Origin of the sequence: Colwellia sp. BRX8-4 (assembly GCF_014077345.1) — a bacterium.
Taxonomy (GTDB): domain Bacteria; phylum Pseudomonadota; class Gammaproteobacteria; order Enterobacterales; family Alteromonadaceae; genus Colwellia_A.
In genome coordinates this window covers 57,672-115,342 of the sequence record NZ_JACGVS010000016.1, presented here as the reverse complement: position 1 = coordinate 115,342, position 57,671 = coordinate 57,672, and the positions used below count along the sequence as shown (strand labels likewise).

The following is a 57,671-nucleotide window of genomic DNA, read 5'->3' as shown; positions in this document are numbered from 1 at the left end:
TGGAGGAGTACCAAAGGTTTTTTGCTGGTTTATTTTTACGTTTCGCAACCCAGCGAGTTAATGCCATATCGGTCAAGTGCATTAATAATCCGTCTACACCTGTGTACCAATGCCCAGAAACATTAGCAATGGCAATTTTACAACCAGTTTTTTTTCTCAATACATGAGCTGCTCCAGCATGATCTGGATGCATATGTGTGACGACTATGAGTTTAAGGTCCGAAAATGGACGTTGTAATTCTTCTGTTATAAAAGTCTGAATGGTTTCGACATCTGCACGGCAGCAACCATCGAGTAACAATAATTTTTCAGAATATTCTACTAGGTAAATAGATTGAATATAGCCTTCAATTTGGTGCAATTTCATTTTATAAAGATCATTAGTTTTTTGTTGTTTACTTATAACAAGCTTGATCCATAAATTCAAACGCTCGTTTTAATCTTTATTTAATGCCACGGCACAAATACAGTCATCCCAGAGCAACATAGTGACGCCGGCAATGGTGGCATTTTGCCAGTCAGGTTATTCGATTAATTGGTAATATTTATAGTCAAACAATGCGTCTTTTTATCTGTGGGGAAAGTCCGCTGTCGTATCAGATAAGACAGTTTTGGTACTGATTGAGGGTGTTAGGAAAGCTCTTTTTTGGCAACTACTGCCCTTAGAGTTATATTTTAGAAGTTAGCTATTTCAGCGTTTGATTAAATTTTTTGAAAGGTATATTCGGTGCTTAAACGTAATAATTTCAGTTTCCAACGTTATTCAACTTCTACAATTAGTTAAGGAAAACGGTGATTGCTATCGTTAATGGTGTCAGTAATGCACAACTAACATTGTAAGCAAGGTATATAGGGTGTTGACCAATGTTTTCTTTAAATTTTATTGCACCATATAAAGCGACAAAGGCCAATGCCAGTGGAATAAACGCCATTGCACTCATTGTGGGTAATAGCTTTTGGCTAATAAAAAAGCCAAGTAATAACGTTGAGCACACCGAAAAGATGAAAAAAATGCTATTGCTTGCTTTTATGCCAAAGGCAATAGGAAAATGATTTCGACCGATACTTTTATCAGCATCAATATCAGGATATTGGTTTAAAAGTAATAAGTTGTTAATAAGAAAAAAAGGGATCAAACCTATTAGCCAAGGTGTTGTTGAAAAATGGCCAGATAAAATAACTTGGCTGCCTGCCACCATCAGTAAACCAAAACAAAGTCCGGGGGCAACTAAACAGGTAATGGGCCATTTATTAATCCACTTTGTGTAACTAATAATAATGGCTAATCCAAGTAATCCCATCGGCACTAAGGCAATTACTGCTACGCCATAAAGGGTGACGAAATAAACACCAATCAGAAAGGTTAAAAGGGTTGTGACAATCGCGGCTCTTTTTACCCCGGGAAGTAACTCTGGATGCTGAGATAATAAACCGCTACCACCGCTAAAGGGGGTTCTAATTGTTTTCAGATCTAATCCGCTGACGTAGTCTTGATATTCATTAATGGTATTAACCGCAATGTGCGCAGAGATCGCCCCTAAAAAGGCAATGGCTAATACGGCATAATCAACCGCACTTTGTTCCATATAACTAATACTAGCACCCAGAAAAACACAAATAGGGGCTAATATTAAGAAAGGTAGGCGAAATGAAGGAATAATAGCGGTTAGTGTCATGTTCATTTATTATCCTTTATCTAGATAGTAAAATATTCGCGAAAAGTCTTTTATGTTCAAAGTTATTGGCGTTGAAGGCGTTATCAAGCCTTCAACGTGTTACTAAACCAAATTAACGTAACTAATAAGACTTAATAACGACAGGCATTAATTTTTAGATGGTTGGTAATAAGCACTCTTCGTAGTCATCGTTTATCCGTTAGGTATAACAAGTGAGTCATCTTGCGAATACAAATGTAAATAACAGCCTTTGCCTGCTAGAGTTAACCGGTAGGTAATTTCAGCTCTTTCTAAAAATCCTTGTTCAACAAGCCCGTTATCAATTAAAAAATCGAACATTGTATTCGACAGTTCACCCATTTTTGCTTTTGCACTTATTTCCATTTTAGTCGCAACACCTTTAATAGAGTTAATGGCGTAAAGTGCACGAATAATTGCCGCTTCTTTATCACCTATGCTTGGCATGGGTCCTTGGTAAGGGGGAAATTGTTTGGTGGGATATTTTCCATAAACACTTTTATAAGAGGCTTGCATCGCTTGAATATCATCGTCTTTATTATTGGTCAGTTTAAAGATGTGAAAAACACCTGTTTCTTTACTGAGGTAATCGACTTTGGCTAAAAAAATAGGTAATCCACATCCTTGAGCAACATGGTAAAAGCCTGTTTTCCATTTTGCTACTCCACCTCTTGTACCTTCTGGAGTAAATAAGAAAAATACTCGTTTACCTTTTTGTGTTTCAATAAATTGCTTGATTTGTTCAACTTGTCCTAAGCCTGTAGATGAACGATCAATAGGCATAGCGCCAAGGTACATCAACCAACGACCTAAAAGAGGTATGCGGCACATACTGTCTTTAATAGAAAAATATATTTTCACATCTTGCAATATCGCAGCGCCAAGCGCATAAACAAAATCCCAATTCGATGTGTGCGGTGCTGCAATAGTAATACCTGCACCTTCGGGAGTGGCTGTGCATAATTTCCAGCCCGAAATTTTAAACCAAAAACTAAAAACGAATTTTAAAATGTATTTACTAAAAATACCGTCAAAGATTGTTTTTTCACGGATACGAAGATTTTTTCTGGCCATAGTTATATAGTATTTAATGAGTAGTTAATATTTAATAGTAGCATATTATACAGTTTATTTGACGCGATAGATCAATATATGAGGCGGTAGTTTTATTCATCAAAATACCGCTAAAATACTGTTTTAGGTTACAGTAAAAGATAGTATTTCCTTGTGTTCACCATCTGTTCAAAAGAAAACTTATCGTAAATTAATATCGTAAATAAATTGTTATTAAGTCGACGTGTTGTTTACGATGAGTATAACGAGCAGATAGTGCGACAAGTTATAAGGGCTAAACCGCACAAAAAATAAAATAGATAAACCGATAAACATCCAAGCTGATAATTTCAACTTTTACTTCTTCTAAAGTCATCTGATCGCGTTCATTGGCTAAGATTGGAGTAGCCAGACTTGCCACAACATTAGCCACATTTATTAGGCCATATTTAAATTTTGACTCAAGGCTCACTACATTTAAAGTTTATTGTTGATATACATTGAGAGGGTTGATCTAGGCGGGACTTCTGTTTATGGCGAGAAGTAGGGCTAGCAAGACTTTACTTTACGATTAAGTAAATAAAATCATTACTAGCCGCTAACGATAGCGCACTATTACTCTTTGATAAAAACACTGGTGGTTAGTGCTGGAACAAAAAAGCTGTTTTCATTGCTGGTACTCTCTTTAACAACACTATCAACGCCCTGTTGTTGAATAGGGTGCAATTGATATTGTGCTGCCTCTTTAAAATTGATTGTTTTAGCGGTGGTACTGGTATTAAAAATAACAACGAGCGCTGATATGTCAGCATCTACTTGCTGATATTTTTCGGTATCATCGATGCTCATCACAATTAAGCCAATTTGTTGTTCTTTACCGGTATTGTGAAATTTCACACGCTTTATTATTTGCTCACTGTTGGTAAGACGAAAAAGGGAGGTACTCATGCGTAGACTAATGAACTCTTTAAACACTTCTGCACTAAACTCTATGTCAGTTGGGCTAACAATATCTCGCCCTTCATTTTTTGCCAGTACTTTTTTAATCAGTGGCCAGTTTGCTTGGTCTTTATCTGCTGGCGGTAAACCGACATTATAATTATTGCTTTGCTTGGTAAAATCGACTTTATTAAACCAATCACCATAGTCGTAACTGTCGCGTAAGAATGACTTTGAACGTAAAAACTCTGATCCCATATGTAAGAATGGAATGCCCTGTGCGAAAATAGCAAAGGACAGTGATTGTAAGTGAATACGTACGCGATCTTTTGTTGAGGTATTAAAAGGTAAGCGGTATTGATTATTGTCCCATAATGTTTGGTTATCGTGCTTAGATACATAGTTAATGGTATCGGCAGGATCTAATGCATAACCGGTTGGTTGGTCACCATAAGGAATTTCTTTACCGGTAACGTGTTTATCTTGAGCATTTTTAAGAGGGAAGTTAGCTAAATTAGCGGCTAAACCAATACGTAATTGATCTGCGGCGAGTAGATAAGCTTTTCTTGATTCGACTCGATCCACTAATTCATTAGGCATAGTGCTTAAACCACTGCCGATACCTTGGCTTTTACGAATATCATCGCCACTGGCGCTAAAGGCTCCACCGCGAACTGCATCGCGTAAACGGTCGGTAAAGGTACCGATTTCTGTGCCAGCCAATGCTAATTGGCTAGCTTGCGTAAAACGCTGATTATTCGCTACCTCACCAAAATTCCAACCTTCGCCATAAAAGTAGGTGTCTTTATCAACCGCTTGTACTGCTTTTTTGGCTTTAAGCATCGCTGATTTGGGTTGGTGTGCCATAAGGTCGAAGCGAAAGCCGTCAATTTTGTAGTCTCTTGCCCAAACAACTAATGAGTCTGTCATTAACTTTTCCATCATGACATTTTCTGTGGCAGTGTTATCACAACAGGTTGATTGTGCGATTTTTCCGCTGATAGGGTCAAGACGATGATAATAATTAGGGACAATTTTATCAAGCACAGCAGTTGGCGCTAGCCCTGCTTGATGAGTATGGTTATAAACGACATCCATGATGACGCGAAAGCCTAGATTATGAATACTTTGTACCATTTGACGAAATTCAATAATACGTGCTGAGCCTTCAGGGTTTTGAGCGTAACTGCCCTCTGGAACAGTATAATGGAAAGGATCGTAGCCCCAATTGTAATTATCAATTTCTCTAATAGAACTGACTATCGCTTGGCGCTCCTGTGTTGCAGAGGGCAGTGTTTCTAAATATTCTTGTATCGTCATTTCTTGGTCTTCGAGCCGACAAAGCTTATGTTCGGGCACGAGTTGGCAAAGTTTGCTAATAGGATTATTTAGATCAATAACTTGTGTGTCATTTTCGTTAGCGGTACCAATATCAAAGGTGGGCAGTAGATGAATATTGTTAATACCTGCTTTTTGTAGATCCTTAAAGTGTTTAATGCCAGCGCTATTTTTTTCGCTGAAAGCGGCGTACTTTCCACGAACAGCAGGTGATGAAAGTTGCGGATCGTGGGCACTAAAATCACGAATGTGGGTTTCATAAAAAATATTATCTTCAGGGTTCTTAATTAAAACATCTTGCTGTAATTCCCAGCCATTAGGTTTGTTTTTTGAGTCGTCTAAATTGATAACATGTGAATATTCACTGTTTGTTGAAAGGCTTAAGGAATAGGGATCTGTGGTGGTTAATGTTTCAATTTTATCGCTAGCCGGGTGATATATTGTCAGCTGATACTGGTAGTAGACTTCTTGTTGAGTATTAATAACTGCACCAGACCAAATACCGGTATTGCTATCTTCTTTAAGTGGCACAACATGCGTCGCTTGCTTGTCTTTATTAAACGCTAATAAGGTTACCTGTTTTGCGGTCGGTGCCCACAGTGCAAACTCAATAGAATCTTTACTGAGAGTGGCCCCTAAATTATTTAGCTCATTAGCGTCGTTACTTTGTGAGGTAAATAAAAAATCCAATAATTGAGCTGTTTGTACCTGTGCTGTGTGTTTTGAATTTGTGCCCTTGCTTGCAGAACTGACATATATTTTATTTTTCAGTGCTTTTTTAATCTTATTAGTAGCCAGCTTTACCTCAAATACATTAAATGAACGTAAATGTTTGGGGATAAGCAGACGATTTATTTCTCCTGTGAAGGGCGTAAGTGTGGCTTTTTCAATATGTCCGCCATCATCAAAAGTTAACGTATGTTGTTGATGTAAATTATCTTCAGGTAATAAAAGCAGTTCTGGGGTCAGCCAATGTGCAGAAAAGTCTTGGCTTACTAAAGGGGAAACTGCTGCTGACTTTACGCTCGTTTCTGTAAGCTGGGTTCTTGTTGGTATACTTTGATCATGCTGACATGAGCTTAGACATGTCGTGGTGATAATGATTAGGCTTAATTGTCGAAAACGAGCTAAAGAAATACGCATAAGGATAAATAACAAAGTAAATTAATGATGTTAATAAGTTACGCATTTATCAGCAATATAAACAGTTTATTCTAATTTTTACATACGTATTCAGCCAATCTGCTGACAAGTTATTTTACCCATAAAAAAGCGCCAAGAATATTCATCCTCAGCGCTTTCTATAGTGTTAGCCCAGCTTAAGTACTTAAGCTGTTCGATTAACTTACCTGATGACTATGGCTGACATTCTTGTATCGCTAAACGGCCAACATTATAGCCTTTACTTGGGTTTGCGCTGTCGAGTGTTAGTAAAAAGCTGTATGAGCCTGCCGCCAGTGTCGTATTGTTATTGGCGTCGCCAGCGTTATTATAAGCAACAGGGTAATTGATACCTAAGGCTAAATTCTCCCCTTCAATATCGTTACTATCGTTTTCTTGTACCCACAATTGTGTGGTCCAACTACCGTCATCTGAAGCCAGTTTAAATTGCATTGCCCCGTCAAATTCAGCTACGGCTTGATACCGGTTATTGCCTTTGTAATGTAATCGAAACTCTTCAGTGGCATTCCACGCTGAATGATCGCCACGAACAAAGAGTTGGCCACTACCATTAATATCAAAAGGAATGTCGTCGCTTGAATCAACTAAAGCAGCACAATCTACTGTGGTGTTTTTGGTCACAATCGTTAAGCTTGGCGTCGATGTGCTGGCATTTAAGCTAAAGTTATAATTACCAGCAGTCGTGGTGGTTATTTCTATATTACCACTGTTATCGGCCGATGCTGTTATTGAGTTATCAGTGAAGGTGACATCACTAAAGGCGAGGTCTACCGCCGCCCAATCATCAGAACCCACTTTAAAAATATGCGTGCCAACCGCTAAGGTGAAATCAATCACATAGTCGCCGTTCCCTTGATAAGTAAACATATCGATTGCTGTTAAACCGTCGTCACCCCAATTATTCATTGACCCACGTAGGTAAATACTTGTCTCGCCATAAGGGGCGGGGTCAGGCGCATTTAAGGTCGCATCTGCTGCTAAACCAACGCCTTGTGCCATTGCTTGTGGTTTTACAAAGACTGCAGTAGTTAACGCAGGTACAGTGAAGGTGCCTTTTCCTGAAGCCTCAACAAATGATGCTGTTTGAACATTAGTATCGGCAGAGCTTTGTTGTACGCTGTGCAACTCAAAGCCGGTCGCAGTTAAAATACTTTGTGATTGCGCGGATGCAGTGCCGTTTATCACCACAACAAGTGCATCAATATTCTCATCAAGGTCAGTTAGACCGTTACCATCATCAATACTCATCACAATTAAGCCCTGAGTCTGTTCGCTACCGGTATTATGAAAACCTAAACGTGCACTAATATCAGCTTGCGTGGTTAACCTAAACAAAGGGCTTGAGGCGCGAATACTCAAAAACTCTTTAAATATATTTGATGAGAATTCAATATCACTGGCTTGTGGCGCTGTTTCGCTATTATTGATCAGTGCTGTCATCAACGACCACTTACTTTCATTGTCTTGCGCAAGTGGCAAGCCGACATTCCAGTTATTGGTACTCATAGTGAAATCAACTCTATTGAACCAGTCACCGGCATCATAAGTGTTTCGGTCCATTGATTTTGAGCGCAGTAAATCACCACCCAGTTGGAAAAACGGAATACCTTGACTGATTAACGGCAAAGTCCCGGCAATATTTTGTATGCGCACGCGATCATTAAGACTAACTTCGGTTTCAATGCCATATTGCAGTTGATCCCATAAGGTTTCATTATCATGTTTTGAGACATAGTTAATGATGTCGGCAGGGTCTTTTCCGTAAGAAGGCTTACTAAAGGTACTACCCGCTTTGATGTTGTCATTCTTATCTTGTAGTTGATAATCTTTTTGGGTACCAGCAAGTCCTAAGCGAATAATGTCTTGGTCATTTAAACTACCAGCACTTTTAAATAAAGAGGCACTGCGAATAATGTCGCGAGGTCGATCGTTAAACGTACCGATTTGCGAACCCGTCATATTATTTTGATCCGCTTGTTGATAGCCTTTATCATCACGCGTCCAACCTTCACCGTAGAAATAGTTGTCGGTGTCTATTGCTTGTACAGCGGTGCGAGCACTTAAAATCGATGCTTTTGAATTATTACTCATAATGTCAAAACGAAAGCCATCAAACTTATAGGCTTGTGACCAAGTAAGTAATGAGTCTTGCATGAGTTTATGCATCATTTCATGTTCAGGCGCTGTATCTTGGCAACAAGTTGCTGTTTCAACATTACCTGAGGTTAAATCACGGCGGTGATAGTAACCGGGTACTACTTTATCAAGCACTGAGTTTTCCCATAAACCCGAAGAGTTAGTGTGGTTGTAAACAACATCTAAAACAACACGTAAGCCCATTTCGTGCAAAGCTTGGTTCATCGCACGCATTTCAGTTATGCGAGCGACACCATCAGGATTTGATGAATAACTACCATCGGGCGTTGTGAAGTGTTCAGGATCATAACCCCAATTAAAGCTGTCTAAGCCTCGCAATGATTCGGCAAGCGCTTGTGCAGCTGTGCTGGTCGGGTCGTAACTGGCGAATACCTCGGCTAATGTATCACTAGCATTTTCAACACCACAAACAGGCGCGTCACTTTTCTTAGCACATAATTCGCTGACGGTATTATCAAGGTTAATACGATTAACGGCATCTTCATTTATGCTGGCAATATCGTTGGCGGGTAATAGTTGAAAGTGTGTTAAGCCTGCGTCAGCAAGAGATTTTAAATGTGTTACGGGTACAGAGGTTTCTTCGGTAAAGGCAAGGTAGTTACCTCGGTTTTCTACACGGGTGCTGGCGTCTAAAATACTAAAGTCACGTATGTGGCCTTCATATATAACACTGTCTTCAGGGTTAACAACTTTAGGAACGGTGTGACTGTCCCATCCGATGGGTTTTAAATCACTATCAGCTAAATTAACAAACTGAGAAAAATCGCCATTGGTTGATAAAGAAACCGAGTAAGGGTCTGTGGCTTCAATTGTTTCAATACGCTGATTTTGTTGATGATAAACAGTTAACTCATAGCGATAAAATAAGCGGTCTACTGTGTTTGGCGCGGTAAATGACCAAATACCTGTTGCTGCGTCAAGGGACATCGTATGGCTTGACTGTAAAGCTTTACTTGCGTTGTACACCTTAAGGGTAACTTGCTGTGCTGTCGGTGCCCAAAGTTTAGCGCTTATCTCGCTAGCACTGTAAAGAATACCTAAATCTGCTTCGTTAGCATCGTTATTTGCTGAGGTATATAAAGCGTCTAAGATACGGGGTGTTTGTAGGTAAGTTGCGGCGATAAGTGAATCGTCACTCGCATATGAAATTGCCAATAATTTACCGCTAAGCATTGATTTGGCTTTACTTACCGATGCTGATGTTGCGGTAAATGCCGCTAAATTTTTATAGCGAGGCATATTAAGTGAAATCGCAGGGTGTTCGCCACCAGCTGCGGGGAGGTACTCAAGGTAGTTATCTCCAGAAATACCGTTTTCACCATCAAAAGCTAAGTCGTCAGTGGTTGAACTATAAATGCGTACTTTAGCTACGTTGGTACCGGCGTTCCAAAAAACGGTATTTTCATTGGCCCAGTGCGCAGCAACATCGTTAATTAATATGCCTGTTGGAAGTAAGGTCGCCTGGGCATATACATCACTGATACCTGATAGTGTCCAAGTCATGCGATCGCCGCTTAAATCAGCTTGATGGTCGATGCCACCTAAGTCTTTATCATCACCTTTATGAACAATAAAGTTAGCACAATCGCCATAACCTGCTTTTAAATCGATAAGCCAGTAAGCGCCGTAATTTGGATCTAGCCCTGTTTGTGCTTGCCCCGTTGCCCAGTCAGTATCGGCGTTGGCATAAGCGTCACAAGTCTCGTTGTTCCATAAATGTATGATCCAATCGCTGTAAGTTGCGTCCGCACGGTTATAGAAAATGACTAATTCGTTATCACCTGCAGTAACTATTGGCGCTGGTAATCCCGCTGTAGCAATATCAAAGGTCAGGCTAGCAGTAGCACTAGCATTACTCGGGTCGGTAACAGTCAAGCTTGCCTGATAGTTTCCTGCGCCCGATGAGGTCACGGTTGTTGAAGTATTGTTTGCACAATCAGCGATGGTCACTGTTGTTAAGCCATTGCCTGGAGATAATTGACAAGATAATGCATCGCCGTCACTATCGGTAACAGACCATGAATAAACGATTTCCTTAGGTGATGACTCAATAATTTCATGGCTGAAATTCGTCATAGTTGGCGCATTATTCACCTTGTCAGGTATATTAACTTTATCACCACCATCACTGCCTCCACCGCCACAAGCACTTAATGCGGTGGTAACCGTTGCTATAAGGGCAACCTTTTTAAATTGAATTATTGTCATCTTATCACTCTTAGGTTTATGCAATATTTATCTGTTGCACATTTGAGCTACGCTAGATAAATATTATTTTTAATTATTCCTTCATACTAAAGAGTAGACTGGTTAATGAATAGCCATTACATACGTATTCAAGACAGATTAATGACCTTTTATTTACTGTTTAGCCACGTTTTGTTGACGATTGATAAGGGAATTATAGGCATAAAAAAACCGTGATAAATCACGGTTTTTACAATGAGATGCATTTACTACATCAATAGTAAATTTATTTGATTAGTTGGTTTTCTCAGTAATCGTTAACATAGGTCTTGATGGGTTAATTGCGTTCAATGTAAAGACATAAGTCGCTTCTTTAGTTACATCAAAAGTAATATCAGCACCGGGTAATGTTAAGGTTTTTGCTTCACCGGCGGTTAAGATATTATCATCAACAACACCGCCAACCGTAGAGTCTTCTTCCCAATCAGCAGAGGCAATTTTAAAATTATAGCTACGAACGGGTAATAACGTTTCTATTGTATAAATACCTGCAGCATAAGTTAGTATATAAGCCTCTTCGGTAGCCCATCCATTCATGTCGCCTTTAAGGTACATAGTACGTTCTTGGTAAGGGGCAGGCGCTTCGGTTACTGTTAATTTAGGCGCGGTAAAATCAGTCGCATCTAAAGTGAAGGTTAATATTTTATTTTCAGTCACTTCAATGGCAATATTATCTTCACCCGGTAAGGTTAATAATTTTTCTTCACCGATAACAACATCACCTTCGCCAGCAAAAGCACCCATAGTAGAATCGTTTTCCCAGCCATCTGACGCTATTTTAAAGCCATACTTTTTAGTGTTATCAATCAATGCATTTACCACGTAAGTGGTGTCGGTAAGTGCAAAGTCAAAGTTAGGTGTTGTTGACCAATCGTTCATGTCACCTTTTAAATACAAAGTGCGACCTGAATAAGGTACTGCATTCTCAATTGTTAATATTGGGGCACCTTTATTGGTAGCATCAAGTATAAATCGATAAGTACCCGCTGCAGCGGCAGTGAAATTAATGTTTTGAGCAACATCTTCACCAAAAACTAATGTGGTGGCAGTATCAAGTGGCACAACGGCACCTTCGGTAGCAATACCGAAATTAGTCGCATCAGTCCAATTAGCATCAGCCACTTTAAAGGCATAATCTTGCATTTCTAATGGATGTAAAGAGGTGTAGATATTTTCACCCTTATATACCATAGGAAGGGCATTAGCCCATTCGTTCATGTCGCCTTTAACATAAAGTACTTTGTCATAAGCAACTTCAATAACGGTTAACGTTGGTGCTTCAGTATCTGAAATATCTAAAATGAACTGGTAGTTACCGTTGTTAGGAATGGTAAGGCTAATGTTTTTACCTAGCTCTTCACTGGCAATCAATGTTTTACTTTCGCCAAGAACGACTGTTTCATCACCTTCACTTGCGCCAAAGGCATTGACAACATTCCAATCTGCATCAGCAACTTTGAAATTATAAGCTGTCGCTGAGCCCGTAACGGCTAGTGCCATCGTGTAGACACCTTCAGAGTAAACAAATTTATTGCTGTCGTCTGTGGTTTCCCAGTCAATGAGGCCGCGTAAATAAAGTTCAGCTGCGCCATCAACAATAGTTGGCACTGCATCTGGGTCGGTTACACACTCGTCACCCGCTTCATTAGCTATAAGTGGCGCTTCACACTCTAAAGGTGCCGGTGTTGAGCCACCAGGAACAACTAAAGAGGCAAACGTTCTTGGGAACGGAAAGATAGTGGTTTCTTTTTCTAATAAGAATAATTCACCGGTATTAACTGTGCTTATATCAACAAGAATATCATCTTCACCTGAAAATTTAACTGAACCAATAGCATCGTAAACAATAAAGTTAATACAATTAGGTGGATCGATAGTATTCATTACCCAATAGGCGCCAAAATTATCATCAATACCTGTCCATGCTAATGAAGAGCCCCAAGGTGTGGTCCCTTCAGGACGATCAAAATCTGCATAGGAGTTACAGTCAGCGTTATTCCAAGCGTGCAAACCGGCAAGGTTATAATCTATCGCGCTGCCATCAGTTGGTGTTTCAAATTGAAAGTAAATAACTAATTCGTTTGCCGCTGGTGTGTAAGCTGGTACGGGCATAGTGATACCGTTAGAGCCATCAATCCATGCCTCTTTGCTCATTTCACAAAGTTGAGTGTCAGGGTTGGCAACTTCAGGGTAATTACAGGGGGTAATTACTAATTCACATGCATTACCTGTTTCGTTAATTGTTTCTGGTGACTTACACCAAAGAGGGGATTCAGTAACAGCATTACTTTCATCACTTCCTCCACAGCCTGCTAATACACTAACCAATACGGCTAACGTAGCAAACGATAATTGTTTCATATAACCAGTCATAAATGACATCTCCACTTAAATGTTGATAAGGTGCTAAGCCGTTATTTATATAGCAAACTTAGTACGTTGTTTTTATTTTAATAATTGTTATTGCTTTATATTGTTACTGTCACGTAATCAAAAAACGGTCTTAATCATCCATTAAAAAGTAGCTTCAGGTTATGTTGAATCTAATTTCATCATCCTTTCACTGGGGAACGATGTTATGCCGCGTTGACTATAAAACCTAATGCTGATGTTATGAATACGTATTCAAAGACCTACAGTAATCTGCTTTTATTCTTACTTTAATTTTTTAAGGTTATGTAATAAAAGGAAATAACGAGTTTACTTGCTTTCTAGAACCATCTTATTACTAAAGTTCGCTGATGGGTAATCGGTTGTAACTGTGCAAAAAATGATTACTATGAAGTTGTCACCGTAAATCTTGAAACATAAATAGATAGGGAATATCTCATAAAAATAATTGACTCCAACTCGCTGTGCGTTATCAACCATAGTGCAAGTGTAAGTAGGGGCTTCTCGATAATACATATTATTAGGAATATGAAACAATGAACAAATTCAAGCCAAATATATTAACACTCAGCTTAATAGCTGCGGGTTTATCATTTGCTAGTGTTCCCAGTTTTGCTCAAGATGCTCAAGAAGAAGTAAAAGCGCAAACTGTTAACGTTAACAAACCAAAAACATTAGAAGAAAAAGAAAATGCAGTAGAAGTTATTGAAGTTAGAGGTTTTAGAGGCAGTATTATTAAGTCTTTAAACACTAAACGTTTTTCAGACACTGTCGTTGATGCGATATCAGCTGACGACATTGGTGGTTTACCCGATGTATCTATAGCCGATTCTTTAACACGCTTGCCAGGTGTTACCTCTGTACGAATCGATGGCCAATCAAGCGAGCTGAATATCCGTGGTTTATCAGGTGGCTTTGTATTTTCAACATTAAATGGTCGTGAACAAGTTTCAACAGCAGGTGGACGCTCAGTTCAGTTTGATCAATTTCCTTCAGAATTAATTAAGCAAGCGCAAGTGTATAAATCACAAAAAGCGTCGCTTATAGAAGGCGGTATTGCCGGTACTATTGAACTAGAAACCGCTAATGCGCTAGATAATGAAAAAGAAACTAGCTTTCGTTTTTCAGCTCACGGAAATTGGAATGATGCCGCTGCTGGCAATGAAGATTCTGCTGACTTTGGTCGCCGCTTAACCGCTTCTTATCAAGCCAAATTCTTAGATGACACGCTTGGTCTTTCATTGGGTTACGCCGGTATGTTTCAGCCTACTGTGTCGAGCCGTTTCGTAAACTATCAATTTGACGACCGAGATTTATCAGAAACATATGATGGCGGTCCAGAAAGTCTATTAGTTTCATCTGGCTTTGAAGTTAATGAACGTGGTGGTGAAGATAGTCGTGATGCTTTTGTTTTGGCGTTAAATTGGGAACCTCGTGATGATTTACGTTTCCAATTTGATGGTTTTCATTCAAAGTTTGACTCAGAAAAATGGGATCGTGGTTTACGTATATCAGGCATAAATAACATTGCCAGCCCAGGACAGTCTTTACTCTTAACCGATCCGCTTATTGCTAACGGCGCACTTATCGGTGGTACCATCTCTCGTAATCCTAATGGTGATGCCATTGCGCCACCTTATAAAGGGTCTGATCGTAGCTTAAATATTCAAACACAAGCCGATGATAATACGACGAACAGTGAATTAAGCTCATTTGGTTTAAAGGGTGAATGGGAAATTAATGATGATTTATTAATGACCGTTGATTTTGCCCATTCTCAAGGTAAAGAGACCAGCAAAGATCAAGTTATGCGTATGGCTTATTTTAAAGACTCTAGCGCAGCAACTCCTATTATTGATAACGACATCATCTTTAGCTATAAACTTAATGGCTTAGAAAACCCTGATTTAGCCTTTAACCAAGACTTTACCGATACCGACCACATGATGGTTACCAGTGCAGAGTCATATCCAAGTATCGAGTCAAATGAATCAAATGCTGTACGAGTTGATTTCGCTTACCAACTTGAAAGTGACATCTTTAGTTCAGTTGAATTTGGTGCCCGTTTATCGGAACGTGAATACGAACTGGGCCGTGGTCGTTTCTTATATGGTACTACCGACGCAAATATGCGTAATGGTCAATACATCACTTATGCAGGTACCGATGAAGAAGGTAACCCGATAGAAACAGAACGTTTTGCTCCATTTCCATTATCCAATGAAAACTCGACAGTAACGAGTATTAACGGTGACTTACCGGGTATGCCGAGTTTCTTAGCGGTTAACAACAACGATATTTTAAATGCTTGGATCCCAAATGTTGATCGTACGCCAGTACGTGACTGGAATCATAGCTGGACAATGACTCAAAATAATATTGTTGAAGAAGAAGTTACCGCAGCTTATGTGCAATTAAACCTAAACGCTGAACTGTTTGGTTTACCGTTAAGCGGCAATGTAGGTCTTCGCTATGTTGGCTCTAAACAAAGCAGCACAGGTTTAGTCAATGTGGGAGCGGGTAATGGTGATGTAATTTATGATGATGTTGGCGGTACAAGCGACGAATTCCGCCGTGAAACAGTCAGCGAAAGTTATAATGATTTATTACCATCTTTAAATTTGAATATTCAATTGTCTGAAGACGACCAATTACGTTTTGCTTACTCAAAAGTTATGTCACGTCCAGATATGCCATCAATGGCTAACAGCGGTAACTTTAGGTTTAATTCAGCGGATGACGGTCGAAACTATATTGATTTAGACAGTTCAACTAGCCCGTCAATACGTCCGTTTTATGCAGATCAAATCGATATTTCTTATGAGCATTATTTCTCTGAAACCGATGGCGCGTTTGTTTTTGCTATTTGGAACAAAGACATTGAAAACATGCCAGGTACAACCACAGATAAGAATTTTGATTATCAGGCTAATGGTATTGCTGTACCAGCAATCCCTGATGACAAGACGCATGCTGAGTACGATAGCGAAACTGGGGAGCCCATTGGCGAACCACTCGTTTGGGAAAATGGCACTTATTCACACGCCGCTAATAACGCAGAGGCAGGTTATATTCGTGGTATTGAAATTGGATATACGCAAACTTTTACCTTTTTACCTGATATGTGGAAAGGCTTAGGCGCTAACATCAATTTTTCTTACACAGAAAGTGAAATCGAACGTCCGTCAAATGTACCGGGTGAAGATGGTCAGCCAGGTCCAATCGAAGGTTTATCACCACGCGTATTTAGTGCAACACTTTTTTATGATTACGAAGATTTGTTCACCGCGCGTGTTAGTGCTCGTCATCGCGCAGAATACTTGAGTCGTCAAATTGCGATTGGTGATTCACAATCAGCGTATTTCCAAGAAGAAACGATTATTTCTGCACAAATGTCGTATAACTTTACTGAGAATCTACAAGGAGTCGTTTCTGTTGATAACTTAACAGACGAACCGAATATTTCTTACTTTGGTGATACTTCACGTACCGGAACAATTCAGTACTTTGGCCGCACGGTTTACTTTGGTATTAATTATTCAATGTAAATGAAAACTTAAAAAGGTGTGGATGAAACCACACCTTTTTTATTTGTCGATAGTCATGGTAATTTTTTAAGCAGTAAAAATTAATGATAAATTCAGCCTACCCAGATAAAACAGCACAAAGCACTTCCCCAAAAAAACTTAACATGGTGATTTTAGGTGGTGGTACTGCAGGTTGGATGACCGCTAATTTAATGGCTAAAAAGTGGCAAAACCACCCCGTTTCAATAACGTTAATTGAATCTCCTTCGCTCGGTGTTATTGGTGTTGGTGAAGGCTCTACACCACAATTAAAAAGCTTCTTTGACAAAATAGGTGTCACCGAACAAGAATGGATGCCGCAATGCAATGCGACCTATAAAAATGGCATATTATTCAATGGCTGGTCAACACGAGTAGGTTTTGAAAGTTATTTTCATCCTTTTACTTCGCTTATCGATGCCCATACGGCTCCTGCCTTTGTCTATAACACTCAGTATCGTCGTAAAGGCTTTAACGTCGATTGTCATCCTGATCGTTTCTTTTTGTCTGCACAATTAGCTAAACAAAAAAAATCTGCGGTTGGCGAATATAATTTTCCTTTCGATATTGGCTATGGCTATCACTTTGATGCCATTTTATTGGGGAAGTTTTTAGGAAAAGTTGCGCAGAAAAAAGGTGTTAAGCATATTTTGGCGCAAGTTGATGAGGTAAACGTAAATGATGCTGGCGACATTCAATCGTTAACACTCGATAACGGCGAGGTCATTGCCGGTGATTTTTTTGTTGATTGCTCAGGCTTTAACAGCCTACTTTTACAAAAAACATTAAAAGTACCTTTTATCAGTTTTAAAGATAACTTATTTAATGACAGTGCTGTGACCATCTCTGTAGCAAGAGATGAAAACGCTCAGCAAGGTCTTAACTCACAAACTATTGCTACTGCGATGAAATGTGGTTGGGCGTGGGATATTCCGCTAACTAACCGCACTGGAAACGGCTATGTTTATAGTTCAGAGCACTGTACTGGCGAACAAGCAGAGCTTGAGTTACGAGAAAAACTTTCATTGGTCGATGAAGCCGTAGACGTTCGTCACTTAAAAATGAAAGTAGGGCGAGTCAAACAACATTGGCACAAAAACTGTGTCGCTATTGGCTTGTCGCAAGGCTTTATTGAGCCCCTTGAAGCGACCGCTTTACATTTTGTCCAAGAGAGTATTGAAGGTTTTATTGATGATTTCTCTCTCGGTCTGTACAGCAATATTTATCAAGATAGATTTAATGAAAAAATGAATCATCGTTTTGATGGCATTCGTGATTATATTGTCGCTCATTATCGCTTGAGTTCGCGTGACGACACCGAGTACTGGCGAAAAAATAGCATAAATCCCAATATATCTAACAATTTAAAGAAAATAGTACAGTGCTGGGTCGCGGGTGATGATTTAAACAAAGCCCTAATTCAACCAGGTATGGTGAGTTTTTACCCACCAGTTTCTTGGCATGCTATGCTTGCCGGTTACGGTATTTTTCCTGAGTTATCACAAGACAAACAACTTGCCGAAAAATTTGGCGAGCAGGCTCTTGATGCAGCACATAAATATGACTTAGCGCATATAGACCAGTTTATTCAACGCTGTTCAGTAAATTTTGCTGATCATCAACAGTTTATTAATGACAAGCTCATTAATAAATAAAGTTATTGATAGGTATTCACATGAAAAACACGCGATCATCACTTTACGTTTACCCCTTTCTTTTCTTATTAAGCTTCGCACTTACTGCGCTATCAGGTTGTGGTGGCGGAAGCGCGAGTAACGATAAGCCTGTCGAGAAAACAGGTGTTGAAACACCTGTTTTAATTGGGCCACAAGTTGTTGGTATTGCTGCAAAGGTTACTGAGCTGGCTGCCATTGGCAGCGCTAGTCATCAGTGCCATGCCGTTGAGAATAGTGCGCAATCATTACAGTTTTCGGAAATTTCTCAGCAAGCGGGTATTACCTTTAGCCATTCAATGCCCGATGGTGATGGCGTATTAGGTATGTCTGGTGGTGTGGCTGCAGGTGATTTTGACAATGATGGTTGGGTAGATTTATACGCGATAGGTGGTGAAGGGCAAGCCAATGTTTTATTAAAAAATCAAGGTGATGGTACCTTTACCGACCGAGCTAGCTTTTCAGGTGTTGCTCAAAAAAATAAAGGCAGTGGTCCTGCTTTTGGTGATTTTAATGGTGACGGCTTATTAGATTTATTTGTTGGTGGTGTCGGTGGCGATGCGGCAAAGCTTTATGTTAATCAAGGAAATGAACAATACCTAGACATTACTGCGAGTTCAGGTCTGGTACTGCCGGGTAATAATTTTTCAGGCACTTGGGCTGACTACGATAAAGATGGTGACCTTGATTTGTTTGTTACTCATTGGACCGAAGAACGTAGCGGTTACTTTGCCTATTTTTGGCAGAATAATGGCGATTCAACCTTTTCAGATGTCACCTTTGAAGCCGGTATAAAAAATACCAGTAATGCCGATAAAACCTTAACCGCAACATTCTCTGATATTAATAACGATGGTTGGGTCGACCTACTCTTAGTAACAGATTATGCGCAAACCCGTCTTTACAAAAACAATAAAGATGGCACGTTTACCGATATCACTGACCATGAAGTGATAACAGATAATACTGGCATGGGCTCAGCAGTGGCTGACTACGACAATGATGGCGACTTAGACTGGTTTGTTAGCGCAATATCTTATCGAGACGAACCGGCAAAGTTAGGTTGGCTGTCTCCAGGCAATCGCTTTTATCAGAATCAGGGCGATGGCACTTTTCTTGATAAAACAGACGAGCTTGGTGTTCGTCATAGCTCTTGGGCATGGGCGACTTGTTTTAGTGATTTCAATAACGACGGCTTACAAGATTTATTTGTTGTTAATGGTATGTATGGCGAAAATATTGAAAAAATGTTTTTAGACGATCCTTCTCGACTCTTTCTTGCTAATGGCGATGGTACTTTTAAAGAGTCATCCATCGATGTCGGTATTGATGACAAGTCGATGGGGCGAGGCTTAGTATGTTTTGATTATGACAAAGACGGTGATCAAGATATTTATATTGCTAACCATGATGAGCCACCTAAGTTGTTTTGTAATAATGGCGGCAGTAAGACGGGTCAGAATAACTTTATCAATATCAAATTGATTGATGCAACCAGTAACTCTCAGGCCCTAGGGGCAAGGATATATGTCAGTAGTGGTGATATTCGTCAAATGCGGGAATTAAAATCAGGGACAAATTATGTATCACAAAACCCGGTTGAAGCACACTTTGGTTTAGGTAAGTCGTCAATAATAACCCGTATACGTGTGGTGTGGCCTGATGGCGAAGAGTCAGTGATCACTCAAGTAGCGGTCAATAAATTTGTGACTATCGAGCGTATTTAGCCGCTATTGACTAATTATTTAGTTGCTAGCCAATAATTGTTAGAATCAAAATAAGTATAAAAATAATAAGTAGACCTTATGATTAAGCCGAGCAAAATGAAAATAGTAAAAAACATTATCCTGCCACTCATGTTAAGCCCATTATTATTAACGGCTTGCGGTGGTTCAAGTTCAAGCAGTAAAAATGAAGTGATTGTTGCTGCGCCAATAACAATAACACCCGAGCGAAGTGGACAGTCAGTTGCAAGACAGTGGAATGAAGTTTTACTGCATGCGATACGAAATGACTATGCGCGCCCTACGGTACATGCTCGAAATTTATTCCATATTTCATCAGCAATGTTTGACGCTTGGTCTGTTTATCGCCCGCAAGTGAAACCTTTTTTATGGGGCAATAATGTTGCTGGGTTTAATTGTCTTGCACAAGCCGTTGATTTGCCTATCGACATTATCCCTTTTCAAGAGCAAGCGATAAGTTTCGCCAGTTATAAAATGATCAAACATCGTTTTCGCTTATCACCTGGAGCCAATAATATTATTGCCACAGCGGATGCTTTAATGACGCGCTTAGGCTTTGATGTTGATGATACTTCTGTCGACTATGCTAATGGTTCAGCTGCAGCTCTTGGTAATGCTATCGCCCAATGCTATATCAATTTTGGCTTACAAGATGGCGCTAACGAACAACAGTTTTACAGTAATCGCCATTACCAATCGGTTAACCCTGCGTTAGCTTTGGGAACTGGGCAGTCGGGTAACCCGACTATTGTTGACTTAAATCGCTGGCAACCCCTTTCTATTCAGGGATATATTGATCAAGCAGGAAACCCTGTTGACGATATGCCTGAATTTTTAAGCCCAGAATGGGGACAAGTTGTTCCATTTTCCTTATCTGCAAATGACAAAACTGTTTTTACCCGTGATGGATTTGACTATCAGGTTTACCATGATCCAGGGATGCCGCCGTTGATAGGTTCAGATACAGCGGATTTATATAAGTGGGGCTTTTCGTTAGTCGCGATATGGTCAGCTCATTTAGATGAGAATGACGGTGTCGAATGGGATATATCGCCAAAAAGTATCGGTAACATTAATAGCTTTCCAACAACCTTTTCTCAATATAATGAGTTTTACAATCAACTTGACGGCGGAGATACCAGTGCCGGTTATATCCTTAACCCAGTAACTAACCAACCTTACCAAGAGCAGATTGTGCCTCGTGGTGACTATGGCCGAGTACTCGCCGAGTTCTGGGCAGACGGTCCTGAGTCTGAAACACCGCCGGGTCACTGGTTTGTCATCCTAAATACCGTTAGCGACCATAATTTACTTGAAAAACGTTGGGCGGGTACTGGCGAAATATTAGGTAATTTAGAATGGGATATAAAAAGCTATTTTGCCATGGGGGGTACTATGCATGACGCGGCAATCGCAGCTTGGGGGATCAAGGGGCGCTACGATTATATTCGACCTGTTTCAGCCATTCGTGCAATGGCCGACCTAGGACAAAGTAGCGATGAGCAATTACCTTCTTATCACCTTAACGGAATTCTTCTTGTCGATGGTTACATCGAACTTGTTGGAGCGAACGATGCATTAGCAGGGGACAATAAACAAAATGTCGGAAAAATTAAAATTTATGGCTGGAAAGGCCCAGATTACATTAACAACCCCGCTACTGATAAAGCCGGTGTTGATTGGATTTTAGCTGAGAATTGGTGGCCTTATCAGCGTCCCTCTTTTGTGACCCCACCTTTTGCCGGCTATGTATCTGGGCATTCTACTTATTCTAGAGCCGCTGCCGAATTAATGACCGCAATGACAGGTTCACGATACTTCCCTGGCGGAATGAGCGAATTTGACGTGGTTGCCAATGAGTTTTTAGTTTTTGAACAAGGGCCAAGTGTCAATATGACCCTGCAATGGGCGACTTATCAAGATGCTTCTGATCAATGTAGTCTGTCACGTATTTGGGGAGGTATTCATCCACCTGCCGATGATATTACCGGTCGCTTAATTGGTGAGAAAATAGGTAAAAATAGTTTTGAGTTTGTACAAGACTATTTTAGTCAATAACCTTTAATGCGACTGCAAATAATAAAAAGAGAATAATAAAAATGTTGGCCATTCAAAAAAACCTTAGTAAATCTTTCTATATGCTATTGAGCCTACCCGCAACAGCGATGGGGTTTGCTTTATCAGTACAGATATCAGCGCTTAGCTGGATATTAACTACTCAATACGGTCTTGATATTCATCAGGTCGGCTTAGTGTGGGCCGCAGGACCTATTGCGGGGATTTTAGGACAAGTTATAGTTGGTATTATTAGCGATAATGTTTGGTTTTGGAATGGCCGTCGCCGTCCGTTTATCCTCATCGGTGGTGTGTTAGCCGCTATGATGTTATTGGCTTTACCCAATATTGATATTGTTTCTTCATCACTTGGCATCTCAGGATTGCTCGGCGTAGCGATTGCTGTTGCGTTAACCTTAGATTTATCGATAAATATTAGTTTTAATCCAACACGTGCCATTATCGCGGATGTAACCCCTGAAGGTGATGCTCGCACTAAAGGTTATACCTGGATGCAAACGGTATCAGGCTCTTTTGGTGTATTGGCTTATGCGGTTGGTGCTACGTGGGGGAACTTTATACTTATTTATTTAGGCGCAGGATTAGTGTTTTTTCTATCAATATTAGCTCCTTTTTTTATTAGCGAACCCAAAGAATTATTAGTAAGTCAACGCGATGTTATTCAAGATAAAGTCTCGTTTACAATGGTGTTGATGAACATAAAACCCTTGTGGGGCTTCATTATTTACGATATTTATGCGATGGCTTTACAAATATCAGGTATAAAAACCGATCATTACTGGGCTGAAGTTATTGCGGCAATCATTACCTTGTATTTTGTTGTTATTACTTTATTTGCTAAAGAGAGTTGCAGTGATAACAGCATTGGTTTTAGAAAAGTATTAGCCGCTCATTCCTTCAGTTGGATTGGCGTACAAACGATGTTTGTTTTTATTATTGCTTTTCTTCAAGACAAAATGCCAAGTTTGTCAGACGATGATTTAGGCAAAGTTATAGCGATGAGTTTTCTCATTTTAAGTGCAGTGTCTGCTTTATTACCGGCATTTGTGCTTGAACCGATAGCTAAAAAAATAGGACGAGTAAAAACCCATACCTATTGCATCGCCAGTATGGCCGTTGGCTATGGATTAGTCGTCATGTTTGGAGATGTAAAAGAAGTGCTTTACTTACTTATGGCGTTATTAGGAATTGGTTGGTCTGCTATTATTAGTTTACCGTTTGCCATTATGTCTGAAAAGGTTGAACAGTCTCGTATGGGCCTATATATGGGCCTATTCAACTTGTCTGTTGTATTACCGCAGTTGTTAGTTAGCTTAGCGATTGGTTTATTCATCAGTAAAGTTGCCGATAAAAGTGTAGTGTTTCAAATTAGTGCTATTGCACTCGCAATTTCAGCGTTGGCTTGGACGAAAGTACAGGAACATTCAAAAGCTTAATTCAGACAAAATAACCTTATAAAACGATAAGTATTAAACAACTTATCGTTTTTGTATCGATTTAATAACAGCAATTAAAGATTCTTTTCGTTTAATTATTAGCCATCTATAGACAAGTACCCCCAATTTAAATTATAAAATGCGCAACGTTATATTTTAGGAATTAAGATGAAAATTTTTCAACCGTTAGCTTTATTATTTTTTTGCTCGGTAATGGCTTTTAATGTTCGTGCCGATATTAATGAAAATACCACCATTAACGACATTCATCAGCAAATGCAAAGTAAACAATTAACCAGCGAACAATTGGTGCAATTCTATTTAAAACGCATTGCGACATATGATGACAAAGGAATGACGCTAAATTCAGTGGTGCAATTAAATAAAAATGCCCTCAAGCAAGCTAAAGCACTTGACCTTTATTTCCTTAAAAATGGCTTTAAAGGCAGCTTGCATGGTATTCCTATTCTACTTAAAGACAATATAGATACTACTGATGGTATGGCAAACACAGCAGGCTCAACTGCTTTAGCCAATAATTTTCCAGATGATGATGCTTTTTTGGTTAAACAACTCAAAGAAGCTGGCGCGATTATCTTAGGAAAAACCAATCTAAGTGAATGGGCAAACTTTCGCTCAACCGCTTCATCAAGTGGTTGGAGCGGTTTATATGGACAAAGTAAAAACCCTTACGATATAACAACTAGTCCTTGTGGCTCTAGTTCAGGTTCTGGTATTGCTGCTGCGGCTCACTTCGCTACGGTAACAATAGGTACTGAAACTGATGGTTCAGTGACTTGTCCAGCGGCAATTAATGGGGTTGTTGGAATAAAACCAACCTTAGGCACCGTTAGTCGCGACGGTATTATCCCCATTGCGCATAGTCAAGATACAGCGGGCCCTATGGCGAGAAATGTAACCGATGCGGTTATTTTGTTAGCGGCAATGGTAAAAGCAGACCCAAGTGATCAAGATGGAATGTCTTCAACGATAGATTACCTCTCACATTTAAAGCTTGATGGTCTTAAAGGTAAGCGTATCGGTATTGCTCGAAATCTAATGGGTTATCATCAAGGGCTAGACAATGTTTTTAGTCAGGCAGTACAAGATCTTAAAAGCCAAGGTGCAGTGATCGTAGACGACGTTAATTTTGAAAAAAAAGATCAGTGGGGCGATTCTGAATTTGAAGTGCTGCTTTATGAATTTAAAGACGAGCTCAATAAGTATCTTTCAAAAACAGCACCAGGCATGCCAAAATCACTCAGTGAAATGATTGAATTCAATAAAATAAATGCTGATATTGAAATGAAATATTTTGGACAAGAAATATTTTTGATGGCACAAGCTAAAGGGGACATTACTGATAAAGTTTATCTTGATGCACTCGCAAAAGCGAAACGTTTAACACAACAAGCAGGCATCGATGCGTTACTTGAAAAGCACAATCTTGATATGATTATTGCCCCAACCACAGGGCCCGCGTGGAAAATTGATTGGGTTAATGGCGACCATTATTTAGGTGCTGCATCTTCTGCTGCGGCAATATCAGGTTACCCTCATATTACGCTACCCATGGGCTATGTACATGGCTTACCTGTTGGCTTATCAATGTTTTCCGGCAAGTTACAAGAAGGTATCTTGATTGAAGCTGCTTTTGGTTATGAACAAGCGACTCAACATCGCGTTGCGCCAAAACTACAGTAATTATCTCTGGTAAATTAATAACAACTAGATGAAGTAAATAATGCAGATGCACGGTCTATAGTTTTAGTACAAACATTTACTTCATATAAGAGTTTATAAAAATTATGGTTAATAACAAAAAATATATACCGGTCATTGTCACTTTGCTTTTCTCTATGCTTTTTATTAACAGCGCTTTTGCCAAGCAGACTTCAATAAACGTTGGGCCTAAAGTGGGTGACAAAGCACCGGCTTTAACGGTAATAGATGCAACAAAATCAGTGGTTAACATTGAGGACTTAACCGCTGAAAAAGGATTAATCATCTTATTTTTTCGTTCAGCTGACTGGTGTCCCTTTTGTAAACGCCACTTAATTGAATTCAATGAATATGCTGATAAATTTAAAGCGTTAGGTTACGGTGTTGCGGCTATTTCTTATGACAGTACTGACATCTTAAACGATTTCTCTAAGGCGCATCAATTAACCTATCCTTTGTTGTCAGATCAAGCGGCGGCGACGGTAAAAGCCTATGGTATTCTTAATAAAGATTACCAAATGGGCGATGATAATTATGGCATTCCTTATCCTGGTGTTGTGATTATTGACCCTGCAGGGACTATCTTTCATAAATACTTTTTTGAAGGTTATCGCAAACGTGTAAAGTTTATCGATTTATACCAGCAGTTAAGTACCATCAAATAAGCGATAGATTTTAGTCGTATAACAGCCTCTACTTTTTAAAATAGTAAGGAATAGAGGCTAAACAATAATAAATAGATAATAATTTAAAAAAATGTTTACTTTCACGTTTAAGCTGTTTATAGTTGTTTTGTTAATTATCCCCCTCTCGTTTATTTAACCTATTATCACTTGTGATTAGTACTTGTGATAATCAATGTTATGTCTTTCCCTTTCACAGTCAGTCATCACTCAAATTACTAAGCCTAAATTGTTGTCTGAGGTTATCAAGATCCATTATTTCTTGATCAGATATTTATAAATATCTAAACGTTTTCACACAGTAATATGGCTTTTATTATTAATGCGCAGCAGCGCAAATTAAAGAGTTTTATTATGTCTTATACATATAAAGGAACGATTTATTCAATTAAATCACCTATTAATTTCATTTCAGTTAACAAACACAATGTTGTTGTTAACGATCAAAATGGTACTAAGTTAATCAAGTTTGGCAATAACACCGATTCTAAATGTTTTTTAGAATGGATATACCAAGCTTAATAACAAGATAAACCCTCAATTCAACACCATGAGTTGAGGCAATGATTTAAGTCGAATCTTAGCGATATAACCACTAAGCTTCGACTAAATCGCTACTTTTACTTCACTTCAATCAATCCCCCTGATTTATCATATTTGGCTAATCTAGCTACAATATTCTTTGCTAATTTCTCTAAATATCTATTAAATTATATTTATCTACGATATCGATATCGATAAATGATTAAGTTATCCTATGTTACGATTTTGATGCTAGGGTGTTTTACTTAGCTATTCATTAGCCGATGGCCCCGCTAACTGATATTAATAAAAATTAAGTTAACCTATTAAGACAAAGGAACAACATAAATGAACAGTGTTAAGCATGATGGTCTCGACTTTATCCCTTCAAAGGTTGTCTGCATTGGCCGAAATTATGTCGAGCATATTGAAGAGCTAAACAATGAAATTCCAGCAGAGCCGGTAGTTTTTATTAAGCCTAACTCCGCCATTTCTAATGAGATAGAAAGCCATCAATCTGATGAAATACACTATGAAGGTGAGATCAGTTTTATTATTAAGAACAATCAAATTTCTGGTATAGGCTTTGGCTTAGATCTGACAAAAAGAAAGCTTCAAAATGTGCTTAAATCAAAAGGTCTACCTTGGGAGCGAGCTAAAGCTTTTGATAAATCGGCCGTATTTAGCAACTTTGTTAACTGTGATGGCGATTATAAAAGTTATAAAATGGAGTTATTTATAGATAACCTTCTTATACAATTCGCTAATTACCCACTGATGATCAACAAACCTGAAATGTTAATCACTGATATACAAAGTTTCTTAACCCTTGAAGATGGAGATATTATTATGACTGGCACGCCTAAAGGTGTGGGCATTATAAATTCGGGTCAGTTATTTACCGCTAAAATATATAAAAATGAAGAAATTATTATTGAACAATCTTGGCTTGTTCAATAACTTTATAGGCGCTAGATAAAAAGGGCCATTAAATATAGCGCGACTAAAATAAGATGAACGCTTTAATTAGTCGCCCTCCAACGCTGCCTCATCGTTAAGGAAGGTTCATTAATAAAGTTGTTTTATGGCGAAAGGGACGTCATATCGACCTTGTTTAGCGTATATCACTTTATAAAACTTCCTTCATCTATCGATAGTGCATAAGACTTATACTCCATGTCAGATTTTAAAATATGTTTAGCTAGCCAGCTATAAAGAAATATCGCTCTTTTATGATGTATATCGATATTATAATGTGTGAGTTTTTCTTCTAGTAAATGAAATTTATTTCTTAGCTCAGCGTGCTTTCTTATATGATCTTCAGTGTCAGGATGATTCGGTAAGTTAAATGATTTCATTAGCCATTTTCTTTGTGTTGAGCGTTATGTTGATTTTTTTGTTTGAATGCTAACAACCACTTTTCAAAATCACTCGCACTTAGCGGTTTACTATAAAGAAAACCCTGATGGTTGCTACAGCCTAACTCACACAACTTATCTGCTTGTTCTTGCGTTTCTATACCTTCAGCAATGAGGCTAACGTTGAAGGTTTTCGATAGCAAAATTAATGCCATTACTATTGCTCTGTCTTCTGGACAATTTACAATATTATCAACAAAGCATTTATCAATTTTTACATTATCAATAGGTAAACTTTTTAAGCGTTGTAACGAAGAATAGCCAGTACCAAAATCATCAATTGCGATTTTGACTCCTAATTCTCTCAAAGCCACCAAAATAGCAGTGTGATGATTATTATCTTCAGAAAAAAGAGATTCAGTGACCTCAAGTTCAATAGCATTACCAGGGATCATCTCCTCTGTTAATACTTTTTGTACCTGAGCAAAAAGATCATTGCGATCAAACTGTCGCAATGAGATATTAATCGCCATAACCCCAGTAAACAAATTATTAATTCTCCACACTCGTAATTGCCGGCATGCGCTTTTTAAGACAAAGTGGCCTAGCTCTTTAATAGCTCCGTTTGCTTCTGCTATTGGAATAAAAAGGGCGGGTGATATAATCCCCTGCTCAGGGTGAATCCATCTAAGTAAGCATTCGATGCCATAAACTTCACCATTATCAGCATTTATTTGTGGTTGATACCAGACTTCAAACTGTTTATTTTCAATTGCTTGATAAATTTCTCTATCAAGTTCCATCCTACGTTTAATTAACTCTTTTTCTTTAGTATCAAATAATGAATAATAATTTCCTCCTGACTTTTTTACTTTCATCATAGCAACATCAGCAAATGAAATAAGCTCTTTAACATCAAGTGAATCTAAAGGAAATGTACTTACACCAATACTTATCGTTGTTTTAAACTCACCAAATTTGGTCTTAAAAGGTTTTTCAAAAAGGGATAATATTTGTTCACAAATTTTATCTAAATTTCTTAGTGACTTTTCTCCCTCAACAACAACTATAAATTCATCACCACCACTTCTTGCTATAATGTCATTGTCACGTAATTTAGCATTAAGCCTATTTGCGACACTCTTTAATAACTCATCTCCTACTTCGTGTCCTAGAGAATCATTAATAGATTTAAACCTGTCTAGATCACAAAAAAGCACAGCAAAGTAAGTGGGGGTTTCACGATGAAGTTCAGATAAATGTTCAAGTTTTTCAAATAATAGATGTCGATTAGGTAAGCTAGTTAATGTGTCGTGATAGGCATGAAAGTGAACTTCTTCTTCAGATTTTTTTCGACTGGTAATATCGGTAAACTGACAAATATAATTAGAAATGTGACCGTTACTGTCTTTGATACTGCTTATATTTAACCACTCAGGGTAAATTTCACCATTTTTTCTTTTATTCCAAATTTCGCCTTGCCAACCCCCTTCATTAATAAGCTTTTGCCAAAATTGTTTATAAAAATATTTATCTTGTTTTCCAGAGCTTAGGATAGCTGGGGTTTTCCCCCAAACTTCTTCTTGCGTATAACCGGTTATATGAGAAAAACCTTTATTGACTATTTGTATATAACCTTGATTATCAGTCACTACAATCGCTTCATTGGAGTGGTTAAAAATTTGTTCAATAATAGAAATATTAGATTTAGTAATATCGTTATAATTAGTTGCTTTAAAAAAGAGTAATGTTTGTTCTTCGTTATTTTTTGTTAAAGAAAAAAAACAAACGTCTACAGGAAGCTGTCTGTTATCTTTTTGCTGTAAAGTTGAGCTGAAGTGACCAAAGTCAGGGTTACTGTTATTTTGCTGAACTTTATCTGCAGAAAACTTGTGTATTTTATCAATTGAATAACCGAGTAAGTCGGTCTTATCAAGCCCTGTCATCAGTAAGTATTCAGTGTTTACTGCTACTAATATGTAGTTAGCATTTAATGTTAGAATACCCGCAGTTATTTCGTCTTTCATTAACGCTTTGTCCAAATAGCCCATATTTCATATTCCCTCATTAACAACATAGCGTGTCAGCATTATTAGTTGTTTTATAATCTTAGTTAAAATTAAGTAAAAAGCTCGTTTTTATGAAATTTATTTAACAACAATATGCGAGATAATGACTATAGTTAACTAAACCTTATCAGATGCTTAAGTTATAAATACCAATAATACACCTAAAGACTATATTCCTTTGTCGAGGGGGCGGGATCATAGGCTAATCCAAGTGTGTTATAGCTCTTATTGATAAATTCAGCCTTTGTGTGATAAAACATTATAAGTACTTTAATTTTTTAGTGAAATTTGTAACCTTTATCTTGCGTGTAACATCTAAAATAGTATCAAAAGTTAACGGGGAAGCCCTTCGATCGCGTTAATATAATCATTTCCTTATAACTGAAGACTTTATGAACAATGAACCACTAGAAAAACCTTATTCAGATTTACGTCTTGCGGCTATGGCGCCTAATACATTGCTGGGCACAATGCTTAAAATTACCGGGCCTTTTTGGGATAAGTTATTAGGGATAAGTAAACTGCGCAGGGTTTATGAGTCTTGTGAATTATCTGGATTAAACAAACAAGAATTTTCACAAAAATTACTCAATGGTTTAGGTGTTCAGGTTTCTGGTATTAATGGTGTTTTGGCAAAAATACCGCAACGTGGCCGTTGTATTATTGTCTGTAACCATCCTTATGGCATGATTGAAGGGGTTATTATTGCGTATTTATTAACCGAGGTTCGTGCTGATACTAAGGTCATGGCAAACGTCGGTTTAACAATATTTAAAGAAATTAAAGATTACTTTATCTTTGCTAATCCATTAAAGCCTAAAGCTTTGATCAATGGCTTGGCAATAAAACAATGTTTTCGACATCTCGAAAAAGATGGCTTGTTGGTCATATTTCCTGCAGGGCGTGTTTCTTTTTTTCAAGCGGATAAACAACGAATTGCCGATGCTGATTGGAATCGACTCGCAATTAAGCTTGCCACAAAAACCGACTCGCCTATCTTACCTGTTTTTATATCAGGTGCTAATAGCAAACTTTTTCATAATATGGGGAGAGTTTATTATCGTTTTCGACTACTAATGTTAGCGCATGAAATGTTTAAATTACAAGCACATAACATCGCTTTAAAAACCAATAATCTGCTCACCATAAAGCAACTTAATGAATTTAATGGTACTAAAAGAATGAATGATTTTGTCCGCTTACAATGCTATTTAAACGATGATAACTATTTTAGCCCTTGGCTTGAGCATGAGCAAAGAACATCATTTGAAGCGGTTATTCCTATGGTGGATAAAAAAGTAATGAAAAAAGAGCTTGCTCAACTGCCTGAAATACAACACTTATTAGATTTTAAATCATTCTCTGTCTATTATGGTTATCAACAACAAATTCCACATTGTGTAGAAGAAATTACTCGATTACGGGAAATAACGTTTAGAACTTTAGATGAAGGGAGTGGTGAAGCGTGCGATACCGATAAATTTGATGCAACGTACATGCATTTATTTATTTTTGATCATAAAAATGAAGAGATTATTGGTGCCTATCGAATAGGACAGACCGACCTTTTACAAAAAAATGGCGATGTATCAAAACTTTATCTTGCGCAAATGTTTGATTTTGCGCCTGAGTTTATTAATCAACAACAACCTTGTTTAGAAATGGGCCGCTCATTTATCATTGCTGCGCACCAAAACAGTTTTCATGGCTTACTGTTATTATGGAAAGGCATTGGCGCTTTTGTCTGTCAAAACCCACATTACCGAACATTGTATGGCACGGTATCATTAAGCAAACTATATGATCCTCGCTCAGTTGCCTTAATTGATGAAATTATGGTGACAGATAAAGAGGGCGTTAGCGCTAAAAAATCCTTTGCCGGGCAACTTCATCCAGAAGTAAAAGATTTTATTAGCGCAGCACCTGTCTCTTTAAATCAGTTGTCGGCATTAGTGATGGGCATCGAAAAAGATGGTAAAGATGTCCCGGTATTATTGAAACAATATTATAAGTTAGGGGCTAAATTTCATTGCACGGGCATAGATGTTAATTTCAATGACACGCCAGGCTTGTTGCTTAGTGTTAATTTACCAGCAGCACCTGACAAGCTATTAAAGCTTTATTTAGGTTCATCTAAAGCCGCGTATATAAATTATGCTAAAAGTGGTGAGTTAAGTGCCATTTGAGAATAATAAATATTATGCGAATTCAATGCTCTCTTCTTTTGGAGACAAAACTGTGTGAGATTTTTGTAAAACATTATCAAAGTACTCAAAACAAATTTCACTTTCTTTAGCGAGACAAGTTTTTATTGATAAGTGAGAGATACTGACTGTTCTCGCATCTTCTCTTTGCATATTAACCGCATATTTACCGTCTTTTTCTGTCGAAAAATGAAAGTCTTTGTGTTGCTTTGATAATAATTCTTTACCATTAACAGACTGTTCAAAGCGATATTTTCTCTTTTGGCGCACGTCAATAAAATCAATACTTGATGATGTTATCGGTAAGTCAGCTTTACCATCAACGCTTACCTCAATCAGTTGCTTACCATTCCACTTTACGCAGTGAATTTTTGGTTTTTTAATCGATAAATCTTCAGGGAAAATGCACAGTTGAAAAGGTTGGAAAACCTTTAGGTCCATAGTTTCTAATTGCTCAATAACACTCGTTTGGTTTTGCAGTAAAGAAAGAATAAGTTGTCCACGACTGATCACGTTATTGTGATTATTAGCCGGTGCTTGATAATTATTTAATAAAGCGAGCGATAAGCCTTTTTTGCTGACAGCTATCCATGTACCCGCACCAACAGGGTCTACGGGATAAATGGCGCCACTTATTGGATAATATTTAGGGGGAATAGCTAACAAGCGAGAACGTTGTTCATCACGATTGAAAAATAACTCATAACCATTATCATTGAGTAAATACGTTAACGTGCACATTTAATTAATCACAGATAAAAGTTTATTTTTACTTTTAGCATCAGTAGATTGTTCATTACACTGTCTTAAAAAAGTTGCTGTAGCAGGCGCCAAGCCAAAATCTTGGGGTAATTCGGTTGCTTGTAGCGCATTTTTTTGAGCAAAAGTTATCTGAGCAATCATCGCATAGTGATGAGTAGCATGGCTACCGACAAAAACTAATTCTCTAGCAACAGAGGTTTGTAGTTTTTGTATGTTTTTATTGGTTACCGATACTTCTGTCGCTAATGTTATCACTTGATTGAGCTTGTCTTCGGACATGCCTTGAATCCAATTAGCTATTTCATTTAATTTAGCGATAGCAAGTTCAGGAGATAACTCTATTTGGCCACCACGCATCCTAAGATCATAGTTAATCAACTTATTTTCAATACCTGACATTACCGCTAAATAATGATCAATAATATGCCGCATATGGGTGCCTGCAGAACTGATAAAGTTAGGTTGAACGATTTGTGTATAATTTTTTTTAGAGACAGTATTAAGATACAACTGACCTTGTTCAATAATTTCCAATTGACTGATGATCATTCTTTTTTAAATTTCCAATAGTAGAATTAATAAAATGAACTATTTAGACGTTCGACTCTTTAAGATAGCTTGTATAAGATCTTCTGGGACCTCTGGGCCCTGCTCTGCTTTAATAAACCCTGTTTGAGAAAGACGAATGGCATTTTTATAGCCCTCTAAGTAATCTCTGCATTCTGGGCACATACTTAAGTGCAGTTTAAATTTAAAGCTTTCAATGTAAGATAAATTACCGCCATGAAAATCATATAGAAAATTGTCAACCTCTTCGCAGGTCAACATACCTGGCATGTGCTGGGCTATTAATCGCTTAATCATTAACATATCAGTTTACCTTCCAATTTTTTTCTGCGTTCTTTATGTCTTCCTGTTCTAAAATAGTTTTTAAAAGTAACCTAGCTCGGTGTAATTGAGTTTTCACTGAAGCTTCAGATATTGCTAAAATTTCAGCCGTTTCTTTGGTACTTAGTTCTTGGATGTCTCTAAGCAGTAAAACGTTACAATATTTCTCAGGAAGTTGGTAAATAATATTATTAAGCGATAATTTTTCTTCACCTTTTTCAAATAGCATTTCAATATTATTATTTAGGTTATCGTTTAAGCTATGGCCTAAATTATCGGCAAATTGCGTACGCTCTCCATAGTCATTGTATTGCTGATAAAATGTTTCTATTGAGGTAGTGTTTTGCCTTTTTCTTTGTCGAAGCATCATTAGCGCTTCATTTACCGTAATACGGTGCAGCCAAGTCGACAGGTTTGAATTTTTTTTAAAAGAGGTGATATTGTTAAAAACTTGAATGAAGGCTTTTTGTAAACACTCTTGTGCATCGTCATCGGTGGAAAAAAAGCGCCATGCAAGGGTATACATTTTTGCGCTGTATTGACGTACTAATGCCTCGTAAGCGAAAGCATTATTATTGATCAGCTTCTCAACTAGTTCATCTTCTTTATCGATATCTTGGCTTAAAGTAGCGGAAGATTGTTTTTTCAAAAAAGTTGTAACCTTTTTAATTTTAGCGCATCAACTAACTAAGTTAACGAATAATTAATTGAAAATCACTATTTAATTTTAAGGCTGTTTTTTTAGTGTCATTAATGTTCACGATAATAGTAGCAGCCGTTACGGTACCTTGGGATGATGGCTGGTAAGCGATAACAGACCCAAGTGCACCTTTACCCATGAAAGAGTTATTGACCTCTAATAAATTAGTTATCGTAAAAGAAGTACTACAAAGCACGCTCATTATGATTATATAACGCTAAGCGGCAGTGTGGTGATGTTAAATAACGGTATTGCGTTTTCTGTAACCTGTTACTATCCGTCTTATTTATTATGGGTGGACTTTAACTGATAATAGGTAATAGGTAATAGATAAAAAGTGTTAACAGGCTTAAAGTAAAATTGCTTACGGGCACTTGATTACAGCAATTGAGTTGAAATATAAGATACTCTACCTTGTCTCTATTGCGTAATATAAAGCATTGTTATTGAGTCATCATAAGTCCCTGCAACTTACTTTTGCATTTCATGGCTTGCATAAATTTTTTCTATTGAGCCATTTTGTTTTAATTCTTTGATCACTTTATTTACCGCATCTTTTAGTGACTTGTCTTTAAAAGCCATATTCGAGTAGGTAAAGGGCCATAAATAATGTACGGTAAAATTGTTACGGGCTATGCTCGCTTCATCACTATAATATTTATTATTTAAATCATACCAAAATACGTTGATATCACCGACTCTAATCACCTTTTCTCCAGAAAGCATCAGTTGAGTGGTCTCTTTAGGGTGGGCATGCTCTGAATATTTTGTATTTTCTTTTGCTATATTCTTAAATTGTTCACCAAGCAGCTCTGTAGCTCCTTGGTATGCGGCAATAGACTTTCCTTGCAAGTCACTTATATTATTAATAATTAACTGAGCTGACTTTTTCGAAACTGCTACATCTCTAAAGCGAAACACTGGCTCTGATAAGTAGGCTTTTACTTTTGAACTGGGAAAAATATTAGAAGCAACATCAATTGACTTACCATAGTTAATTTCATGTAAGATCCGGTTATTACTCATGGGGATGTATTGCACTTTATATTGTGGCAGCTTTTTGAATATTTCATCAATGATTTCAACAAATAAGCCTTGTGTGCCTTTTTCAATAAAATAAGGAGGAAAGTTACCGACACCCACTTTTATGACTTGCTGCGCCGTTGACACCGTTGAGAATAAAAGTAGATAGGTAAAAAGTAGGCCGCTTAATATTTTTGACATGAATATAACACCACAACTAATTGTTCATTGATTAAGAGTGTAGTTAAATAATAGTAAATAAGGTAATTTAAATCTGTTGATATTATTAATCTTTTATTAATAGATTACAGCAAGTTTTAGGCTTTTAGTTGGCGGTGAATCATAATCGCGTGCATCATACTAAGCCGCGTTTATTCTCTTAATCGCGGGATCTGCTGCCGACATCATTCAGTGATTTCTTATCAACTAAAATAAACTCGCTATTTAGTCTGCCATTGCCCTATAAAGCTTAGCTATAACAGCGTAGGATAACACTACTTTAGATAAAAACTTAGGTTTGCACTTCAGGTGCACTAACATAAATAATTATGCAACTAACAGCAAAAGCATCACTTACTAACGCTTTACTTATTTCTATTTGCACACCGCACTTTAAAGGTGATGAAGCAACAGAATCACTTGCAGAGCTTGCGCGCTTAGTGACAACACTTGGCTTCAAAGTGGTTGGCACTCAATCTCAAAAGCAGAGTTCGACTAAGAAAGTTAATGTACTGGGCTTGGGGAAATTAGCTGAAATAGCTCACCTTACGGGTAACCAGGGTGTCGTTGAAGGCTTAGATGACGCTGATGATTTACTCGATGAAACTGACATTTCTGCTGTGCCTTCAGATATCCCATCAGAAAACCTGCCTTTTGGTTGTGCAGATGTCGTGGTCTTCGATTGTGACTTAAGTCCATCTCAACTGCGTAACGTCGAAAATCAGTTAGGCGTAGAGGTGTTTGATCGCACCGGTATTATTATTGAAATATTTAGTCGTCATGCGCGTACTAAAACAGCAAAACTACAAGTTGAAATTGCTCGTCTTAATTATGTAGCACCACGACTTCGTGAAACATCATGTGGTGATAAAGAACGTCAGATGGGTAAAGGTGCAGGTGAAACAACGCTTGAACTTAACCGCCGAGCAGTACGCGACCAATTAGCCGACCTTAAACGCGAATTGGTCAGTGTTCAACATGAAATGAAAGGCCGACGTACTCAACGTTCTGAGCTTTTTTGTGTGGCATTGGTGGGATATACCAATGCGGGTAAATCATCAATGATGCGAGCGATTACCGGTAGTGATGTTGTTGGCGAAAACAAACTTTTTGCAACACTTGATACCACAGTTCGTGCACTATACCCAGCCACACAACCACGGATATTAGTGTCAGACACGGTTGGATTTATTAAAAAGTTGCCGCACGATTTGGTTGCCTCATTCCATTCAACCTTAGCCGAAGCTCATGATGCTTCGTTACTCTTATATGTGGTTGATGCTTCGGATGCTTCCTTTCGTTCACAACTCGATGTTGTGCACGAAGTACTGGCAGAAGTCGGTGTTGAAGACAGTAAGAAATTACTGGTACTCAACAAATCTGATCAACTTAGTATTGAGCAACAACAAGCACTGATGGAAGAGTTTCCTGATGCTATGATCACCTCTACTCGAAATCCTCTTGATATCACTAAGCTGCATAAATATATTGTTAACGCAGCGCAGGACGATATGATTGAAGATGAGATTATTATTCCTTATACCGCTAAAGGTATCATAGGTGAAATTCGATCGAGCATGAGTGTTACCAAGGAAGACTATGAGTATAGTCACATTAAACTTACAGTACGCTCAAACGCGATTGATTTAGAGAGATTAAAAAAGCGCATGCAGAACTTATAAAGTGATGGCTGTGCTGTTCATTAATTTGAGCAATGTCTGTGGTGAACCCGGTGATTTATTGCTGAGTCATTAATGTTCTAGGATTATACATGGATAAATATTTAAAAATCTAAGGTTTCTCTAGTGAATCAGTATGGTGTTCGAAGGTTAATTCATTTAAGTTATTTCAATTAATTAACTATTGGCTCTATACTGATTTTATTTTCAAGCCACTTTATCTGTGTGGCTTCATGGTCACGCTTAAAAGCATAGTTTTTATTGGCGACTTCAATATTTACACCCGAAAGTATTGACTGATAAGCTGTTAGCTCAAAAATCGCTAAATGCTCATTGATATTATTCGCTTTTTCTAGCCATTCTTTATTGAGTTTACCTAACAAGTATAAGTGCTGCTTTAATGCATGGGTAATACGATTTATCTGTTTAGTATTTTCGTTATCTAGGTCGTTAGCCTTTCGTAATAATTTATATATTCTAGGTAAGCGCCTAATTATTTTATAGTTTGCTTCGTCTGCACTTATTCTTAATTCTTCGACAGTTTTGGGCCAATAATTGAAATTTAAATAGGTCATTGCGCCACAAGCTGAACCAAGAGTGCCTATATGAACGAAACCTCCTGCGAGTACATGGCTACCAAACAACTTTCCATCCGCTTTGTCATTAGCGATATTACCCACCCATAAATCACCTTCAACTGTAATGTGGCTATGAGAAATATATTGTGTAATGTTAATATCTTTTTTACAAAAAAAATCGACATATTGTGCAAACTGCGCGCTAATATCTCCATCTGCTTTGATCACTGTACTGTTTTTTAACTTATTTTTGTCTGATATTTGTCGACCAATAATGCCCAGTGCAATCGATATATTGCCGCCTGCAGAAATTGAAGCGGTTTCAACTAACCCACCAATGACGATGTCTTCAGTTGCGGATAATTGCATACCTTCACAAACATTGCCTTGCACATAAATAGAGCCATCAAAACGAATGTTTCCGGTGCCAACATCTATATTTTCAATTTCCAGTAACTTATGCACAGCGACACTATTATCTAAATACTTGGGCATACCATCAATAGCAGCAACAAGAATGTTGTTGTTTTCATCTAAAAAAGAAGAACCTTCAGACTCCTCTAAAAAACATGTTTCACCTGATACTGCATCTATAGCCGCTCCGGTTACATCAAAGCCTTTAACACCATCGGTTGGTGGTATTAGCTTAGCTAATTTTTTACCTGCTTTTACATGAATTAAATTACCTAATTCACGCATATCTACATTGCCATTTTCGAGCTTCTTAGGACACATAATTTGCTCTGCGGGGTTATCGACTAAATATTTTACGTAACCATCCTTTCCATTTCTGCTCATTTTACCTTTTGCTATTTCGGTAGATATACTTTTACCTCCTTGAAGTAACTGCCCCTCTTTTACAATATTGATGATGTTTTCTTTAATGATACCCTTGGTTATATTGTTTTCTTTTAATACATTAATAACATCAGTATTTTCAATGGTTTTACCACCATAAGCTGCGGTAAATTCTAATGTAGCTAACATATTTTCAGGCCCCAACGTGACCTTTAAATTCGCATCAACAGCATTTGCTATGATTGAACTTATACCTGTCGTCGTTTTTGATTCATCACTCTCATCACTTTTAGCCACTTCTGCTAGTAGTAACTCCATCGCCCCGTCAATCAGTAAAAAAGTAGAATATGTAGATAATTTGAATGTTGTTTGTAGTTTTTTTAAGTTAGCTTTTGGCTGTCCTTTAACAGGCGTGATGGTCATTAATAAATCTTTATCTTCGTTTTGAAGTGTTAATTTTATATCACACATATATTCTTCATTGATTTGTCTGCATTAATATCAACTTTATCATTTAAATTGAGGTTAATTGCTAATAAATAAGGTGTTTACGGCTACTGCTGTAATATTGTTTATTATTTGAATACTAATAAATTCAGCCTGTTCACTGAATTGACAAGATTAAAGTTTATCGACTCGTTTTAATCTTTCAATGCGTGTTTTTTAGTCTGCTGTCACTGTACACCTAACTAACCATACGTTGATAGGTTTTATTATGTTTTATAAGTATTTACATAGATTTTCTAGGAAAAGCAACTACTATTAAAGGACGAAATCTCATAGGTTTGATTAATGGAAATAGTATTAAACACTTTCATCGCAAGGCAAGCGATTTTAGATATAAATCTTAAAACTATCGGTTATGAATTACTCTTTAGAGACCGTTTAGAGAATGTATTTAATGGGGATTCTCCAGAAAAAGCAACCTCAAAAGTTATACTTCAAAACCATATATTGGGTGATTTAGCCGATGTTTGCCTTGGAAAATTGGCCTTTATTAATTTTGATGAGTTTACCTTATTACAAAAGTCGCCTTTGCTCTTTAACCCAAAAAATATCGTGGTTGAAATTATTGAAACAGTTAACATCTCTGATGAACTCGTTTTCAATGTTGCTCAACTTCATAAAAAGGGTTATGTCATTGCGTTGGATAATTATAATTTCGAAAGTAAATGGGAAGTGTTTTTTCCATATATCTCTATTATTAAAGTTGACATTGAACAGGTTACTTTCACTCAAATAGAAGGGCTGAAAAAACGCCTATTATCAACTAATAGTCGTATAAAAATAATTGCTGAACGCATTGAAACGAATCAGCAGTACCAACAATTTAAAGCGCTAGCTATAGACTATTATCAAGGCTACTTTTTTCACAAACCCGAGATAAAGTCCGGCACGTCTATATCTCCTCTAAAAATTAATTTAATTCAACTTTTTTTAGAAGCTTACAAACCACACTTAGACTTCAACCAACTGACTGAAATTATTAGCCGTGATGTAACGTTAGTTAGCGGTATATTAAAGTTGGTAAACAGTGCCGCAGAGTGTGGCAATATTGAAATTACCTCTATTAAGCAAGCTATTACCTATTTGGGAACAGATAAAATAAAGCCGTATGTTGCAATTATATCAATGTCAGCATTATCATCTGAAAGTTCACCAGAACTTTTTATCGAGTCTTTAGTACGCGCTAAAATGATGGAACTCATAACGAAAGAAAAATCATTCAGTCACCTTAATGAAAAAGCTTTTCTAACCGGAATATTGAGTAATTTAGATGCCATATTAAATTTACCCATGGCAGATATTGTAAAGAGTTTTCTTTTTTCATCAGATATCAAACTGGCGTTATCTGAGCAACAAGGTGAATTGTCAGAACTATTAACATTGGCTAAGCATTATGAAGTATCAACGAGTAAGCGTGTTACTCGTTGTATTGGCAGTAATAAAATTTCTGAAACTAGACTGTTAAATTGTTATTACGACGCATTAAAGTGGGGGATGAACATCTTTTAAGGTGGTAGCCCTTTGACATTTTATATCACTAGCAACTTTATCCTTAAATATTATGAGTTCAAGGTTACAGTGGCTAAACTTACGAATAACACTAACAACTAATTTTGAGAATGTCTTGCCAGTTACTCGTGGTTACCTTTGTGTTGTTGGCTTAAAAAGTGTTTTTTCATTTTTTTAGCAACTAATTTTGGGTATGTCTCGCCAGTTACTTGTGTACTGTGGACTTAAAAAGTGCCGTTTCATTTGCCAGGAGTCTGATTTTCCCTCTGCGCCCAAGGTCAATGTCCCCTTACCGTAACGACTATTAATACTATCAAGACAATTCATTAGTATTGGGTTTGAATGATCAGATAAAAATAAATCAGCTTGTTGATGTTGTCTGCTTTCCAAGGCGATTGCACCGACACCACAACGATAAAAATGCACACCGGGTATAAATATTTCAGCGAGTATTAAACTGACCGCTGTAGCAATATCACAACTATTATCTGTTGCTAAAGGAAAAGTATAAACCATTGTTTGTTTATAATAATTTTCATCATGGGGGGAGCTTGAAGCGAACACGAGCAGTTTTTTGATAAGTGAAGATTGACGCCTTACTTTTTTAGCGACTATCGTACTATGGGTAGTTAAGGCTGCTTGTAATGTATGTATATCTACAATACGTTGACCAAAACTACGTGTAGAGAATATTTCCCGTTTAGGTGCTTTTACATCATCCCAGCTTAAACAGCTAATCCCCTTTAATTCGTTAACCGTACGTTCAGTGATAACACTAAATTGCTTGCGCATAATTTTAGGGCACTGCATTGATAATTGATGAGCTGTGCTAATATTTTGCTGTTTTAGTCGCTGAGATATTTTATTACCAATACCCCAAACCTCATTTACCGCCATTTTTTCTAATATTTCTTTCGCACTTTGCGCGTTATCAATAATGGCAACACCCTGGTAACCGTCAAGTTTTTTAGCTGCATGATTTGCTGCTTTAGCTAAGGTTGATGTTGTGCCAAAGCCAACTCCCACCGGTAACCGGGTTTCTTTCCAAATAGCACGTCTTATTTCATGGCCGTATTGGTGCCAATCTTTAATAACGCCACTATAGTTTTTAAAATGTAAAAATGACTCATCAATTGAGTAAATATATTGGTCATCACAATACCTAGCAATAACATTCATCATTCTTTCACTTAAGTCAGCATATAGCTCGTAGTTGGAAGAGCGTACCACTACACCATGCTTATGTAGTAAGTCCTTTATCTGAAAATAGGGGGTGAATTTTGGAATACCCAGCCGTCGAGCAATAGGACAAACAGCACAAATGCAGCCGTCGTTATTCGTTAAAACAACAACGGGCTTGTTTCTTATGCTCGGGTCGAAGACTTTTTCTGCGCTGGCATAAAAAGATACTGCATCAACTAATGCATACATGCGGTTAATTCAGGAGCTTGATGATGGAGTCGAATAGAGCGAGTAACAATACCTTCTAATTGAAAGTCGTCTTCGGGCTTGATGCTAACTGGCGCAAAATCTTTAGACGCTGATAACAGCCGAGCTTGCTTTTTATCAATCAACTTACAGACAAAGCAGCCATTGTAATTTGCCACGATGACATCACCATTTCTGGCGGTGAGTGAGCGATCAACGATAAGTAAATCACCATCAAAAATGCCCACACCCTGCATGGACTCACCAGATGCTTGGCCAATAAATGTGGCATTAGGATGCCTAATAAGAAGTTTATCTAATGATAACCCCAGTTCTTTATATTCGGCTGCGGGTGATTCAAACCCTGAAATACCTGCTTCAATGTAAATAGGAATAACTTTCATTACTTAAATCTCACCTGTGTTTTTATACAGTATAGTTTCTAAGTTGATTATTGAACAGAATAATTTAACATTGCTTACGAGTAATGATTACTTTCATTTTGAAATATAGCCGTTAAAATCAGCGCTGCATAAATTTATAGGGTTAACTTAGATGCATGAAAATGCCAATTCGTTAGTGGTACTTGATTTTGAAACCACAGGACTATCACCCAATCAAGGTGATAGAGCGATAGAGATAGGTGCGGTTAGAATTGTAGACGGTAAGGTTACCGATAAATTTCAATCATTAATGAATCCTGGTTTTAGGATCAGTGGTTTTATTGAGCAATACACCGGAATATCTAATCAGATGCTTGCTAAGGTCGGCTCTTGTGGTGAAGTGATGGCACAATTTGCCGATTTTCTGGGTGACGATAATTTACTTGCCCATAATGCTTCCTTTGATCAAAAATTCTTGGACGCTGAGCTTAATAACATTAATCGAAAATACTTTGGGCAATTTATTTGTTCGTTACTTGTCTCTCGCAGAATCAATATAGACGCACCTAATCATAAATTAGGTACGCTTATTCGTTATAAAAATATTCCATCAGATGGGGCTTTTCATCGGGCGTTATTTGATGCTGAGATGACGGCAAAATTGTGGTTGTTGATGCTTGATGATATTGAAGAAAAAATTAACCACGAGTTTGTACCTTTTGCATTAATACAGAAGTTATCAAAGACAGCAAAAAGTGACGTAAGTAAGCTGTTAACTAAATGGTAATTTATCTTGTTGGTTTTTAATTTTTTATCTCAGGTATACTCACAGTTTAACGTTTATTAGAGTTAACATTATCGACTATCCAGATAAAAAAGCCCCAGAAGAAATAGATCCCATACTGCCTTCTATAGCTGTATCAAATTTACAGCTTAAAATAGCTACTTTTAATTTGTTTAATTATCTTGAGCCGCCCAATGCTTTCTATGAATTTGAACGAATTTATAGTGCTGAGCAGTGGCGTAAAAAGCAACATTGGATTGCTGAATATTTACGTGAATATCAACCTGATATTATTGGCTTCCAAGAAGTCTTTAGTCCTGAGTCTCTAGAGCAATTAGTTGCAGAGCAGGGCTATTGTTATTTTGCCGTGGTTGATGAACCACAAGTGATAGATGATTTTATTTATAAACGTCCTGTTGTTGCCATAGCATCTCGTTACCCTATTGTTGAAGTTACTGCGGTAAAAGCAAACACTGAGCTTGCACTATCATTAGGTTTAACTGATAAATTCTCTTTTAGCCGAAAAGTGTTAAGGGCAACAGTTGATGTGCCTCATATGGGTAACTGTGATTGTTATGTTGTGCACTTTAAATCTAAGCGCTCTATGATTGAAGTCGATGATAAAAATATAAGTCGTACACCAGAGCAAACCATTATTGAAAGCCTAAAAGCACAAGTGGCAGGTGGTTGGGGCTCAACGATACAACGTGGCAGTGAAGCGGCGTTATTAATGATTGAAATAATAGCGCGGCGTGAGACTACCGGTCAGCCAATGGTATTAATGGGCGACTTCAATAATACCTTAACTGATGGTGTGCTAAGTCATCTACTGACTAACACCCTACGCTTTGTTTCGGCCATTGACCGTGATGCCTATCTTGCTAAATATTGCTTGCAAGATGCTTGGGATTTATTTCAAGTTGCAGTGAAAAATGAAACTCATCAAGAGGAAAAAATACAGCGCACTCCGACACATTATTTTGGTGCGAGCAGCTCAGTACTTGATTATATATTATTATCATGTGATTTTGACGCTAGTTATCACGATAGTCTTTATCAGGTCAGTGCGTACGACACCTATGATCGACATTTAATTAATCCTATCTTTGAACGAGATGGCGAAAGTACCGATCACGGTATTGCCTTGGTTACACTAACGTTAAGATCATAAATTAGTCAAAGACCCAAATAAAAAAGGCTCCCAAAGGAGCCTTTTTTATTGGTGATACTGAATTTACGTTTTTTTACGTTGCGCTTTAATTGCCAAACCAAAAAGTGCTAGAGCGAATAACCACAGTGTTGCAGGCTCGGGAACTTGAGTGACGGCAATGCTATCTGCAGAAGCTCTGGACTCGCCATTGGTACAATCTTTTTTACCAATAACAGTATCAGCACCAAATTCAATAAAATTACTTGCTGAATAAGCGCCGCCACAATCATCGCCTATGCCCGCTATCATTGAATCAGCACCTGTTTGAACAAAACCTCTAGCAAAAATATAACCTCTAGCCTCAGCGCCGGCGCCGAGTTGTGTGTAACCTGCTGAGCCGGTTTTATCGCCAAGAACATTCCAGATAATAGTGCTGTTATCGGTAACATCTTTCAATATCACTGTTGAGTTTGCAGAGAAGGTCAGATAGTTGGCGATATTAAAAATCCAAGAGCCATCGATACCTTTACCATCAAGCGTTAAGGTTTTACCTATCGCGATGGTTAAATAATTTATTGTGCTGTAAATACCCGCTTCAAGTGTTTCGTCGTTGGTGCCAAAAGTGGTGGATACAAGTTCTGTTCCTGTACCCATGTCTTTTATATCTTGTTGCACAGACGTAATAAGCACTTCCTGACTATCAACGATGGTGGGCAGTGCAACCATTTTCAAAGAATTAGCAGTAAGCGCGCCAACGATTTCAACACTTGCACCAATAGTGGTGGTGGTTCCAGCATCAACATCGCCCCCGAAAAGTGAGCCTGCACCAACGGTTACTGTGCTGCCAGCCAAAACATCGCCGCCAACCTCAACGGTTGCCGCTATGGTTACTGTTGTGCCAGCGCTTAGCTCGCCATCAACTTTTGCACTCGCACCAATAGTTGCTGTGGTACCTGCAATAATAGAGCCGTCGACAACAGCAGAAGCGCCTAGGGTAACGGTTGTTGTACTTTGAATATAGCCATCGACACCGGCAGCTGCGCCAAGTGTTACTGCGGTTCCAGCCTCAACGTTACCACCGACAATTGCATCAGCTGCTAGTGTTATCGCAGTAGCACTTTGGATATTGCCACCAATAGTTGTTCGTGCGCCCATGGTTATATAACCACTGGCATAAAGCGACTGGTTATTTAGTTCTGAGCCTAGCAAAGGTTGAAAACTCGCTTGTGCGTCAGACACAGCAAATAACACCACAATACAGAGGATTGAATTGATAAGTTTCAAATTAGACACCATTTCATATAGCTGAGCGTTCAGCATATAAAAAAACTTAATTTTTATAGAACAAAAAAACTTATTCCAAGAATTGTACAACTGTATAATAGCAGATAAGACGGTGTGTTGTTTGTTATTCGAACATTTATATCGTAAGTTATTGTAATTATTTTCTTTTGTTTTTTATTACAAAGCAGGTGATATGTTCATAAGTTAACATAATACGTCAAGAGGTTAACATGATGCACAAAAAGGTTAGCGAGATGTGATGCAGGCAGATCACAATTATAATTGTCTTGTTAAATAATGTAGTAAAACGAGCTATAGCCAAAATGCATAGTTAGCACAAATATAAAGGCCACTTAAGGGCTATTTTTAAATATTCAAAGGTTATCTGTGCTTTCTATTCACTATCATAGCTATGTCTAAACCTAAACCTAATAACCAAATAGTGGCAGGCTCAGGTACGTCAACTGCTCCGCAACCTTGATGTCCAATGATACTGATTGTTGCAGCAAATGTGACGGTACTGCTTACTGAAAAAACACCACCAAAACGGTCATTTATCTGTGCTTTCTATTCACTATCATAGCTATGTCTAAACCTAAACCTAATAACCAAATAGTGGCAGGCTCAGGTATGTCAACTGCTCCGCAACCTTGGTGTCCAATGATACTGATTGTTGCAGCAAATGTGACGGTACTGGTTGCTGAAAAAACACCACCAAAACTCTCATTTATCTGTGCTTTCTATTCACTATCATAAATATACCTAAACCTAATAACCAAATAGTGGCAGGCTCAGGTACGTCAACTGCTCCGCAACCTTGATGTCCAATGATACTATCTGCGGCAAATGTGACGGTACTGGTTGCTGAAAAAACACCACCACAACTGTCACCTATACCTGTTACTAAAGAAATAGCCCCGCCATCAATGGCTCCCTTAGAAAGAATATGACCTCTAACTTCTGCACCTGCCCCAAGTGATGTTAAGCCTGCTGTGCTTTCTCCCAGTACATTCCAAAGAATACTGCTGTTATCGGTGACGTTTAACAATACGACCTTGGAGTCAATGCCAAAGCTTAGATTATTGGCAATATTGAAAACCCAAGAGCCATCCATACCATTACCATCTAAGATCAGTGTTTTTCCTGCGGCAATAGTGAGATAATTAACAGAATTATAAACGCCAGCGACGAGTGACTCATCGTTGTCGCCAAAATCATCCCAATCTAGTTCTTGATCGGTTACCAATGCTTTTAGCTCGGCTTGCACCGTGGTAATTTGATTTTCTTTACTGGTAACAACAGGAGCAGGAGGTGGGGCTTTTGATGAGTCGCTGGTAGCTGGTCCACCATCAATAATAACATTAGCAGCAATGGTTGCCGTAGTTCCGGCATCAACATTTTGATGAATATGTGACCCCGCAGCTATGGTCACTGTGGTTCCTGCTACAACATTCCCCATAACCTCTGCATTTTGCTCTAATGTTACTGTGCTTCCTGCTTCAATATTTCCCTCAACATACACACCGGCGCCGAAGGTTGCTGTGGTACCCGTTTGAACCTTACCGATAACGTTTACATTGGCGCCTAGCGTTGCGGTAGTGCTCGCTTCTATATAGCCATTGACAATAACATTATCGCTTAGGGTTGCTGTAGAGCCAGCCTCAATATTGCCACCAACTTGGCCATTGGCCGCTAATGTTATTGTGGTGAGGGCCTGCATATTACCATGAGTAATCACACCATCAGCCATTGTTATCGTACCGTTAGCATAGACTGATAGATCATTGAGGTCTGAATCTAACAGAGGGTGAAAACTTGCGTTTGCACTAGAAACTAAGATTATCGTTAAGATAAATAAGAGGTGTGTGAGGCGCTGCATAGTAGACTCCATGTCATATATCTCAAAATTACAGACGAAAAAACTTAATCCATAAGTTGTATACTTTACACAATATATAATAGGAGGGAGCAGGGTATTTGTACAATAAATGCACGCTTAATTGTAAATATAGTTACCTTTAGTTGTTAAGTTACTGTAAATTTTGTTTATTTTTTTTCTAATTTATCAAATAATTGTTGAGCCAATTGATGTTCTTCAAAATCATCGGGTAAAGCTATTAATTTAATTAATACTTTTTTTGCCTCATGGATACGTTGCAACTTTGCTAGGGCATAAGCAATATGGTATTGAATATCTGGGCTAGTGGAAGATAAGCTGAATGCCTGCCTTAAGTAAGATAGACCCAAATCTAACTCTTCAGATAAAACCAATGCCCAGCCAATAGTATCTATAATGGAAGGCATTCTAGGGTCAAGGTTCAAAGCTTGTTTAGCGGTTTCTATTGCCATAGTAAAGTTCTTATCTCTAATATAAATAGTCGCTAAATTATTCAGTGCTAACGCTCTTTTTGTTGGTGGTATATTATTTTTAAGCAGTATTTGATATTGTTTTTTTGCTTTTTCAAAGTGTTTATTTTCTAGCAAATGATCCGCCAACAAATGACGATGCAATAACAATTGAGGATATTCAGTGATAAGGTTATTTAATTCGGCAATAAATTTTTCTGACAAAGAGGCTGTTTTACTGATTTGATATAACTTACTTAAAGCCGTTAAATTAGTATGATCTTGACTAACCGCCTTTAAGTATGAATTAAAAGCTTGAGGCTTATTATTGCCAGCATTATAAATATCGCCTTGTAAAATAGTAAGCTCGACATTGTCTTTAGGTATTCTTTGTTGAGTTTGTGCAAGTAACTCAATGGCTTCGTTAATTTTATTTAATTGAATTTTAATCTTAATAAGTTCAATAACAATGGGTAATGAATTAGGCGCAAATTTAAAGGCTTTTTCCCGACTATACTCTGCGCCAGCAAAGTCTTCTACTTTTAGTTGTAGTCGACTTAGTTTCATTAATAGTGGCACATTTTCATCAACCAATCCCGCCAATATATCTAATTTACGTTGAGACTTTTTCGGTTGATCTAATGATAATAATACTTCAGCTTTTTTAAATAAAGCCTGAATGTTTAGTCTGTTATCCCGCAACATTTGGTCAATAACTAACAGTGCATCTTGCCATTGTTGTTCAGCAATATAAATATTCGTTAACTCAGTCAGTGCAACTGTCTTTACTGATGGTATTTTAGCTTGCTGCTCAAGCCCAGCAATAGCCGCCTCTTTATTACCAAGACGATATTCAACTTTGGCAAGTAATAATGCACTTTGATTATTATTTTTATTTTTATTTAGCACATCGCTCAATATCTTTCTTGCTAAGTCTAGTTTGCCAAGATTAAGTTGTAATAATGCATAACTGGTACTGATTTCACTATTTTGTGGCTGCTTTAAATACAATCTTTCTATAATTTTTTGGGCTTGGCTAAATTGTTGTAATTCAATCAATATTTGTGCAGTTATCAAATGATAGCTGACATTCTCTGGATAAGTATCGATTAATGGTGTTATATAATTTAAGCTTTTTTGGAAAGCTCCTACCCTTAATGACAACAGTGACAACGCGTATTGATAACTTTCACCCCCTTTGATATTTGCATCTTCTAATAAAGCAAGCGCTTGCTCAATACGGCCAGAGCCTTCTAGTACATTGGCTGAGAGAATCAACACCGCTTCATCTGTAGGGTAATCAACGCGCAGTTTTGATAAAACAAAATCAGCTTTATAATTTTGGTCAAATTTAAGATATAAACCAGCTAATATCAAGGCGTACTGTTTATTGAATATCAGATCTTTCTCATTCTTTTCGAGTAATAATAAGGCATGTTTTGGTTCTTGCTGTTGCTGGTAAACATCAGCAAGCAGCATAATCTCACTCATTTCAGTTTGAGTAGAGCTTTGACTTAGATATCTTTTGAATTTACTTTCAGCTTGTATCCAATTTTCTTGAGCATAACTGCTCATGGCATCAAGCAATAATAATTGCGGCTGAGAAAGGAGATATGACTCATCAAGCTTAGATAATTGATTACTGAGTTCAACAAGCACTTTTTTTGATAATTCTACTTGGTTAAGCTCTTTTAAAATGAGAGCTTTCATAAATGTTGTTTGAGGGTCATTTTCTGCGGTCTCAAGTACTTTATCAGCAACCTGATTAGCCATGTTAAAGTTTTGAATATCGACATAACAGCCGATTAAAATTCGCAACGTTTCAATATTTTTCGGATTCAGTTCATTCGCTTTAGTTAGGTAGTTAATAGCATCATTAAATTGACCATCACTACGAGCAAGATGACCTTTTAATTGCCAGAGTATTTCGTTATTAGGCGCAATTTTGTTCGCTTTAGTAAGCAGTACCTTAGCGTTGATATTCTTTTTTTGATAAATATAAACCGTTGCTAACCCTAATAATGCGTCAATATTATTGGCATACAGAGTAAGGATACTTTGGTAGGTTATTTTGGCGTTTTCTAGGTCATCTAAGCTAATATAAGCTCGTGCTTTTATTTGGTTATACGCTAACTCTCCTTCTTTTTTTAGCGTCATCTTACTGGCAAATGTTAAGGCTTGATCAAACTTACCTTGATTTAAAATGCTCTCACCAAGTGGAAAAACAATCAAATTATTATCAACACCTTGAGCAAGTAGATCATTGAGTTCTTGCTCAGCAGCAGGGTAAGAATTTTTATCTATTAAAACCTTGGCGAGTAATAATTTGGCCGGTAAATTGCGTTCACTTTGCTGCAAAGCATTTTTTAAATGAATATAAGCTGTTTCAATCTGTCCTTGGTTATAAGCTTGAAGTGCGGCTTCATAATGGTTTTTTTCGCTGTTTGCTGCCATTGCCGCATTTACCATTAACACAGCAGCTATTTGAATAAAGGAGATAATTAATTTCCGTATTTTTTTCATCATGACTTATGGCCTTTATTTTCTTCTAACAACATCTCAAACAACAATGTATTAAAAATAGAAATTTGAATTTTATGACTATTTAAGTCATCAGAAAAACATTAAGTGTTGGCTTTGAAAAATGAACCCGTATTAATTTGCTACGTGCTAATCTAACAATTAGCACGCCAACAGCTAAATTATAACCTTGCTGATTAAAGCTCTGTGGTGAAATAAACGATTACGGAGATTATGAACAATATCCTGTCGTTCATCTTTGTAAAAAGCTGGGCCTGATCACTAGGCCTAAAATTTGATAAACTATGTCTAAGTAATAAACTGCCATTCATTGAGGCTTGATTTCAAGGGCCTCATGGTTACTAGAGCAGAAATGGATTGGTTGAATAGCATTTATGCTACTTATAAACCCCACTTATCCATAATATTTTTATAGGTGCCATCGGCTTTTATTTGTTGTAATGCAGCAGATAAAATAGTCACTGTTTTATCTGCTGTTTTAAGTCCAGTCGCGATGAAAAGATCGCCAGGAAAATCATGTAGTTCAATAAAAGGTTTAATGTCATCTTTGTTAAACCCAATACTCTTCATTTCTCTATCTACTGCAATAAAGTTTGTTAAAATAAAGTCTATTCGTTGTTCAAAGAGCATGCTCCACATATGTTTATAACTAACGGACAAATGTAAATTTTTTTGCTCTAGAAAACCTGTGTTTTTTAAATATTGCTCCGAGTGATAGCCACGGATTGTACCCACGACAAACGACTTTGCCTCTTCAATATTACTAATATTGATATCTTCGCGATTGCGAAGACCCACCAAAAAAGCTTTGCTCTTAAATATTTGACCAACCCACTGGAAAAGATCTTTGCGGTCAGTACTCTTCATTAAAGAGAGCATAAAAATATCTTTATTATTTAAGGCTAAATCATAACTACGTGCAAAAGGTATAAACTCGATTTGAGCAGAAAGCTGAGTTTTAATCATTAAAGCTTCAATAACATCAACTAAAGCTCCAGCCGGTTTGTTATCTGCGCCCATAAAATGAAAGGGGGGTAAATCTTCTGTAACAAATCTCAGTTGCTGAGCATAACTTGCCCATGAGAATACAAACAATAATAGAGCAACAATCGCTTGCTTAATTATATTATTCATATCGGCTTTCTAGCCAATTTTGATTGATGGAAAATTAAGATATTGATACTTACTCTATTGCACAGTGTTTACCTATTAGTATTGTATTAATAATAAAACGAGTGTTATTGCAAGGGAAGATTACGATTTTTTAGTAAATAAGGCAGTAGGTATTTGTCCAAATAGGTTTTTTTGTATCATTAGGGGGCACTACCCTGTTGGCCTGCTATTGAGCTTTGTATTGCTTAGCAGGGGGAATGTGTTGACACTTTTACATTTATTATCAGGTAATTGTTGGCTAAATAAATAAGCGACTGTCTATTTTCTATAGCCGATATTATCGAAAGGTTAACTGGCTGTTAGTCGTTTATATAGTTGTACATAATTGACTTCTAAACTTGAGGTTGTACGCCAAGTTTTGGTTAGGAGACTGTAGGACATGCCTATTTCTGTCACCAAGTGCATATGTGCTAGCGTCGCCATAGTGTTTAATTCAAGTGGTGTTACAAAGGCACGCCAGCTGTGTGTACCTATAGGTAAATAACGCATAATATATTCAGCGCCAAGAATGCCTACTAGGTAGGATTTAATCGTGCGATTTAGCGTTGCCATTACCACACAGCCACCCACTTTGCATAATTGGCTACACTGTTTTACCAAGTCTTTTTGGTTGGGAACATGCTCGATGACTTCCGCATTAATCACCACATCGTAGCGATTTCTATCGCTTATACTGGTATGTTGCGCATGTTCGTGGCGATACTCAATATCAAGTTGAGATTTCACCGCATGGCGTTTTGCTACTTCAATACTTATCTCACTCACGTCTATACCGACCACTGTGGCTCCGGCTTTTGCTAAAGGTTCGCAAACCAGACCTGCGCCGCAGCCAACATCTAAAATTTTTAATCCTTGCAGCGGTGCTATATGATTAGGGTCGCGACCATAGAAGGCGCAAATTTCTGCAATAAAATACGCTACGCGTACTCGATTGAATTCGAGTGCCGTTTTGTATTGACCGTTTGGATCCCACCAACTTTCAGCGAACTTATTAAATTTAGCGATTTCTGCTGGACTAAAATTACCAGCTGGCGTGTGTTTAATGGTATTATTTTTCACTGGACTAAGCTTACTTTTGTCTAACATGGTAGGTATATCCATTTTATTTTTGTTAATTAACACAAGGCACCTTTATGGACAATCAACTGAATGTATTAGGTACAGATTTAGAGTTATGTTGTAGTAATACGGGCTATACCCGAAAAGGGTTTTGTTTTGTGCCCGAAGTTGACTTTGGTAACCACAGTGTCTGCGCAATTATGACCGACGATTTTCTACAGTTCTCAAAATTACAAGGCAATGATCTGATCAGCCCTAATTCTCAATATAATTTTCCTGGCTTAAAAGCGGGTGATAAATGGTGTTTATGCGCTGTTCGTTGGTATCACGCTATTGCAGCCAATGTTGCTCCACCTATTGTGCTTGAGGCAACCAACCAAAAAGCACTAACAGTGGTCTCATTAGATGTTTTAAAGGCCCATGAATATCAGCGTTAAGGCGTTACTCTTGTTGATAAAATAACGAACAACACCGATACCACTGTTTAGGTCGAGTTAGCGACTTAATAATCAAGGTCGTATAGCAGAGATACCAATAACATCATTATAATTTTTTTATCTCTTGGCGAAGTGTGGTGTTGCTATCGGTGACGATTTTCTCCAGTACGATCACTCTTTCAACCAGTATAGCTAATTTCTCTTGTGTTGCTCTGGCGGTATGACTATTAGTTTCTTTTTGTAACGCTAATAATTGTTGATTGGCTGCTGATTTGTAACGAAAGTAATGGCGAACCAAGATAATTATTAATACCGGTGATGTCAGTATTATCATGACTAAAAATAATTCAAACATAGCTAATTCCCTTTAAATACTTTGAGTGGTTAATGTCGCTTTTGTACTTGTGGCCGATTGATTTTTCCACAAGTTTAAAAAGGTTATTTCACGCTTTTTACCACGGCAAACAAGCAGATGAATGTAAAGCAAAGTTAAAAAAATTGAGCTTGCTTTAAATATATTGCCCGCTAAGTCTCCCGCTGCACCACCTGACATGCCAAATATTCCGTAAGCTGCATTCATGAAAATATGCATCCATAAAGGGAACCAAATTCGATAACCAGATTCACAAAATAACCATGCAAACCAAGTACCGGCTACCGAAGTTATTGCGAAAGCTGCAAAGGCTGACATTAGGTCATGCCCTTGATATATATGCCCAAAACCAAAGATAACAGAACTAAATAAGGCAGCAGGTATAAATCCTAAGTGGCAATATCGAAATAAAACGCCAAACAATACCGCTCTAAAAAGAATTTCTTCGAACACCCCCGCGTATACCGAGCCAACCATTATCCCTGATAGGGCAAGGTTCAACTCGCTACTTAAATAGGCGTAACCGATTGTCATCGGCAAGCAACAGGCAACCGCCGCTAAAAAATAATGTTGAAATCCTGCTATTTTTAGACCTAAAATCTCAGTTAAATCAACGTCCTTAAATAGTAAGCTTGCCACTAACACTAAGGGACTATATATAAAGAGGTAGCTCGCGGGTGTTAATAAAAGGTGGGATTGATTATCTAGTGCCAGTAAAGCTTCACTCCAAGTATCTCCCCAAAAGTATTTCATTATATAGCGACAGAATATAAAGGTAGTGATCATTATTAGTGTTTTAATTTTGTTATTCATATTTACCTGCTTAACTAAAGTTTAAATTTCAAATTAAGCATGACTAACACTCAATTGAATATCCATAAATTAGGGGTAAGCTAATAAAAAAGGTATTACTAACAATATATTGGGATGATTAACAAGCTTTTGGGACTAATGACAAGGCTTGTTTTATTGTCTCTACATAAGAACGAGATACGGGGATAGTAACATCAAGGGGTTTCATCATTAATTTCAAACCGCCAGCATTGCCGGTGCTAAGTTCTACTAAGGCTAGGTTTACAGCATAAGATCGATGGCAGCGCATCACCGTTGAGTCAACAGGAAGTTGTTTTAAGATACTGATCAGTGAACTGCGTAATAATTGATAGCTAACGTTGTTATCTTTAATAATGACTAACTCACAGTAATTGTCAGCGGATTTTATAAATAACAGCTGTGATAAAGCTACTTGTAATTTGTCGCCTTTATTATCACCGGTTAAGGTTAATGGCTGAGTTGATATTCGCTCGCTATTAATAACATTTTCATTTTGTTGATTCGTTGCATTGTCAGTTTCGATAACTTGTCTTGGTAAAGCCGTTTTCTGCGCATGGCGATTGACAAGATACATAAAAATGATTGGAAACAGTCCAATAGCAAAAGTATATAAAATAAACAGTAATTGGTTTTGCCAATGCCAGGAGCCAAGAATAGCCACGACAAAGTAGCTGTGATTAAAGGCCGAAACTATAGCAATGTATAAACAAGGTATGATGATCAAACGTAATATGTTGTTAATCTTCAGGCGAGTTGAAGCTATTTCTAATGCTCCAGAGAGTAATAGCGCGCAAAAGGTTACCAAGCCATACCCGGAAAGTCGTAAGAATTTGAAGGGAATAGTATGGTTGTTGGTGCCAAAAGGCTGGAATACAAATAAAACGAATAAGGTAACTGTGGAGAAAAGTACCGCACGCTGTAAAACTACTTTTCTGGATGCAAAATCATCCTTCAACCACAGGCTCATTATTTAAAATCTTTTGAATATACAATGGATAAGAAAAGTAACATATATTAACCGTTAGTTGCTGATATTTTTAAAATTAATAGCACTAAAATTATCAATGAAGCCTTTGTAGTTAATTAACTCTTATAACGGGATATTGCCACTCACTGATTATTTTATCAATCTTTCCCGTTATCTTCAGTTGATTAATTGCATAGCGTAACTGTTCAATTATATAGGGTGATGTTTTTTTATTACAGGCAAAATAATAGTCTAAGGGCTTTGTATTTAGTTGGTAAACATTTTCAAATAAATTAGGGTTTAAATTATTAAATTGAGCGCGATACCTAATGGTATATCCATCGGCTAAAATCAAATCGATACTTTTACGCTTAACTAACAGCATTAATAATGAATGAGTATTATTAACGACAGTTAAATTGAGACCTTCTGTAAAGCCTTCTTTCACTAAAAGTTGGTGGGTAACATCGTCACGGATCACGGCAATCATATGTTTTTTTGCATCTTCTAATGAAGTAATACTTAGCTTTCGTGCAGTTAAACCGATAAAAGAAATATTACGCTCGGCGATGGTATTTACCCAAATAAATTGCTCTTCACGTGCTGGGGTTCGGGCAATAGAATAAATACAGGTGTTTTCTTTATTCAAAGCCATATTAAGTGATCTCGCCCACGGATAGACATTGATATTGAATGTGTACGGTGTACTCGACAGCGCCGAAGAGACTATTTCTGTGGCGAATCCCATTACTTTATTGGGTGTATCTATTTGAAAAGGGGGCAGGTGCTCGGTTACGATTTCAATATGAGGCTGAAAAGTAATCTCTTGTGAGCTTGTTGATAGCGTAAAAAAGCAAAGAAACAAGGTTAAGTATTTGATTTTATTGTAGGTGGTCACTATAGGGTTAATCTTCCTTGATTTATAGATAAAAAAGATTAACACTAAAATTGCTGAAAAACCACTCAACAAAGTCGCAGCGAGAACTTACTGAGTGTTTTACATGATGGTCTTTCTCTATACATGACTGCAAGTTTTGGTGTGGCTGATTTTAATGCTCAAATGAATGAATTAGAAGATCTGATAAAACTTGCTGATGTGGTTTTATATAAAGCTAAAAACAGTGGGCGAACTATCGCTTGTTAGATGCAAGAAACACCTAAAGAAAATGACAACGAAGCAGTAAATATTATCCATACAGTAAACTAGAATCACCATAACCCCGCTATTTTATTATCTTAGTTAGCCTGACAAACATTATTTATATTAAAACCGACCTTTTAAAGATTTAACGTTAACTTTTTGTTAATATTGTTGCTTAGCGTTATATTACTTTTTTTGTAAAGGGTGATAAAATTTCAACATAACAAATCAATGAACAAAGAAAAGTTACACTTTATTTTTCGTTCATCCCCTTTTTGCTCATTATATATCGCCACTTAAAACGGTTAAACCAGATAGTCGTTTTCGTTAAGGTATTTTAATGACCAAAAAATATATTTATAAAGGAATATATGTGAAAAAGTTAATAACGATTGTTTTATTTATTTTATCTGTTCAAGGATGTGGAGGAGGTTCTAGTAGTGACAGCACTAAAACTAATGGTACGAGCACCAATGTGGCCGTTGTTCCTCTTGATTATAAAAGTATTAAATATAAAAATGAAATATCAAACAAATATAACGCTGTTTTTAGAGGGGGGATCACTTTAAAAATTCCTCTTAGTTGGTATCAAGAACAAAGCCTTGATCCAGAGCCTCTTGTACTTAGTACTTTTTATTCCGAAGGTACTTCTCCTAAAGTTATTACTATCGTAAAAACTGACAGTTTTATTCAAAGTAGGCAAGGACTATCAAACATAAGTGAAGTCTCTTCTAAGCCCATTAACTTTTCGAGCTTTGAGGGAACAGAGGTTATATTTACGGCGAATATTGACGATGTTGCGTTAAAGTTTATGCAAAGTTATGTGGAAGTGAACTCCGTTTACTATTCTATTTTCTTTTTTTCGGAAGCCCAAGAGTTTGATCGGTATATCGAAGTTTCTCGCTATATTGCCCGGACTTCGCACCTGAGTATATTAACGCATGAGACTACCGAGATAAGTGTAACAAAGGCAGATGATGATTTTTTATTGTTGATTTGTGAACCATCAGTACAGAATTCTAATGAATATCAGCTCTATGGCAAAATTATGTC

At 37.6% G+C, this 57,671-nt stretch carries 42 protein-coding genes and 1 pseudogene (2 of these 43 cut by a window edge); 16 read left to right on the top strand and 27 right to left on the bottom strand.

From position 1 onward, the window contains the following. From H4J56_RS14105 to H4J56_RS14080, 6 genes are all read right to left on the bottom strand, one after another. Nucleotides 1-367, bottom strand: the beginning of a protein-coding gene (locus H4J56_RS14105; RefSeq protein ID WP_182214123.1) for an MBL fold metallo-hydrolase. It extends 377 nt beyond the left edge of the window; the window shows 367 of its 744 coding nt (coding positions 1-367); it begins with the start codon at nucleotides 365-367; its stop codon lies beyond the left edge, outside the window. Between the two features lie 409 nt (nucleotides 368-776). Next, entirely contained in the window at nucleotides 777-1,682 is a 906-nt protein-coding gene (locus H4J56_RS14100; RefSeq protein WP_220465955.1) for a prenyltransferase, read from the bottom strand. 186 nt (nucleotides 1,683-1,868) lie between these two features. Further along, nucleotides 1,869-2,768 carry a 1-acyl-sn-glycerol-3-phosphate acyltransferase gene (locus H4J56_RS14095; protein WP_182242875.1) on the bottom strand — a complete coding sequence of 300 codons (900 nt, stop codon included), beginning with the start codon at nucleotides 2,766-2,768 and terminating at the stop codon, nucleotides 1,869-1,871. 594 nt (nucleotides 2,769-3,362) lie between these two features. Then, nucleotides 3,363-6,167: a pullulanase-type alpha-1,6-glucosidase gene (gene pulA / locus H4J56_RS14090; RefSeq protein WP_182259503.1), complete on the bottom strand. Its 2,805-nt coding sequence runs from the start codon at nucleotides 6,165-6,167 to the stop codon at nucleotides 3,363-3,365. A 213-nt stretch (nucleotides 6,168-6,380) separates the two neighbouring features. Further along, on the bottom strand, nucleotides 6,381-10,571 hold the full coding sequence (locus tag H4J56_RS14085) for an alpha-1,6-glucosidase domain-containing protein (RefSeq protein WP_182214115.1): 4,191 nt from the start codon (nucleotides 10,569-10,571) through the stop codon (nucleotides 6,381-6,383). 273 nt (nucleotides 10,572-10,844) lie between these two features. Further along, on the bottom strand, nucleotides 10,845-12,983 hold the full coding sequence (locus H4J56_RS14080) for a pullulanase-associated domain-containing protein (RefSeq protein ID WP_182259502.1): 2,139 nt from the start codon (nucleotides 12,981-12,983) through the stop codon (nucleotides 10,845-10,847). Nucleotides 12,984-13,537: 554 nt separating this feature from the next. Here H4J56_RS14080 and H4J56_RS14075 point away from each other — a divergent pair. The 8 genes from H4J56_RS14075 to H4J56_RS14040 all read left to right on the top strand — a co-directional run bounded on the left by H4J56_RS14075 (nucleotide 13,538) and on the right by H4J56_RS14040 (nucleotide 27,384). Continuing rightward, nucleotides 13,538-16,549 (top strand): TonB-dependent receptor, encoded by a 3,012-nt coding sequence (locus H4J56_RS14075; RefSeq protein ID WP_182214111.1) that lies wholly within the window; start codon nucleotides 13,538-13,540, stop codon nucleotides 16,547-16,549. A gap of 83 nt (nucleotides 16,550-16,632) precedes the next feature. Then, complete coding sequence (locus tag H4J56_RS14070; RefSeq protein WP_259364630.1) at nucleotides 16,633-18,222, top strand: tryptophan halogenase family protein; 1,590 nt, start codon at nucleotides 16,633-16,635, stop codon at nucleotides 18,220-18,222. Nucleotides 18,223-18,242: 20 nt separating this feature from the next. Continuing rightward, nucleotides 18,243-19,967, top strand: a complete 1,725-nt coding sequence (locus H4J56_RS14065; RefSeq protein ID WP_182214109.1) for a CRTAC1 family protein — start codon at nucleotides 18,243-18,245, stop codon at nucleotides 19,965-19,967. 96 nt (nucleotides 19,968-20,063) lie between these two features. Further along, entirely contained in the window at nucleotides 20,064-22,043 is a 1,980-nt protein-coding gene (locus H4J56_RS14060) for a vanadium-dependent haloperoxidase (protein WP_182222335.1), read from the top strand. 41 nt (nucleotides 22,044-22,084) lie between these two features. Next, nucleotides 22,085-23,497 carry an MFS transporter gene (locus H4J56_RS14055; protein WP_182214106.1) on the top strand — a complete coding sequence of 471 codons (1,413 nt, stop codon included), beginning with the start codon at nucleotides 22,085-22,087 and terminating at the stop codon, nucleotides 23,495-23,497. Nucleotides 23,498-23,665: 168 nt separating this feature from the next. Then, nucleotides 23,666-25,201 carry an amidase gene (locus H4J56_RS14050; protein WP_220465954.1) on the top strand — a complete coding sequence of 512 codons (1,536 nt, stop codon included), beginning with the start codon at nucleotides 23,666-23,668 and terminating at the stop codon, nucleotides 25,199-25,201. A gap of 104 nt (nucleotides 25,202-25,305) precedes the next feature. Continuing rightward, the gene (locus H4J56_RS14045) at nucleotides 25,306-25,884 is read left to right on the top strand and encodes a peroxiredoxin family protein (protein WP_259366421.1); all 579 of its coding nucleotides are present in this window, start codon (nucleotides 25,306-25,308) and stop codon (nucleotides 25,882-25,884) included. An 888-nt stretch (nucleotides 25,885-26,772) separates the two neighbouring features. Continuing rightward, complete coding sequence (locus H4J56_RS14040; RefSeq protein WP_182222334.1) at nucleotides 26,773-27,384, top strand: fumarylacetoacetate hydrolase family protein; 612 nt, start codon at nucleotides 26,773-26,775, stop codon at nucleotides 27,382-27,384. Nucleotides 27,385-27,781: 397 nt separating this feature from the next. On the opposite strand, the gene H4J56_RS14035 is transcribed toward H4J56_RS14040, so the two are convergent. After that, the gene (locus H4J56_RS14035) at nucleotides 27,782-29,833 is read right to left on the bottom strand and encodes an EAL domain-containing protein (RefSeq protein WP_182222333.1); all 2,052 of its coding nucleotides are present in this window, start codon (nucleotides 29,831-29,833) and stop codon (nucleotides 27,782-27,784) included. 410 nt (nucleotides 29,834-30,243) lie between these two features. On the opposite strand from H4J56_RS14035, the gene H4J56_RS14030 reads away from it, so the two are divergent. Continuing rightward, the gene (locus tag H4J56_RS14030; protein ID WP_182244496.1) at nucleotides 30,244-32,037 is read left to right on the top strand and encodes a lysophospholipid acyltransferase family protein; all 1,794 of its coding nucleotides are present in this window, start codon (nucleotides 30,244-30,246) and stop codon (nucleotides 32,035-32,037) included. A 12-nt stretch (nucleotides 32,038-32,049) separates the two neighbouring features. Here the strand turns inward: H4J56_RS14030 and H4J56_RS14025 are convergent, their stop codons facing one another. From H4J56_RS14025 to H4J56_RS14000, 6 genes are all read right to left on the bottom strand, one after another. Continuing rightward, the gene (locus H4J56_RS14025) at nucleotides 32,050-32,796 is read right to left on the bottom strand and encodes an NRDE family protein (protein WP_182244497.1); all 747 of its coding nucleotides are present in this window, start codon (nucleotides 32,794-32,796) and stop codon (nucleotides 32,050-32,052) included. Further along, nucleotides 32,797-33,366, bottom strand: a complete 570-nt coding sequence (locus tag H4J56_RS14020; protein WP_182259501.1) for a hypothetical protein — start codon at nucleotides 33,364-33,366, stop codon at nucleotides 32,797-32,799. 39 nt (nucleotides 33,367-33,405) lie between these two features. Next, nucleotides 33,406-33,687 (bottom strand): anti-sigma factor, encoded by a 282-nt coding sequence (locus H4J56_RS14015; RefSeq protein WP_182251475.1) that lies wholly within the window; start codon nucleotides 33,685-33,687, stop codon nucleotides 33,406-33,408. A gap of 1 nt (nucleotide 33,688) precedes the next feature. Further along, nucleotides 33,689-34,354 carry a sigma-70 family RNA polymerase sigma factor gene (locus H4J56_RS14010; RefSeq protein ID WP_182251474.1) on the bottom strand — a complete coding sequence of 222 codons (666 nt, stop codon included), beginning with the start codon at nucleotides 34,352-34,354 and terminating at the stop codon, nucleotides 33,689-33,691. 43 nt (nucleotides 34,355-34,397) lie between these two features. Next, on the bottom strand, nucleotides 34,398-34,544 hold the full coding sequence (locus tag H4J56_RS14005) for a hypothetical protein (RefSeq protein WP_157470823.1): 147 nt from the start codon (nucleotides 34,542-34,544) through the stop codon (nucleotides 34,398-34,400). A gap of 332 nt (nucleotides 34,545-34,876) precedes the next feature. Next, nucleotides 34,877-35,629: an ABC transporter substrate-binding protein gene (locus H4J56_RS14000; RefSeq protein ID WP_182251473.1), complete on the bottom strand. Its 753-nt coding sequence runs from the start codon at nucleotides 35,627-35,629 to the stop codon at nucleotides 34,877-34,879. 347 nt (nucleotides 35,630-35,976) lie between these two features. On the opposite strand from H4J56_RS14000, the gene hflX reads away from it, so the two are divergent. Beyond that, a complete protein-coding gene (gene hflX / locus H4J56_RS13995; RefSeq protein WP_070374388.1) occupies nucleotides 35,977-37,329 on the top strand; it encodes a GTPase HflX in 1,353 nt (450 codons plus the stop codon). 170 nt (nucleotides 37,330-37,499) lie between these two features. On the opposite strand, the gene H4J56_RS13990 is transcribed toward hflX, so the two are convergent. Then, complete coding sequence (locus tag H4J56_RS13990; protein WP_182251472.1) at nucleotides 37,500-39,173, bottom strand: DUF342 domain-containing protein; 1,674 nt, start codon at nucleotides 39,171-39,173, stop codon at nucleotides 37,500-37,502. A 321-nt stretch (nucleotides 39,174-39,494) separates the two neighbouring features. Here H4J56_RS13990 and H4J56_RS13985 point away from each other — a divergent pair, with 321 nt between their 5' ends. Continuing rightward, nucleotides 39,495-40,718 carry an EAL and HDOD domain-containing protein gene (locus H4J56_RS13985; RefSeq protein WP_182244499.1) on the top strand — a complete coding sequence of 408 codons (1,224 nt, stop codon included), beginning with the start codon at nucleotides 39,495-39,497 and terminating at the stop codon, nucleotides 40,716-40,718. Between the two features lie 174 nt (nucleotides 40,719-40,892). Here the strand turns inward: H4J56_RS13985 and H4J56_RS13980 are convergent, their stop codons facing one another. Continuing rightward, nucleotides 40,893-42,149, bottom strand: a complete 1,257-nt coding sequence (locus H4J56_RS13980) for a Y-family DNA polymerase (protein WP_182242846.1) — start codon at nucleotides 42,147-42,149, stop codon at nucleotides 40,893-40,895. Then, nucleotides 42,137-42,550, bottom strand: coding sequence for a LexA family transcriptional regulator (locus H4J56_RS13975; protein WP_146801079.1), 414 nt, complete (start codon nucleotides 42,548-42,550; stop codon nucleotides 42,137-42,139). The genes H4J56_RS13980 and H4J56_RS13975 overlap by 13 nt, the downstream gene beginning before the upstream one ends. Before the next feature lie 151 nt (nucleotides 42,551-42,701). On the opposite strand from H4J56_RS13975, the gene H4J56_RS13970 reads away from it, so the two are divergent. Further along, a complete protein-coding gene (locus H4J56_RS13970) occupies nucleotides 42,702-43,316 on the top strand; it encodes a PolC-type DNA polymerase III (protein ID WP_182222326.1) in 615 nt (204 codons plus the stop codon). A 166-nt stretch (nucleotides 43,317-43,482) separates the two neighbouring features. Continuing rightward, nucleotides 43,483-44,484: an endonuclease/exonuclease/phosphatase family protein gene (locus H4J56_RS13965; protein WP_259366844.1), complete on the top strand. Its 1,002-nt coding sequence runs from the start codon at nucleotides 43,483-43,485 to the stop codon at nucleotides 44,482-44,484. Between the two features lie 63 nt (nucleotides 44,485-44,547). On the opposite strand, the gene H4J56_RS13960 is transcribed toward H4J56_RS13965, so the two are convergent. From H4J56_RS13960 to ubiG, 7 genes are all read right to left on the bottom strand, one after another. Then, nucleotides 44,548-45,747, bottom strand: coding sequence for an ice-binding family protein (locus H4J56_RS13960; protein WP_259367748.1), 1,200 nt, complete (start codon nucleotides 45,745-45,747; stop codon nucleotides 44,548-44,550). A gap of 381 nt (nucleotides 45,748-46,128) precedes the next feature. Further along, nucleotides 46,129-46,236, bottom strand: a complete 108-nt coding sequence (locus tag H4J56_RS20020; RefSeq protein ID WP_404842525.1) for a PEP-CTERM sorting domain-containing protein — start codon at nucleotides 46,234-46,236, stop codon at nucleotides 46,129-46,131. 65 nt (nucleotides 46,237-46,301) lie between these two features. Then, a complete protein-coding gene (locus H4J56_RS20015) occupies nucleotides 46,302-46,379 on the bottom strand; it encodes a PEP-CTERM sorting domain-containing protein (RefSeq protein WP_404842524.1) in 78 nt (25 codons plus the stop codon). Nucleotides 46,380-46,474: 95 nt separating this feature from the next. Further along, entirely contained in the window at nucleotides 46,475-47,626 is a 1,152-nt protein-coding gene (locus H4J56_RS13945) for an ice-binding family protein (protein WP_182259500.1), read from the bottom strand. A 167-nt stretch (nucleotides 47,627-47,793) separates the two neighbouring features. After that, nucleotides 47,794-50,619 (bottom strand): XrtA/PEP-CTERM system TPR-repeat protein PrsT, encoded by a 2,826-nt coding sequence (gene prsT, locus H4J56_RS13940; RefSeq protein ID WP_182259499.1) that lies wholly within the window; start codon nucleotides 50,617-50,619, stop codon nucleotides 47,794-47,796. Nucleotides 50,620-51,015: 396 nt separating this feature from the next. Continuing rightward, on the bottom strand, nucleotides 51,016-51,768 hold the full coding sequence (locus tag H4J56_RS13935) for an ABC transporter substrate-binding protein (protein WP_182259498.1): 753 nt from the start codon (nucleotides 51,766-51,768) through the stop codon (nucleotides 51,016-51,018). 327 nt (nucleotides 51,769-52,095) lie between these two features. Beyond that, entirely contained in the window at nucleotides 52,096-52,929 is an 834-nt protein-coding gene (gene ubiG / locus H4J56_RS13930; RefSeq protein ID WP_310733841.1) for a bifunctional 2-polyprenyl-6-hydroxyphenol methylase/3-demethylubiquinol 3-O-methyltransferase UbiG, read from the bottom strand. 11 nt (nucleotides 52,930-52,940) lie between these two features. Here ubiG and H4J56_RS13925 point away from each other — a divergent pair, with 11 nt between their 5' ends. Further along, the gene (locus H4J56_RS13925; RefSeq protein ID WP_182169595.1) at nucleotides 52,941-53,303 is read left to right on the top strand and encodes a DUF2237 family protein; all 363 of its coding nucleotides are present in this window, start codon (nucleotides 52,941-52,943) and stop codon (nucleotides 53,301-53,303) included. A 106-nt stretch (nucleotides 53,304-53,409) separates the two neighbouring features. Here the strand turns inward: H4J56_RS13925 and H4J56_RS13920 are convergent, their stop codons facing one another. The 4 genes from H4J56_RS13920 to H4J56_RS13905 all read right to left on the bottom strand — a co-directional run bounded on the left by H4J56_RS13920 (nucleotide 53,410) and on the right by H4J56_RS13905 (nucleotide 56,375). Next, nucleotides 53,410-53,658, bottom strand: a complete 249-nt coding sequence (locus H4J56_RS13920; protein ID WP_182214078.1) for a hypothetical protein — start codon at nucleotides 53,656-53,658, stop codon at nucleotides 53,410-53,412. A 12-nt stretch (nucleotides 53,659-53,670) separates the two neighbouring features. Beyond that, nucleotides 53,671-54,489 (bottom strand): CPBP family intramembrane glutamic endopeptidase, encoded by an 819-nt coding sequence (locus H4J56_RS13915; RefSeq protein WP_182259497.1) that lies wholly within the window; start codon nucleotides 54,487-54,489, stop codon nucleotides 53,671-53,673. 118 nt (nucleotides 54,490-54,607) lie between these two features. After that, entirely contained in the window at nucleotides 54,608-55,477 is an 870-nt protein-coding gene (locus H4J56_RS13910) for a LytTR family DNA-binding domain-containing protein (RefSeq protein WP_182230824.1), read from the bottom strand. A gap of 112 nt (nucleotides 55,478-55,589) precedes the next feature. Further along, nucleotides 55,590-56,375: an ABC transporter substrate-binding protein gene (locus H4J56_RS13905; protein ID WP_182230825.1), complete on the bottom strand. Its 786-nt coding sequence runs from the start codon at nucleotides 56,373-56,375 to the stop codon at nucleotides 55,590-55,592. A 78-nt stretch (nucleotides 56,376-56,453) separates the two neighbouring features. On the opposite strand from H4J56_RS13905, the pseudogene H4J56_RS13900 reads away from it, so the two are divergent. Together H4J56_RS13900 and H4J56_RS13895 are read left to right on the top strand one after the other, a co-directional pair. After that, nucleotides 56,454-56,621: pseudogene (locus tag H4J56_RS13900) on the top strand (diguanylate cyclase domain-containing protein); the annotation flags it as partial. Nucleotides 56,622-56,991: 370 nt separating this feature from the next. Continuing rightward, nucleotides 56,992-57,671, top strand: the 5' portion of a protein-coding gene (locus H4J56_RS13895; RefSeq protein ID WP_182259496.1) for a hypothetical protein. Its footprint extends 1,078 nt past the window's final position; the window shows 680 of its 1,758 coding nt (coding positions 1-680); the start codon lies at nucleotides 56,992-56,994; its stop codon lies off the right edge, out of view.

Bases quoted from the DNA above. Each gene is read 5' to 3' on its own strand.
- H4J56_RS14100 (WP_220465955.1), bottom strand. From the start codon at position 1,682: ATGAACATGACACTAACCGCTATTATTCCTTCATTTCGCCTACCTTTC.
- H4J56_RS14095 (WP_182242875.1), bottom strand. From the start codon at position 2,768: ATGGCCAGAAAAAATCTTCGTATCCGTGAAAAAACAATCTTTGACGGT.
- pulA (WP_182259503.1), bottom strand. From the start codon at position 6,167: ATGCGTATTTCTTTAGCTCGTTTTCGACAATTAAGCCTAATCATTATC.
- H4J56_RS14085 (WP_182214115.1), bottom strand. From the start codon at position 10,571: ATGACAATAATTCAATTTAAAAAGGTTGCCCTTATAGCAACGGTTACC.
- H4J56_RS14080 (WP_182259502.1), bottom strand. From the start codon at position 12,983: ATGACTGGTTATATGAAACAATTATCGTTTGCTACGTTAGCCGTATTG.
- H4J56_RS14075 (WP_182214111.1), top strand. From the start codon at position 13,538: ATGAACAAATTCAAGCCAAATATATTAACACTCAGCTTAATAGCTGCG.
- H4J56_RS14070 (WP_259364630.1), top strand. From the start codon at position 16,633: ATGATAAATTCAGCCTACCCAGATAAAACAGCACAAAGCACTTCCCCA.
- H4J56_RS14065 (WP_182214109.1), top strand. From the start codon at position 18,243: ATGAAAAACACGCGATCATCACTTTACGTTTACCCCTTTCTTTTCTTA.
- H4J56_RS14060 (WP_182222335.1), top strand. From the start codon at position 20,064: ATGAAAATAGTAAAAAACATTATCCTGCCACTCATGTTAAGCCCATTA.
- H4J56_RS14055 (WP_182214106.1), top strand. From the start codon at position 22,085: ATGTTGGCCATTCAAAAAAACCTTAGTAAATCTTTCTATATGCTATTG.
- H4J56_RS14050 (WP_220465954.1), top strand. From the start codon at position 23,666: ATGAAAATTTTTCAACCGTTAGCTTTATTATTTTTTTGCTCGGTAATG.
- H4J56_RS14045 (WP_259366421.1), top strand. From the start codon at position 25,306: ATGGTTAATAACAAAAAATATATACCGGTCATTGTCACTTTGCTTTTC.
- H4J56_RS14040 (WP_182222334.1), top strand. From the start codon at position 26,773: ATGAACAGTGTTAAGCATGATGGTCTCGACTTTATCCCTTCAAAGGTT.
- H4J56_RS14035 (WP_182222333.1), bottom strand. From the start codon at position 29,833: ATGGGCTATTTGGACAAAGCGTTAATGAAAGACGAAATAACTGCGGGT.
- H4J56_RS14030 (WP_182244496.1), top strand. From the start codon at position 30,244: ATGAACAATGAACCACTAGAAAAACCTTATTCAGATTTACGTCTTGCG.
- H4J56_RS14025 (WP_182244497.1), bottom strand. From the start codon at position 32,796: ATGTGCACGTTAACGTATTTACTCAATGATAATGGTTATGAGTTATTT.
- H4J56_RS14020 (WP_182259501.1), bottom strand. From the start codon at position 33,366: ATGATCATCAGTCAATTGGAAATTATTGAACAAGGTCAGTTGTATCTT.
- H4J56_RS14015 (WP_182251475.1), bottom strand. From the start codon at position 33,687: ATGTTAATGATTAAGCGATTAATAGCCCAGCACATGCCAGGTATGTTG.
- H4J56_RS14005 (WP_157470823.1), bottom strand. From the start codon at position 34,544: ATGGGTAAAGGTGCACTTGGGTCTGTTATCGCTTACCAGCCATCATCC.
- H4J56_RS14000 (WP_182251473.1), bottom strand. From the start codon at position 35,629: ATGTCAAAAATATTAAGCGGCCTACTTTTTACCTATCTACTTTTATTC.
- hflX (WP_070374388.1), top strand. From the start codon at position 35,977: ATGCAACTAACAGCAAAAGCATCACTTACTAACGCTTTACTTATTTCT.
- H4J56_RS13990 (WP_182251472.1), bottom strand. From the start codon at position 39,173: ATGTGTGATATAAAATTAACACTTCAAAACGAAGATAAAGATTTATTA.
- H4J56_RS13985 (WP_182244499.1), top strand. From the start codon at position 39,495: ATGGAAATAGTATTAAACACTTTCATCGCAAGGCAAGCGATTTTAGAT.
- H4J56_RS13980 (WP_182242846.1), bottom strand. From the start codon at position 42,149: ATGTATGCATTAGTTGATGCAGTATCTTTTTATGCCAGCGCAGAAAAA.
- H4J56_RS13975 (WP_146801079.1), bottom strand. From the start codon at position 42,550: ATGAAAGTTATTCCTATTTACATTGAAGCAGGTATTTCAGGGTTTGAA.
- H4J56_RS13970 (WP_182222326.1), top strand. From the start codon at position 42,702: ATGCATGAAAATGCCAATTCGTTAGTGGTACTTGATTTTGAAACCACA.
- H4J56_RS13945 (WP_182259500.1), bottom strand. From the start codon at position 47,626: ATGCAGCGCCTCACACACCTCTTATTTATCTTAACGATAATCTTAGTT.
- prsT (WP_182259499.1), bottom strand. From the start codon at position 50,619: ATGATGAAAAAAATACGGAAATTAATTATCTCCTTTATTCAAATAGCT.
- H4J56_RS13935 (WP_182259498.1), bottom strand. From the start codon at position 51,768: ATGAATAATATAATTAAGCAAGCGATTGTTGCTCTATTATTGTTTGTA.
- H4J56_RS13925 (WP_182169595.1), top strand. From the start codon at position 52,941: ATGGACAATCAACTGAATGTATTAGGTACAGATTTAGAGTTATGTTGT.
- H4J56_RS13920 (WP_182214078.1), bottom strand. From the start codon at position 53,658: ATGTTTGAATTATTTTTAGTCATGATAATACTGACATCACCGGTATTA.
- H4J56_RS13915 (WP_182259497.1), bottom strand. From the start codon at position 54,489: ATGAATAACAAAATTAAAACACTAATAATGATCACTACCTTTATATTC.
- H4J56_RS13910 (WP_182230824.1), bottom strand. From the start codon at position 55,477: ATGAGCCTGTGGTTGAAGGATGATTTTGCATCCAGAAAAGTAGTTTTA.